This is a genomic window from Pseudomonas sp. NPDC089396 (assembly GCF_044749545.1).
Classification (GTDB): domain Bacteria; phylum Pseudomonadota; class Gammaproteobacteria; order Pseudomonadales; family Pseudomonadaceae; genus Aquipseudomonas.
The window spans coordinates 113,497-169,715 of sequence record NZ_JBIVIC010000012.1; the positions used below are offsets into that span (position 1 = coordinate 113,497).

52 protein-coding genes, 3 tRNA genes and 4 pseudogenes (2 of these 59 only partly in view) are annotated in these 56,219 nt (G+C 55.6%); 35 read left to right on the top strand and 24 right to left on the bottom strand.

Translation table 11 applies throughout. The features are described from left to right. From ACIPZB_RS20920 to ACIPZB_RS20930, 3 genes are all read right to left on the bottom strand, one after another. On the bottom strand, positions 1–124 hold the 5' portion of the coding sequence (locus ACIPZB_RS20920; protein WP_400642447.1) for a phosphotransferase family protein. 944 nt of this gene lie to the left of the window's left edge; only the first 124 of its 1,068 coding nucleotides appear in the window; its start codon is at positions 122–124; the stop codon falls past the left edge of the window. A gap of 191 nt (positions 125–315) precedes the next feature. Then, complete coding sequence (locus ACIPZB_RS20925; RefSeq protein ID WP_008089383.1) at positions 316–633, bottom strand: SCP2 sterol-binding domain-containing protein; 318 nt, start codon at positions 631–633, stop codon at positions 316–318. A 57-nt stretch (positions 634–690) separates the two neighbouring features. Then, entirely contained in the window at positions 691–1,401 is a 711-nt protein-coding gene (locus ACIPZB_RS20930; RefSeq protein WP_400642448.1) for a histidine phosphatase family protein, read from the bottom strand. Between the two features lie 196 nt (positions 1,402–1,597). Here ACIPZB_RS20930 and sohB point away from each other — a divergent pair, with 196 nt between their 5' ends. Next, positions 1,598–2,623 (top strand): protease SohB, encoded by a 1,026-nt coding sequence (sohB, locus tag ACIPZB_RS20935; RefSeq protein ID WP_400642449.1) that lies wholly within the window; start codon positions 1,598–1,600, stop codon positions 2,621–2,623. Between the two features lie 153 nt (positions 2,624–2,776). Then, positions 2,777–2,850: transfer RNA gene (locus tag ACIPZB_RS20940), tRNA-Cys, on the top strand. Positions 2,851–2,949: 99 nt separating this feature from the next. Here the strand turns inward: ACIPZB_RS20940 and ACIPZB_RS20945 are convergent. From ACIPZB_RS20945 to ACIPZB_RS20955, 3 genes and pseudogenes are all read right to left on the bottom strand, one after another. Further along, positions 2,950–3,185: pseudogene (locus tag ACIPZB_RS20945) on the bottom strand (integrase); the annotation flags it as partial. Continuing rightward, positions 3,186–3,681: pseudogene (locus ACIPZB_RS20950) on the bottom strand (transposase); the annotation flags it as partial. A 249-nt stretch (positions 3,682–3,930) separates the two neighbouring features. Beyond that, complete coding sequence (locus ACIPZB_RS20955) at positions 3,931–4,752, bottom strand: DNA-binding transcriptional regulator (protein WP_400642450.1); 822 nt, start codon at positions 4,750–4,752, stop codon at positions 3,931–3,933. Positions 4,753–5,068: 316 nt separating this feature from the next. Here ACIPZB_RS20955 and ACIPZB_RS20960 point away from each other — a divergent pair, with 316 nt between their 5' ends. The 8 genes from ACIPZB_RS20960 to ACIPZB_RS20995 all read left to right on the top strand — a co-directional run bounded on the left by ACIPZB_RS20960 (position 5,069) and on the right by ACIPZB_RS20995 (position 14,113). Next, positions 5,069–6,742: a bifunctional 3-(3-hydroxy-phenyl)propionate/3-hydroxycinnamic acid hydroxylase gene (locus ACIPZB_RS20960; protein WP_400642451.1), complete on the top strand. Its 1,674-nt coding sequence runs from the start codon at positions 5,069–5,071 to the stop codon at positions 6,740–6,742. 1 nt (position 6,743) lies between these two features. Then, positions 6,744–7,688, top strand: coding sequence for a 3-carboxyethylcatechol 2,3-dioxygenase (mhpB, locus tag ACIPZB_RS20965; RefSeq protein WP_400642452.1), 945 nt, complete (start codon positions 6,744–6,746; stop codon positions 7,686–7,688). 18 nt (positions 7,689–7,706) lie between these two features. Continuing rightward, the gene (locus ACIPZB_RS20970; protein WP_400642453.1) at positions 7,707–8,570 is read left to right on the top strand and encodes an alpha/beta fold hydrolase; all 864 of its coding nucleotides are present in this window, start codon (positions 7,707–7,709) and stop codon (positions 8,568–8,570) included. A 15-nt stretch (positions 8,571–8,585) separates the two neighbouring features. Further along, positions 8,586–9,380: a 2-keto-4-pentenoate hydratase gene (gene mhpD / locus ACIPZB_RS20975; protein ID WP_400642454.1), complete on the top strand. Its 795-nt coding sequence runs from the start codon at positions 8,586–8,588 to the stop codon at positions 9,378–9,380. Between the two features lie 11 nt (positions 9,381–9,391). Further along, complete coding sequence (locus ACIPZB_RS20980; RefSeq protein WP_400642455.1) at positions 9,392–10,324, top strand: acetaldehyde dehydrogenase (acetylating); 933 nt, start codon at positions 9,392–9,394, stop codon at positions 10,322–10,324. Then, a complete protein-coding gene (gene mhpE / locus ACIPZB_RS20985) occupies positions 10,321–11,328 on the top strand; it encodes a 4-hydroxy-2-oxovalerate aldolase (protein ID WP_400642456.1) in 1,008 nt (335 codons plus the stop codon). Before ACIPZB_RS20980 ends, mhpE begins: the two co-directional genes overlap by 4 nt. 249 nt (positions 11,329–11,577) lie before the next feature. Continuing rightward, positions 11,578–12,759 carry a 3-(3-hydroxy-phenyl)propionate transporter MhpT gene (mhpT, locus tag ACIPZB_RS20990; RefSeq protein ID WP_400642457.1) on the top strand — a complete coding sequence of 394 codons (1,182 nt, stop codon included), beginning with the start codon at positions 11,578–11,580 and terminating at the stop codon, positions 12,757–12,759. 82 nt (positions 12,760–12,841) lie between these two features. Continuing rightward, a complete protein-coding gene (locus ACIPZB_RS20995; protein ID WP_400642497.1) occupies positions 12,842–14,113 on the top strand; it encodes an OprD family porin in 1,272 nt (423 codons plus the stop codon). A gap of 33 nt (positions 14,114–14,146) precedes the next feature. On the opposite strand, the gene hcaD is transcribed toward ACIPZB_RS20995, so the two are convergent. The 5 genes from hcaD to hcaE form a co-directional block, all read right to left on the bottom strand. Beyond that, positions 14,147–15,364: a 3-phenylpropionate/cinnamic acid dioxygenase ferredoxin--NAD(+) reductase subunit gene (gene hcaD, locus ACIPZB_RS21000; protein ID WP_400642458.1), complete on the bottom strand. Its 1,218-nt coding sequence runs from the start codon at positions 15,362–15,364 to the stop codon at positions 14,147–14,149. Beyond that, the gene (hcaB, locus tag ACIPZB_RS21005) at positions 15,361–16,176 is read right to left on the bottom strand and encodes a 3-phenylpropionate-dihydrodiol/cinnamic acid-dihydrodiol dehydrogenase (RefSeq protein ID WP_400642459.1); all 816 of its coding nucleotides are present in this window, start codon (positions 16,174–16,176) and stop codon (positions 15,361–15,363) included. Before hcaB ends, hcaD begins: the two co-directional genes overlap by 4 nt. Beyond that, positions 16,173–16,493 carry a 3-phenylpropionate/cinnamic acid dioxygenase ferredoxin subunit gene (gene hcaC, locus ACIPZB_RS21010; RefSeq protein ID WP_400642460.1) on the bottom strand — a complete coding sequence of 107 codons (321 nt, stop codon included), beginning with the start codon at positions 16,491–16,493 and terminating at the stop codon, positions 16,173–16,175. Before hcaC ends, hcaB begins: the two co-directional genes overlap by 4 nt. An 87-nt stretch (positions 16,494–16,580) precedes the next feature. Further along, the gene (gene hcaF, locus ACIPZB_RS21015) at positions 16,581–17,141 is read right to left on the bottom strand and encodes a 3-phenylpropionate/cinnamic acid dioxygenase subunit beta (protein ID WP_400642461.1); all 561 of its coding nucleotides are present in this window, start codon (positions 17,139–17,141) and stop codon (positions 16,581–16,583) included. Next, positions 17,138–18,493 carry a 3-phenylpropionate/cinnamic acid dioxygenase subunit alpha gene (gene hcaE, locus ACIPZB_RS21020; RefSeq protein WP_400642462.1) on the bottom strand — a complete coding sequence of 452 codons (1,356 nt, stop codon included), beginning with the start codon at positions 18,491–18,493 and terminating at the stop codon, positions 17,138–17,140. Before hcaE ends, hcaF begins: the two co-directional genes overlap by 4 nt. 178 nt (positions 18,494–18,671) lie before the next feature. On the opposite strand from hcaE, the gene ACIPZB_RS21025 reads away from it, so the two are divergent. Then, on the top strand, positions 18,672–19,559 hold the full coding sequence (locus ACIPZB_RS21025; RefSeq protein ID WP_400642463.1) for a LysR substrate-binding domain-containing protein: 888 nt from the start codon (positions 18,672–18,674) through the stop codon (positions 19,557–19,559). 139 nt (positions 19,560–19,698) lie between these two features. On the opposite strand, the gene ACIPZB_RS21030 is transcribed toward ACIPZB_RS21025, so the two are convergent. After that, positions 19,699–19,935, bottom strand: a complete 237-nt coding sequence (locus ACIPZB_RS21030; protein WP_400642464.1) for a hypothetical protein — start codon at positions 19,933–19,935, stop codon at positions 19,699–19,701. 78 nt (positions 19,936–20,013) lie between these two features. Continuing rightward, on the bottom strand, positions 20,014–20,235 hold the full coding sequence (locus tag ACIPZB_RS21035; protein WP_400642465.1) for a hypothetical protein: 222 nt from the start codon (positions 20,233–20,235) through the stop codon (positions 20,014–20,016). Here ACIPZB_RS21035 and ACIPZB_RS21040 point away from each other — a divergent pair. The 3 genes and pseudogenes from ACIPZB_RS21040 to ACIPZB_RS21050 all read left to right on the top strand — a co-directional run bounded on the left by ACIPZB_RS21040 (position 20,143) and on the right by ACIPZB_RS21050 (position 21,093). Next, positions 20,143–20,423 (top strand): annotated as a pseudogene (locus ACIPZB_RS21040) (hypothetical protein). The gene ACIPZB_RS21035 and the pseudogene ACIPZB_RS21040 sit on opposite strands and share 93 nt — an antisense overlap. A 207-nt stretch (positions 20,424–20,630) precedes the next feature. Continuing rightward, positions 20,631–20,705: transfer RNA gene (locus tag ACIPZB_RS21045), tRNA-OTHER, on the top strand. A 184-nt stretch (positions 20,706–20,889) separates the two neighbouring features. Further along, positions 20,890–21,093 carry a PLD nuclease N-terminal domain-containing protein gene (locus ACIPZB_RS21050; RefSeq protein ID WP_400642466.1) on the top strand — a complete coding sequence of 68 codons (204 nt, stop codon included), beginning with the start codon at positions 20,890–20,892 and terminating at the stop codon, positions 21,091–21,093. Positions 21,094–21,201: 108 nt separating this feature from the next. Here ACIPZB_RS21050 and ACIPZB_RS21055 read toward each other — a convergent pair whose 3' ends face one another. The 3 genes from ACIPZB_RS21055 to ACIPZB_RS21065 form a co-directional block, all read right to left on the bottom strand. After that, a complete protein-coding gene (locus ACIPZB_RS21055; protein ID WP_400642467.1) occupies positions 21,202–21,876 on the bottom strand; it encodes a polysaccharide lyase family 7 protein in 675 nt (224 codons plus the stop codon). Between the two features lie 239 nt (positions 21,877–22,115). Beyond that, positions 22,116–22,364 carry a DUF1654 domain-containing protein gene (locus ACIPZB_RS21060; protein ID WP_400642468.1) on the bottom strand — a complete coding sequence of 83 codons (249 nt, stop codon included), beginning with the start codon at positions 22,362–22,364 and terminating at the stop codon, positions 22,116–22,118. Between the two features lie 170 nt (positions 22,365–22,534). Further along, positions 22,535–23,245: a LexA family protein gene (locus ACIPZB_RS21065; protein WP_400642469.1), complete on the bottom strand. Its 711-nt coding sequence runs from the start codon at positions 23,243–23,245 to the stop codon at positions 22,535–22,537. Positions 23,246–23,265: 20 nt separating this feature from the next. Between ACIPZB_RS21065 and ACIPZB_RS21070 the strand changes: the two genes are divergently transcribed. Beyond that, positions 23,266–23,412 carry a hypothetical protein gene (locus ACIPZB_RS21070; protein ID WP_400642470.1) on the top strand — a complete coding sequence of 49 codons (147 nt, stop codon included), beginning with the start codon at positions 23,266–23,268 and terminating at the stop codon, positions 23,410–23,412. 205 nt (positions 23,413–23,617) lie between these two features. Continuing rightward, positions 23,618–23,806 carry a hypothetical protein gene (locus ACIPZB_RS21075; protein WP_008089345.1) on the top strand — a complete coding sequence of 63 codons (189 nt, stop codon included), beginning with the start codon at positions 23,618–23,620 and terminating at the stop codon, positions 23,804–23,806. 1 nt (position 23,807) lies between these two features. On the opposite strand, the gene ACIPZB_RS21080 is transcribed toward ACIPZB_RS21075, so the two are convergent. Together ACIPZB_RS21080 and ACIPZB_RS21085 are read right to left on the bottom strand one after the other, a co-directional pair. Continuing rightward, positions 23,808–24,221, bottom strand: coding sequence for a DoxX family protein (locus ACIPZB_RS21080; protein ID WP_400642471.1), 414 nt, complete (start codon positions 24,219–24,221; stop codon positions 23,808–23,810). Positions 24,222–24,718: 497 nt separating this feature from the next. Continuing rightward, positions 24,719–24,803, bottom strand: a tRNA-Leu gene (locus ACIPZB_RS21085). 75 nt (positions 24,804–24,878) lie between these two features. Between ACIPZB_RS21085 and ACIPZB_RS21090 the strand changes: the two genes are divergently transcribed. The 4 genes from ACIPZB_RS21090 to ACIPZB_RS21105 all read left to right on the top strand — a co-directional run bounded on the left by ACIPZB_RS21090 (position 24,879) and on the right by ACIPZB_RS21105 (position 29,114). After that, the gene (locus ACIPZB_RS21090; RefSeq protein ID WP_400642472.1) at positions 24,879–26,261 is read left to right on the top strand and encodes a recombinase; all 1,383 of its coding nucleotides are present in this window, start codon (positions 24,879–24,881) and stop codon (positions 26,259–26,261) included. A gap of 334 nt (positions 26,262–26,595) precedes the next feature. Further along, positions 26,596–26,889, top strand: coding sequence for a plasmid mobilization protein (locus ACIPZB_RS21095; protein WP_400642473.1), 294 nt, complete (start codon positions 26,596–26,598; stop codon positions 26,887–26,889). Positions 26,890–27,005: 116 nt separating this feature from the next. Continuing rightward, positions 27,006–28,043: a relaxase/mobilization nuclease domain-containing protein gene (locus ACIPZB_RS21100; RefSeq protein WP_400642474.1), complete on the top strand. Its 1,038-nt coding sequence runs from the start codon at positions 27,006–27,008 to the stop codon at positions 28,041–28,043. A gap of 159 nt (positions 28,044–28,202) precedes the next feature. Continuing rightward, positions 28,203–29,114, top strand: coding sequence for a hypothetical protein (locus tag ACIPZB_RS21105; protein ID WP_400642475.1), 912 nt, complete (start codon positions 28,203–28,205; stop codon positions 29,112–29,114). Positions 29,115–29,267: 153 nt separating this feature from the next. On the opposite strand, the gene ACIPZB_RS21110 is transcribed toward ACIPZB_RS21105, so the two are convergent. After that, positions 29,268–29,795, bottom strand: coding sequence for a helix-turn-helix domain-containing protein (locus ACIPZB_RS21110; RefSeq protein WP_400642476.1), 528 nt, complete (start codon positions 29,793–29,795; stop codon positions 29,268–29,270). Between the two features lie 111 nt (positions 29,796–29,906). Here ACIPZB_RS21110 and ACIPZB_RS21115 point away from each other — a divergent pair, with 111 nt between their 5' ends. From ACIPZB_RS21115 to ACIPZB_RS21125, 3 genes are all read left to right on the top strand, one after another. Further along, positions 29,907–30,299: a DUF6957 family protein gene (locus ACIPZB_RS21115; protein WP_400642477.1), complete on the top strand. Its 393-nt coding sequence runs from the start codon at positions 29,907–29,909 to the stop codon at positions 30,297–30,299. Positions 30,300–30,332: 33 nt separating this feature from the next. Then, positions 30,333–30,767, top strand: coding sequence for a hypothetical protein (locus tag ACIPZB_RS21120; protein ID WP_400642478.1), 435 nt, complete (start codon positions 30,333–30,335; stop codon positions 30,765–30,767). A 536-nt stretch (positions 30,768–31,303) separates the two neighbouring features. After that, entirely contained in the window at positions 31,304–31,858 is a 555-nt protein-coding gene (locus ACIPZB_RS21125; RefSeq protein ID WP_400642479.1) for a hypothetical protein, read from the top strand. Between the two features lie 157 nt (positions 31,859–32,015). Here ACIPZB_RS21125 and ACIPZB_RS21130 read toward each other — a convergent pair whose 3' ends face one another. Beyond that, positions 32,016–32,285, bottom strand: coding sequence for a hypothetical protein (locus ACIPZB_RS21130; RefSeq protein WP_400642480.1), 270 nt, complete (start codon positions 32,283–32,285; stop codon positions 32,016–32,018). Positions 32,286–33,066: 781 nt separating this feature from the next. Between ACIPZB_RS21130 and ACIPZB_RS21135 the strand changes: the two genes are divergently transcribed. Then, positions 33,067–33,429 carry a histone-like nucleoid-structuring protein, MvaT/MvaU family gene (locus ACIPZB_RS21135; RefSeq protein WP_400642481.1) on the top strand — a complete coding sequence of 121 codons (363 nt, stop codon included), beginning with the start codon at positions 33,067–33,069 and terminating at the stop codon, positions 33,427–33,429. A 331-nt stretch (positions 33,430–33,760) separates the two neighbouring features. Beyond that, positions 33,761–36,019 (top strand): hypothetical protein, encoded by a 2,259-nt coding sequence (locus ACIPZB_RS21140; RefSeq protein ID WP_400642482.1) that lies wholly within the window; start codon positions 33,761–33,763, stop codon positions 36,017–36,019. A 238-nt stretch (positions 36,020–36,257) separates the two neighbouring features. Here ACIPZB_RS21140 and ACIPZB_RS21145 read toward each other — a convergent pair. Then, positions 36,258–37,208: pseudogene (locus ACIPZB_RS21145) on the bottom strand (pyridoxal phosphate-dependent aminotransferase); the annotation flags it as partial. A gap of 571 nt (positions 37,209–37,779) precedes the next feature. On the opposite strand from ACIPZB_RS21145, the gene ACIPZB_RS21150 reads away from it, so the two are divergent. From ACIPZB_RS21150 to ACIPZB_RS21185, 8 genes are all read left to right on the top strand, one after another. After that, entirely contained in the window at positions 37,780–38,784 is a 1,005-nt protein-coding gene (locus tag ACIPZB_RS21150; protein WP_400642498.1) for a hypothetical protein, read from the top strand. Between the two features lie 460 nt (positions 38,785–39,244). Beyond that, positions 39,245–40,072, top strand: coding sequence for a hypothetical protein (locus ACIPZB_RS21155; protein ID WP_400642483.1), 828 nt, complete (start codon positions 39,245–39,247; stop codon positions 40,070–40,072). After that, positions 40,065–43,337, top strand: a complete 3,273-nt coding sequence (locus ACIPZB_RS21160) for a DEAD/DEAH box helicase (protein WP_400642484.1) — start codon at positions 40,065–40,067, stop codon at positions 43,335–43,337. Before ACIPZB_RS21155 ends, ACIPZB_RS21160 begins: the two co-directional genes overlap by 8 nt. Positions 43,338–44,062: 725 nt before the next feature. Further along, positions 44,063–45,559, top strand: coding sequence for a DUF3375 domain-containing protein (locus ACIPZB_RS21165; protein WP_400642485.1), 1,497 nt, complete (start codon positions 44,063–44,065; stop codon positions 45,557–45,559). Position 45,560: 1 nt separating this feature from the next. Further along, complete coding sequence (locus tag ACIPZB_RS21170) at positions 45,561–46,310, top strand: DUF4194 domain-containing protein (RefSeq protein WP_400642486.1); 750 nt, start codon at positions 45,561–45,563, stop codon at positions 46,308–46,310. Next, a complete protein-coding gene (locus ACIPZB_RS21175) occupies positions 46,303–49,626 on the top strand; it encodes an ATP-binding protein (protein WP_400642487.1) in 3,324 nt (1,107 codons plus the stop codon). Before ACIPZB_RS21170 ends, ACIPZB_RS21175 begins: the two co-directional genes overlap by 8 nt. 5 nt (positions 49,627–49,631) lie before the next feature. After that, complete coding sequence (locus tag ACIPZB_RS21180) at positions 49,632–50,807, top strand: Wadjet anti-phage system protein JetD domain-containing protein (protein ID WP_400642488.1); 1,176 nt, start codon at positions 49,632–49,634, stop codon at positions 50,805–50,807. A gap of 365 nt (positions 50,808–51,172) precedes the next feature. Next, on the top strand, positions 51,173–51,475 hold the full coding sequence (locus ACIPZB_RS21185; protein WP_400642489.1) for a nucleotidyltransferase family protein: 303 nt from the start codon (positions 51,173–51,175) through the stop codon (positions 51,473–51,475). A 561-nt stretch (positions 51,476–52,036) separates the two neighbouring features. On the opposite strand, the gene ACIPZB_RS21190 is transcribed toward ACIPZB_RS21185, so the two are convergent. Continuing rightward, entirely contained in the window at positions 52,037–53,074 is a 1,038-nt protein-coding gene (locus ACIPZB_RS21190; RefSeq protein WP_400642490.1) for a helix-turn-helix transcriptional regulator, read from the bottom strand. A gap of 130 nt (positions 53,075–53,204) precedes the next feature. On the opposite strand from ACIPZB_RS21190, the gene ACIPZB_RS21195 reads away from it, so the two are divergent. Together ACIPZB_RS21195 and ACIPZB_RS21200 are read left to right on the top strand one after the other, a co-directional pair. Beyond that, complete coding sequence (locus ACIPZB_RS21195; protein WP_400642491.1) at positions 53,205–54,086, top strand: hypothetical protein; 882 nt, start codon at positions 53,205–53,207, stop codon at positions 54,084–54,086. 6 nt (positions 54,087–54,092) lie between these two features. Then, positions 54,093–54,416, top strand: coding sequence for a hypothetical protein (locus ACIPZB_RS21200; protein WP_400642492.1), 324 nt, complete (start codon positions 54,093–54,095; stop codon positions 54,414–54,416). A gap of 573 nt (positions 54,417–54,989) precedes the next feature. On the opposite strand, the gene ACIPZB_RS21205 is transcribed toward ACIPZB_RS21200, so the two are convergent. Together ACIPZB_RS21205 and ACIPZB_RS21210 are read right to left on the bottom strand one after the other, a co-directional pair. Beyond that, positions 54,990–55,874 (bottom strand): type II toxin-antitoxin system RelE/ParE family toxin, encoded by an 885-nt coding sequence (locus ACIPZB_RS21205; protein WP_400642493.1) that lies wholly within the window; start codon positions 55,872–55,874, stop codon positions 54,990–54,992. A 5-nt stretch (positions 55,875–55,879) separates the two neighbouring features. Beyond that, positions 55,880–56,219: the final stretch of a DUF3696 domain-containing protein gene (locus ACIPZB_RS21210; protein WP_400642494.1), read on the bottom strand. 728 nt of this gene lie beyond the right edge of the window; the window shows 340 of its 1,068 coding nt (coding positions 729–1,068); its start codon lies off the right edge, out of view; its stop codon occupies positions 55,880–55,882.

The following is a 56,219-nucleotide window of genomic DNA, read 5'->3' on the forward strand; positions in this document are numbered from 1 at the left end:
GGAACTGGCTGATGTTCGGCGTGCCGGCCAGGCCTGGGATATGGGCCTTGAGGTAAGGATCGATGACGGCCGCGTCGAGTTCTTCGCCGGGGCGTACCTGGGTGGACTGGTCGGTGAGCGTCATGCGTTTTCCTTATTTTATAGCGCAAGGATTATTGGTTAATCTAATGATCTTGGTGCGCTGGGACAAGCGTGCCAGTGTCATATAGGTGTGGGTGTTGCTGGCCGATCACTGCACCGAATGCTGCATGCAGGGCAAAAAAAAACCGAAGCCGCTCAGGCTTCGGTTTTCTTGTCACTCGGCGTGCCCTTCACTCAGGAAGGGAACAGCTCGCTGAGTTTCATCGACAGCATCATGTCACCTTCGACGCGCAGCTTGCCGCCCATGAAAGCCTGCATGCCGTCGGTTTCGCCGCTGACGATGCCCTTCAGGGTTTCGCTGTCCATGACCAGGGTGCAGTTGGCGTCCGGGTTTTCGCCTTCCTGCAGGTCGCAAGTGCCGTCCTTGACGATCAGGGCGTACTTCTTGTCTTCATCGGTGATGTCGAAGCCGAACACCAGGTCCAGGCCGGCGGCAGCGGATGGGTTGAACTTCTCTTGCATCTTTTTCACGGCATCAGCTACGGAGGTCATGGCGCATTCCTTATTGAGTGATTTTCACGTCCCCGCAGGGACAACAACAGACCGGGCTCAGCGGTAGGTGATGAGCTCCGGGGCCTTCAACAGCTGCACATGGGTCTGGTTGTTGAAGGAAGCCAGTGCCACGTCGCCGCCGCGAAACTTGAACTGGCTGAGCGACGTGTTGATGATTTGCCAGTTCAGCGTAAACGCTTGGCTGGGGGTAATACCGGTAATCAGATGGAGCAGGGCGGCAATGGTACCGCCAGAGGTGAACACGGCAATGTTGTCGCCACTGCCAGCGCTGTCCAGCAGCCGTCGCAGGCCGGTGTCGACCCGCGCGGTGAACGCCTGCCAGGTCTCCAGGCCGTCGTCGGCATGATCCCCTGCGTGCCAGCGCTGCACCATCAGGGCGAACAGGCGCTGGAATTCGCTGCGGTTCTGCGCGCCATTGCGCAGAATGTGCCGGGCCTGAGGTTCATCGGTCAGCAGGGCAGGCAACAGGGCACGAATCACACCGTCGGCATCGAACTCGTTGAACGCCGGGTCGGTCTCAATTGGTGGTACTGCGCAGCCGTTGGCCTGTATCGCCTCCAGCGCGAGCCGGGCGGTGTCTTGCTGACGCCGCAGGCTGCCCGCCAGGCAACGGTCCAGACGCAGGTCAAGCTGTGCCAGATGTTCGCCAAGCGCCTGGCTCTGACGAATGCCCACGGGCGAGAGGACGTCATAGTCATCGGCACCGAAGGAAGCTTGGCCATGTCGGATCAGGTAGAGGTTGCCCACGAAGGTGTCCGGCGGTTTGAAGTTGCTGCGAGGTTAGGATGCGCCACACGGGCTGTCAACGAAAAAGCATACAAGCGTTTGAAAAGGTTGTTTGAACTGTGTTGCCAGCCTTTGCCCCCGCTGGTAGCGCCATCAGAGCACCGGTATGCTTGCTACAGTTTCGCGCCGCACAGGCGCTGGTTTATAAGGAGTCAACGTGGAGTTTCTTGCCGAATACGCAAGCTTTCTCGCTAAAACCGCCACCCTGGTGATTGCCATCCTGGTGGTGTTGTCCGCCATTGCCGGTTTGCGCGGTAAAGGGCGGCGCAAGGCCGGTGGCCAACTGCAGGTCACCCGTCTCAACGAGTTCTATAAAGAGCTGCGCGAGCGGCTGGAGTCCGGCCTGCTCGACAAGGCCCAGCTCAAGGCGTTGCGCAAGCAGCAGGCGAAGGCTGAAAAGCAGCAGAAGAAGGGCAAGGCCAAGGCCGAGGAAAAGAGCCGAGTGTTTGTGCTCGACTTCGATGGCGACATCAAGGCCTCTGCCACCGAAAGCCTGCGCAATGAGATCACCGCACTGCTGACCCTCGCCACCCCGCGTGACGAAGTGGTGCTGCGCCTGGAAAGTGGCGGCGGTCTGGTTCACAGTTACGGGCTGGCCGCTTCGCAGCTGGCGCGCATCCGTCAGGCTGGCATCCCGCTGACTGTGTGCATCGACAAGGTTGCCGCCAGTGGCGGTTACATGATGGCCTGTATTGGCGAGAAGATCGTCAGTGCGCCGTTTGCCGTATTGGGTTCGATCGGTGTGGTGGCGCAGCTGCCCAACCTCAATCGCCTGCTGAAGAAGCACGACATCGATTTCGAGGTGCTGACGGCGGGTGAATACAAGCGCACCCTGACCGTGTTCGGCGAGAACACCGAGAAGGGCCGGGAGAAGTTCCAGGAAGACCTGGACATCACCCATCAGTTGTTCAAGGACTTCGTCGCCCGCTACCGCCCACAGCTGCACATCGACGAGGTGGCCACCGGGGAGGTCTGGTTGGGCGTTGCCGCACTGAACCGCAAGCTGGTGGATGAGTTGCAAACCAGTGATGAGTACCTCAGCGACCGCGCGCGCAACGCCAACCTGTTCCACCTGCACTATGCCGAACGCAAGAGTTTGCAGGAGCGTATCGGCATGGCGGCGAGTGGAACGGTGGAGAACACCTTGGTGGGTTTGTGGAGTAAACTCGGCCGCTTGCGCTAAACCCTTGAACCCCTTGAATATTTTTTTTGTGAAGGGGGTTGCAAGGTCTGCGGAATGCAGACATAATGCGCCCATCGAAACGCAGCGAACTTTGAAAAAGGTTCAGTGTTTCAAGGAGATAGCAAAGCGCAAGCCGCTAGATCCGAACTTTGAGGCCGAGTAGCAAAGTGGTTATGCTCCGGATTGCAAATCCGTCTACGCCGGTTCGATTCCGACCTCGGCCTCCACTATTCGAAAGCCCCGCAGATTAACGTCTGCGGGGTTTTTCTTTGTGCGCCAGAAATACCGAAGTCCCAAAACAAATTACAACCAGTCCCAAAACTTCCTCATTTGGAAGGCTTGGCAATGGCCCCTACGCGCCGGTATACGCGTTCGGTGATCCCCTCTTTCGAGTGCCCCAGCAGCACGCCCGCATCGCTCAGGTCGTTGATCTCCGATGCGGCCTTCAGTTGGCCAAGTCTGGCTTGTTCTCGACCTCAGCTTTCACTCTGGTGGCCTCTCGTGCATCTGCCCACCGGTTGCGCAACATCGGCCAGCTCATACGCTTGCCATGTTCGTTGATGCGCCCGCATGTCTCTCCCAGCTCACGCAGGTCATCATGAACTTTGCGGTAGCCGTACACACCTCCGCTTTCGAGCCAAGCAGACGGTGATCTTCTTTTGCTCGGGCAGATTGAGGCTCGGTCAGCCAGGCGTAGTAGCCGCTGGGATGCACCTTGAGGGTTTGGCAAAGGCGCCGCACCGAGTAATCCGTCGAGTGCTTCTTGATGAAGGCGTACTTCAGTTGCACTCCTTGGCAAAGTACGCGGCGGCCTTTTTTAAGATGTCTCGCTCTTCAGTCACGTGCTTGAGTTCTGCGCGAAGCTTGCGCAGTTCGGCTTGCTGCTCATCGTCTTGCTGACGCTGCTCTTGGGGTTTGCTGTAGAGCTTGATCCAGGCGTAGAGGCTGTGAACAGACATGCCCAGGCGCTGGGCAACATCGGCGACAGGCTTGCCTTTCTCGGTCACTTGCTTGACCGCTTCGATTTTGAATTCTTCGGGGTAACGCTGACGACTCATGGCACCTCCTATTTGGGCCTCATTATGAGGCTTGGAGGTGTCTACGAAACCAGGGGCGATTCACTGTCCCGTGGCATCGGACGCCAAAGGGCTGGTTATTGAGCCGCCTTTCTCAAGCCTTTGGCATATTCGTTCGGTGAATCGTGCACTAGCATGAGCCGATGGCAATATTTCCAAGGCTGCACGGCAGCACGGTATTACTCGCCGACAATTGAAGCACCGGCAGAAAGGTTTTGCCTCACGGGTACGTCACGATAACCCCGGCGACGGTGAATGGTCGGCGCCGCGGCTTTGCCTGACTTGCTGAGCAAAGGCCTGTAGGGCTGGCAGGTAGCGTTCGGCAGCCATTTCGATGGTCATGGCCTTGGCGATGTAGATCAGGCTGACACAGCCCAGTAGTCGTTGGCTGTCATGGTCGTACAAGGGCACCGCAATGGACGCGATGTTGGCTTCCCGGTTCCAGCCCATGTAGTTCTCGCCGTAACCACGATGCCGGGCCTTGCGCAGGATGTTGTCTAGGGCCAGGCGGTCGCGGGCTAGGTGGTATTCGGGGTCGTCGCGGGTGGCCAGCAGCGCCAGGATCTGCTCACGTTCCGCCTCGCCGCAAAACGCTAGGTAGGCCAGCCCGGTTGCTGTTTGCAGTACCGGCAGGCGACGCCCGACCATCGATCGGTGGAACGACAGGCGGCTAAACCGGTGCGTCGTCTCGCGCACCACCATCTCGTCCACGTCCAGCGTGCAGATATCGGTGGGCCACACCACGCGCTGCAACAGGTCACCGAGCAACGGTGCGGCGATGGCGGAGATCCACTGCTCGTCGCGAAACCCTTCGCTCAGCTCACGCACCTTGAGGGCCAGGCGGAAGCTGTCGTCGGATTCGCTGCGGCGCACGTAGCCTTCGTCCTGCAACGTCTCGAGCAGGCGCCGAACGGTCGTGCGATGCAGGCCGGTGATTTCTGCAAGGCGCGTCGGGCTGGCACCCCCGTCCAGCCGGTTCAGGGCATTGAGCAGGGCCAGGCCACGGCTTAGCCCACGCACGGTCTTGTATTCGGAATCTCGGTCTTTATTCAAGAAAAATCCTTATAAACCAATGATGTGCACTAAGTGCACAGCAGAGCGGTTTTTCATTGTAGGGCAATCGGCGTCATTCCTATACTCGCCGCAACAACTACAAATGCCCTGACAGGGGAATACACCATGCGCCATGCCTGCCTGCCGTCGTCACCCATTGCCTGCGCCTTCCTCCTTCGAAGCGTAGCGAAATTCCGCTAGACCCCGTACCAGTCAAACGCCCCTTCTTCCTTCTTGCGCCTGCCTGCGCGAGGACGGTCGCGGCTTGCCTGGAATATGCCGGGGACGCCGTGGGGCAGTGTCGAGGATTACAACAATGAACAAGCCGCATCCAGATCATATCCAGGCCGACTACACCGCAGACGTGGTGATCATCGGTGCCGGCCCGGTAGGGCTGGCCATCGCCAACTATCTCGGCCAGGCCGGGGTGCAGGTGCTGCAGATCGAGAAGCTCGACCAGCTGATCGACTACCCACGCGCCATCGGCATCGACGACGAGTCGCTGCGTACTGTGCAGGCCATCGGCCTGGTCGAGCAGGTACTGCCGCACACCACACCTTGGCACGCGATGCGTTTCCTGACGCCCAAAGGGCGATGCTTCGCCGATATCCAGCCAACCACCGACGAATTTGGCTGGTCGCGACGCAATGCGTTCATCCAGCCGCAGGTCGATGCTGTGCTGCACCGGGGGCTGGCGCGCTTTGCCAATGTGCGCACGCTGTTTTCCCGCGATGTGGTGGAGTTCCAGCAGGACGAGCAGGGCGTGAGCCTGTGCATGAACGGCCCGGAAGGCCGCCAGGAAACCGTGCGTGCCCGCTACCTGGTGGCCTGCGACGGTGGCAACAGCCTGATCCGCCGTAGCCTGGACATTGCCTTCGAAGGCAAGACCGCCCCCAACCAGTGGATCGTCATCGACATCGCCAACGACCCGCTGGGCACCCCCAACGTCTATTTGTGCTGCGACCCGGTGCGGCCGTATGTGTCGGCGGCGCTACCGCACGGCGTGCGCCGCTTCGAGTTCATGGTAATGCCGGGGGAGACCGAAGAAGAGCTGGGCAAGCCCGAGAACATGCGCAAGTTGCTGGCCAAGGTGCTGCCAGACCCGGACCGCGTCGAGTTGATCCGCAAGCGTGTGTACACCCACAACGCCCGCCTGGCGAGTCAGTTCCGAGTCAAACGGGTGCTGCTGGCCGGTGATGCCGCGCACATCATGCCGGTATGGCAGGGCCAGGGTTACAACAGCGGCATGCGCGACGCCAGCAACCTCGGCTGGAAGCTGGCCCTGGTGGTCAAGGGCCTGGCTGGCGAAGCGCTGCTCGATACCTACGAGCAGGAGCGCCGCGACCACGCCAAGGCGATGATCGACCTGTCGGTGCTGGCCGGCCATGTGCTGGCGCCACCCAAGCGTTGGCAAGGTGCGCTGCGTGATGGCATTTCCTGGATGCTGAACTACCTGCCGGCGGTCAAGCGCTACTTCCTGGAAATGCGCTTCAAGCCCATGCCGCAGTACGCCAGAGGCGCGCTGGTGAGCGAGCCGGACAGCGAGCGCAAGGCGACGCCGGTCGGGCGCATGTTCATCCAGCCCAAGGTGATCACCGAGTCGGGCGAAATCCGTTTGCTGGATGACGTGATCGGCAGCAAGTTCGCCTTCATCGCCTGGGGCAACGATCCGCTGTGGGGCTTGAGCGCCGCCCAGGTGGAAGCCTGGCATGCGCTGGGTGCCTGCTTCATCCAGGTGCTGCCGGAAGTCCAGCTCAAGGCTGGGCGTGAAGTGCCGGACGGGGTCATTCGCGTGGGTGACTGCACCGGCCGGCTCAAGGAGTGGTTCGGCCGCTACCCGCTATCGATTGCGTTGCTGCGCCCGGACCGTTTCGTCGGTGCCGTGGCCATTCCACAGACGATAGGCCAGGCCAGCGATGCCTTGCTGGGCGCGCTCGCGGCCCAGCCCCTGGGCAACCAAAAAGCGCCATCGGCGTGCAAGGTGGCCTGATATGAGCGCTTATCTGCACTGCCTGTCGCACACCCCGCTGGTGGGCTACGTCGACCCGCCGCCAGCCGTGCTGGCCGAGGTGGACGAGGTGATTGGTGCCGCCCGTGGGCGCATCGCCGCGTTCGACCCGGAGCTGGTGTTCCTGTTTGCCCCAGACCACTACAACGGCTTTTTCTATGACGTGATGCCGGCCTTCTGCATCGGCATGGGCGCCACCGCCATTGGCGACTTCCAAAGCGCAGCTGGCCCGCTGGATGTGCCACGCGACATCGCCGAGGCCTGTGCTGGCGCGGTGCTGGAAGCCGGAGTGGACGCCGCTGTGTCCTACCGCATGCAGGTTGACCATGGTTTTGCCCAGCCGCTGGAGTTCCTGCTCGGCGGCCTGGCCGAGAAGCCGGTGATTCCGGTGTTCATCAACAGTGTGGCGGTGCCGCTGCCCGGCTTTGCCCGTGCCCGCCTGCTCGGCGAGGCCATTGGCCGCTTCGCCCGTGGCACCGGCAAGCGCGTGCTATTCCTCGGCTCTGGTGGGCTGTCGCACCAGCCGCCGGTGCCCGAGCTGGCCCATGTCGATGCGCGCATGGCCGACCGACTGATGGGCAGTGGCCGCGATCTGCCGGCCAACGAACGCCAGGCTCGGCAGCAGCGTGTGATCAGCGCCGCCGAAGGCTTCGTACGCGACCAGCACACGCTTCACCCGCTCAACCCGGGCTGGGACAACCATTTCCTCGACCTGCTCGAGCAACGCCGCTTTGCCGATCTCGACGTCATGGCCAATGCCGAGCTGTCGGCGCTGGCCGGCAAGTCGACCCACGAGGTCAAGACTTGGATAGCGGCCTTCGCCGCGCTCTCTGCGTTCGGTGATTACCAGGCTACCGAGCGCTACTACCGGCCGATCCCGGAGTGGATCGCCGGCTTCGGCTCGCTCAGCGCCCATTCCCTTACCTGATGAACGGAGGATCCATCCATGACCAACATCTCTCTCAGTGAAGCCGCCAGCAGCCGTTTTGCCCGTATCCGCGAAGGCGACCTCGACCTGCAAGTGCACTACAACGACCTCGGCGAAGGCGCCGAGACCGTGGTCATGCTGCACGGTTCCGGCCCGGGTGCCAGTGGCTGGGCCAACTTCAGCCGTAACCTCGAGCCATTGCTGGCCGCCGGTTACCGCGTGGTGCTGATGGACTGCCCGGGCTGGAGCAAGAGCGACCCGATCATCAACAGTGGTTCGCGCTCGGACCTCAATGCCACCGCGCTCAAGGGCCTGCTCGATGTGCTGGGCCTGGAGCGTGTGCACATCCTCGGCAACTCCATGGGTGGCCACAGTGCCGTGGCCTTCACCCTGAGCTACCCCGAGCGCGTCGGCAAACTGGTGCTGATGGGCGGTGGTACCGGTGGCGCCAGCCCGTTCGTGCCGATGCCCACCGAGGGCATCAAGCTGCTCAACGGCCTATACCGCGAGCCGACCATCGACAACCTGAAGAAGATGATGAACGTCTTCGTTTATGACCCGAGCGACCTCACCGAAGAACTGTTCCAAACCCGCCTGGACAATATGCTCAGCCGCCGCGACCACCTGGAAAACTTCGTCGCCAGCCTGGCCGCCAACCCCAAGCAATTCCCCGACTTCAGCGCGCGCCTGGGCGAAATCAAGGCCAAGACCCTGGTGATCTGGGGCCGCAACGACCGCTTCGTGCCGATGGATGTCGGCCTGCGCCTGATCGCCGGTATCGCCAATTCCGAGCTGCATGTGTTCAACAACTGTGGCCACTGGGCGCAGTGGGAACACGCCGACACCTTCAACCGCCTGGTACTGGACTTCCTCCAGCACTGATTTGAGGTACACCTCATGACCATCGATTCGCAAACCCTCGAGCGCCTGGCTGCCGACCTGCGCCGTGCCCAACAGCAGGGTGAGGCCATCGCCCCGTTGCGCGACGCCATCGGCGCGGAAAACGCCGAGGCGGCCTACGCCATCCAGCGACTGAACATCGCCCACGCCCTGGCCGAAGGCCGGCGCCTGGTAGGCCGCAAGATCGGCCTGACCAACCCCAAGGTGCAGGCCCAGTTGGGCGTCGACCAGCCGGACTTCGGCTGCCTGTTCGCCGACATGTGCTATGGCGACAACGAAAGCGTGCCGTACGCCAGCGTCATGCAGCCGAAGATCGAGGCCGAGATCGCCCTGGTGCTGGCCCATGAACTGCCCAGTGCCCAGACCACCTTCGCGGATGTGATCGCGGCCACCGGCCATGTACTGCCGGCGCTGGAGATCGTCGGCAGCCGCGTGCAGGACTGGAACATCCGTTTCGCCGATACCGTGGCCGACAACGCCTCCAGTGGCTGCTTCGTGCTCGGCGGCCCGGCCCGCCAACTGCACGACCTCGACCTGCGCGGCGCAGCCATGCGCATGACCCGCAACGGTGAACGGGTGTCCACCGGCAGCGGCGCCGAATGCCTCGGCCACCCGCTCAATGCCGCGGTGTGGTTGGCTCGCACCATGGCCCGCCTGGGCGAACCACTGCGTGCCGGCGACATCATCCTCACCGGTGCCCTCGGGCCGATGGTGGCGGTGGCGCTGGGCGACCATTTCGAAGCCGAAATCGACGGCCTGGGCCGTGTCGGAGTGACCTTCAGCGGCGAGTGACGGAGACCCCCATGAGCCAGAAACGCAAAGTCGCCATCATTGGTTCCGGCAACATCGGCACCGACCTGATGATCAAGATCCTGCGCAACGCCAAGCACCTGGAAATGGCCGCGATGGTCGGTATCGACCCGGCGTCCGATGGCCTGGCCCGCGCTGCCCGCATGGGCGTGGCCATCACCCACGAAGGGGTGGAAGGCCTGACCCGCCTGCCGGTGTTCCAGGACATCGATTTCGTCTTCGACGCTACCAGCGCCGGTGCCCATGTGAAGAACGACGCCTTCCTGCGCCAGCACAAGGCCGACCTGCGCGTGATCGACCTGACCCCGGCAGCCATCGGCCCGTACTGCGTGCCGGTGGTCAACCTGGAGCAGCACTTGCAGGCGACCAACGTCAATATGGTCACCTGCGGTGGACAGGCCACCATCCCCATGGTCGCGGCAGTATCGCGTGTAGCCAAGGTGCACTACGCCGAGATTGTTGCCTCGATCGCTTCGAAGTCCGCAGGCCCCGGTACCCGCGCCAACATCGACGAATTTACCGAGACCACCAGCAAGGCCATCGAAGTGATCGGCGGCGCGACCAGGGGCAAGGCGATCATCATCATGAATCCCGCCGAGCCACCCCTGATGATGCGCGACACGGTGTACGTGCTGAGCGAGGCCGCCGACCAGCAGCAGGTGGCGGCCAGCATCGAGGAAATGGCCGCCGCCGTGCAGGCCTACGTGCCGGGCTACCGCCTCAAGCAGCAGGTGCAGTTCGAAGAAGTGCGCGACCTCAAGTTGCCAGGGCAGGGGACTTTCACCGGCCTCAAGACCTCGGTGTTCCTCGAAGTAGAAGGCGCTGCCCACTACCTGCCGGCCTACGCCGGCAATCTCGACATCATGACCTCCGCCGCGCTGGCCACCGCCGAGCGCATGGCGCAAGCAATGGGGGCTTCGGCATGAGCAAGAAACTCTATATTTCCGACGTGACCCTGCGCGACGGCATGCACGCCATCCGCCACCAGTATTCGCTGGACGACGTGCACGCCATCGCCAGCGCCCTGGACAAGGCCAAGGTCGACTCCATCGAAGTCGCCCACGGCGACGGCCTGCAGGGTTCCAGCTTCAACTACGGTTTCGGTGCCCACACCGACCTCGAATGGATCGAAGCAGCCGCCGACGCGGTCAGCTACGCCAAGATCGCCACGCTGCTGCTGCCAGGGATCGGCACCATCCACGACCTCAAGAACGCCTACGATGCTGGCGCCCGTGTTGTCCGCGTGGCCACCCACTGCACCGAGGCGGATGTGTCGCGCCAGCACATCGAATATGCCCGCGAGCTGGGCATGGACACTGTGGGCTTCCTGATGATGAGCCACATGCAGACGCCCGAAGGGCTGGCGCAACAGGCCAAGTTGATGGAAGGCTACGGCGCCACCTGCATCTACGTGGTCGACTCCGGCGGTGCGATGAACATGGACGACATCCGTGCGCGTTTTCGCGCGGTGAAAGCCGTGCTCGACCCGGCCACCCACACCGGTATTCATGCCCACCACAACCTCAGCCTGGGCGTGGCCAACTCCATCGCCGCGGTGGAGGAGGGTTGCGACCGCATCGACGCCAGCCTCGCCGGCATGGGCGCCGGTGCCGGCAACGCCCCGCTGGAAGTGTTCATCGCCGCCGCCGACAAGCTCGGCTGGAACCATGGCACCGACCTGTATGCGTTGATGGATGCCGCCGACGACCTGGTGCGCCCGCTGCAGGACCGCCCGGTGCGGGTGGACCGTGAAACGCTGGCGCTGGGTTATGCCGGGGTCTACTCCAGCTTCCTGCGGCATGCCGAGGTCGCCGCTGCCAGGTATGGCATCAAGGCGGTGGATATCCTCGTCGAGCTGGGCAAGCGCCGCATGGTCGGTGGTCAGGAAGACATGATCGTGGACGTGGCGCTGGACCTGCTCAAGCGCTGATCCCCCAACCCTTCGGGTTGCGCTGTCGCGCAGAGAACTGAGTTCGCAAGCAGTCCGCGTTTCCTGTGGGGGCGGCTTTAGCCGCGAAGAATCCAACACGGTGCATGGCACCGGCTGCGCCGGTGTTCGCGGGTAAACCCGCTCCCACAGGTACTGCGCAGTACCTGTGGGAGCCGGCTTGCCGGCGATAGGGGTGTGTGGACCCCTTTGTAAAAACCAACCCAGCACAAAAACAAAATGGGTGACTTCATGACTTCTACCAATAACGTGCCTCGCGTGGCCGTCACCATCGGCCTGTGTTTCCTCGTCGCCCTGCTCGAAGGCCTTGACCTGCAAGCCGCCGGCATTGCCGCCCCAGGCATGGCCACTGCCTTTGGCCTGGACAAGCTGCAAATGGGCTGGGTCTTCAGCGCCGGCATCCTCGGCCTGCTGCCCGGTGCCCTGGTCGGTGGTTGGTTGGCCGACCGTTTCGGTCGCAAGCGCATCCTGATCGGCTCGGTGGCGCTGTTCGGCCTGTTCTCCCTGGCCACCGCCCACGCCTGGAGCCTGCCCAGCCTGCTGCTGGCCCGCCTGTTCACCGGCGTGGGGCTTGGCGCCGCGCTGCCCAACCTGATCGCTCTCACCAGCGAAGCCGCTGGCGAGCGCTTGCGCGGTAGTGCGGTCAGCCTGATGTACTGCGGTGTGCCGCTGGGCGCGGCACTGGCCGCCGGCATCGGCATCGCCGGCTACAGCGGCGAGTGGCAGCGGGTGTTCCATGTTGGCGGCGTCGGGCCGCTGCTGGTCCTGCCGCTGCTGGCGCTGTACCTGCCCGAGTCCGGCCAGTTCCGCGCTACCGCCCAGGCCGAGGATGCGCCCAGCCTGGGGCGCGAGCTGTTCGGGCAAAGCGCGACCTGGCTGCTGTGGCTGAGCTACTTCTTCACCCTGATGGTGGTGTACATCCTGATCAACTGGCTGCCGAGCCTGTTGGTTGGCCAGGGTTTCAGCAGCCATGACGCCAGCTGGGTGATGTTCGCCCTGCAGATCGGTGCGGCCATCGGCACCTTGATCCTCGGCCAGGTGCTCGAGCGCCTGCCTGCTGGGGCCACGACAGCCCTGGTGTACCTGGGGATCCTCGCTGCGCTGGCGGGCCTGGGGCTGGCCAACGCCTTGCCGGGGATGCTCGTCGCCGGCTTCTTCGCCGGTTTCTTCGCCACTGGCGGGCAAGGTGTTCTGTATGCCCTGGCGCCGTACTTCTACCCTGCGCGCGTGCGTGCCACCGGCGTAGGCGCGGCCGTGGCGGTCGGGCGCCTGGGGGCCATGAGCGGGCCCTTGGTGGCCGGCCAGATGCTCGCCCTCGGTGCGGGTTCTGCCGGGGTGCTGCTGGCCTCGGCACCGGGGGTGGTGATTGCCGCCGTGGCGCTGTTCCGCCTGATCGGTCGCCGCCCAGCCTGACCCCAAGCGCTGTTCAACCTTGCTTTGCTCCCTGCTGCGCTAGCGGCAGGGCTCATTACAACTACAAGAAAGTGAAGTGACCATGCACAAGGCCCCGAAAACCTGCCTGGCCCTGACTGCCAGCCTGCTCTGCGCCAACCTGTCCCATGCCGCTGGCTTCGTCGACGACAGCCATGCCGAGATGGTGCTGCGCAACTACTACTTCGACCGCAACTACCTGGGCCCGACCCCGCAGGCGGCCGCCCGCGAATGGGCCCAGGGCTTCATCCTCAATGTCACCTCCGGTTTCACCGAAGGGCCGATCGGCTTCGGCCTGGATGCCAAGGGCATGCTCGGCGTCAAGCTCGATTCCTCGCCTGACCGTGCCGGCACCGGGCTGCTGCCCTTCGACCCGGCCACCCGCGAGCCGGCCGACAACTATTCCGAGCTGGGCCTGACCGGCAAAATGCGCATCTCGCGCACCGAATTGCAAGGCGGCACCATCAGCACCTTCCTGCCGATCGCATTCGCCAGCCCGACCCGGCTGCTGCCACAGACGTTTCGCGGCGCCTACGTGCGTTCCAGCGATATTGATCGGTTAAGCCTGCATGCGGGCTGGCTCGACCGCATCAACCTGCGCGACTCCACCGACTACCAGAAGATGAGCATCGCAGGGCCCAATGGCCGCTTCAATGGCGCCGCCACCTCCGACCGCTTCACCTTCCTCGGTGGTGACTACGCCTGGTCCGATGCCTTGACCCTGCGCTACTACCACGCCGAGCTGGACCAGTTGTACCGCAAGGACTACTTCGGCTTCGTCGACGACCGCAAGCTGGGGCCGGGCCGCCTGAAGAGCGATTTCCGCCTGTTCGTCACTGGCGAGGACGGTGCCGCCAAGGCCGGCCCGGTCGACAATCGCAACACCGCGCTGATGCTCACCTACGCCTGGGCCAGCCACAGCCTGGGCGTGGGCTACATGCAGTTGGATGGCGACACCGCGATGCCCTACCTGTACGGCACCGAACCGCTGGTGATCACCGAGGGTACGCTCAGCTCCGAGTTCATCAACCCCAAGGAGCGCAGCTGGCAGGTCAAGTTCGACCAGGACTTTGCCCCGTTCGGCGTGCCGGGGCTCAAAGGCATGCTGCGCTATGTGCGCGGCGACAACATCGAACTGGCGCGTTTCGGCGGCGGTGGGCTGAGCGAGAGCGAGAAGGACGTGGAGCTGTCGTACACCGTGCAGCAGGGCACGTTCAAGGGCGTGGCGCTGCGCCTGCGCCACGCCTGGTATCGCAACGACTTCCTGCCCGGTGCGTCGCACCGGGATGATAACGAGCTGAGGGTCAACGTGGACTACACCGTTCGACTCTGGTGACCCTTGGGGTTAGCCCTGGCAGGGCGTCCTGTTTCAGGACGCCTTGGCCAACTGGCGCAGGGCGATGCCAGGGTCGCAGAGTGTGGCTTGATCCACCCGCGCGCGCCTGGCGATCAGTTCTTTCGCCGGGCGCATATCCTTGCCGGCATTGACCGTGACCGCACCGACGATGGCGCCGTCGTCCAGGCCGAACGCCACGAACGGCGCCCTGCCGGGTTCGCCGCGCAACAACCACTGCGGTGCGGCCATGTCGCCGGCGAATTGTACGTTGTAGCCACACTGGTCGGTCCAGAACCAAGGCACCGGGTACGCTAAAAGGCTTTGGCCGAGCATACCGCAGACTGCCGCCGTGGCTTGCAGGTTGGCGTTTTCCCAGCTTTCGATGCGTCGACGTTGGCCGTCGGCGTCGATCTGCAGCACCGCGTCGCCAGCCGCGTAGATATGTGGCTGCGAGGTGCGGCAGTGCTCATCGACCACGATCGCACCCTGCTCGGTGCGCAGGCCGGCCGCCTTGGCCAGCGTGTCGTCCACGCTCACGCCGATACCATAGACCAGCAGGTCACCTTGCAGTTGCGTGCCGTTTTCCAGGGTAAGCGATACCTGGTCGCCGCTGCGCTCGGCAGCACGGACGCCGGTACCGAAGTGGAAGCGGACGTCACGGGCCTCATGGGTGTCCTGCAAAAAGCGGCCGATCAGTTCTGGCGCGTTGCGTAGCATGGCGCGCCGTGCCGGGTCGACGACGTCCACCTGCAGCCCCAGATCGGTCAAGCTGGAAGCAAGCTCCAGCCCGATCACCCCGGCACCGACCAGGATGGCCCGCTTGCCGACCTGTGCCTGGGCCTTGATGCGTTGCGCGTCCTCGACGGTGCGCAGTGCATGTGCTCGGTCACCCAGGGCATCCAGCATGGGCAGGCGCCGAGGTTGCGCGCCGATGGCCAACAGCAGCTTGTCGTAGACCAGGACCTCGCCATTGGCCAGCGTGACGGTGCTTGCCTGGCTGTCGATGGCGGTGGCACGCACGCCAAGCTTCAGCGCGATACGCTGTTCGGCGAACTGCTCTGGGGTATACAGGGCCAGCTTGGCCTGGTCCGGTTGCAGCAACGCCTCCTTGGACAGCGGCGGGCGCTCGTAAGGCGCATGCGCTTCATCGCCGACCAGCACGATAGGCCCGGCATGGCCCTGGCGGCGCAAGGCCATCGCCGCGTTGGCGCCAGCCTGGCCGGCGCCGATGATCACGACACCGGCGGTCATAGCGCGAGCCCTCCGGCGACGTTGCGAATGCCGCGGATGCCCAGCCCGGCGTCGGCGTTGATCATCACACCGCTCAAGGTCTGGTTGTTCTGACGCGAGGCCAGCAGCACGAAAGGCCCGGTGAACTCGCTGGCATCCGGGAAGAATTGCAGCGGCAAGATCGCCTTGATCGCGTCCGGCGAGCGCGAATCCATGATGCGGGTGTCCTGCTGGCCCAGTGCGGTTGGGCCGCGTAGGTCGGTGTTCATGCCGCAGGGGCCGACGCCGTTGACTCGTACCTTTGGCGCCAGCTCGAAGGCCAGTTCACGGATCAGCCCGACCGCCGCATGCTTGCTGGCGGTGTACAGGGGGCCGCCACCCTCGGGGTAGAACGCCGAATTGCTCAAGGTGAAGATCATGTTGCCGCATGACTTGACCAGCTCGGCGGCGGCGGCCTTGGCACCCAGCAGGTAGCCCTTGACGTTGATCGCGAACAGCTCGTCGAAGCCCTGCGCGAGTTTGTCCGCGTCGGTGTCGAGCAGGCGTACGCCGTGGTCCCACACGCCCGCGTTGCCGACGAAGCAGTCGAGCCTGGCAAAACGTGCCACGGCGGCGTCCACCGCGCGGTGGTTGTCCGCGCTGCTGCACACATCGCCCTCGGTCACCACCACTTCACCGGCGAAGCGCTCCCGCAACATCGCGCATTTTTCCGCGCAGCGCTCCAGCACGGCGAGCTTCGCTCCTTCGGCCAGGAAGCGCTCGACCAGCGCCAGGCCCAGGCCCGAGCCGCCGCCGGTGATCAGTACTACTTCATCCTGCAGCCATCCGCTCATGCCGCTTCCTCCAACAGCACATGGATCATGTCGTCGATGACGCTGACCGGGTAGGTGCACAGCGGCTCGGTGGCGGGCTGGCATAGCGCCGCACCGCTCTTGAGGCAGAAGCGCGCGGCATGCAGGGGGCATTCTACGGTGGCGTCGTCTTCGACGTAGCCTTCGGACATGGAGGCGTTACCGTGGCTGCAACGGTCGTCCAGGGCGTAGAACTCGCCACCGACGTTGAATACGGCGATCAGGCGATCGGGGGCTTGTACTTTCACGGCTTCGCCATCGGCGAGCGCGTGGGTTTCACAGACGCTGATAGTGGTCATTGGGGAGTACCGATATTCTTGGGGGACTGGGTTGCGGGCCAACGCCAGTCAGTTGGCATTTTGCGGGCCGCAGAGCGGCCCCGCGCTTCAGAACAGCACGCTGAGGTTGTGCGAGGTGATCACGACCTGGTCGAGGGCGATGTCGCGGTGATAGATCTCGAAGCCGAAGCTGTTATCGACCCGGCGCAGGCGGTCGATGCGCATGCCGTAGTAGCTCACGTTGTCTTTTTCTTTCTGCGAACGGTGCAGCAGGTAGTTGCTGCGTACCTCGAAACCATGGCCGTCTTCGGTCGGGCGGATGCGCAGGTTGCTGACGAAGTGCCGAGTCCGGCTGGGTGGTTCTTCCGCCCAGGCCATGCCGGTCTCCAGGCGCGCGATGCGCCGCTCTAGCTGGTGCCAGTTATCGTTGAAGATCCAGGTGGTGGGTGGGCCGACCTTGCGCCGCCGGTCACGGGTTTGTGCGTTGGCGCCGGTGCGCATGCTGTAGTTGATGTCCTGGGCAACGACGCTCAGCCAGTCGCGAAAGCGCCAGTCGTCCAGCAGCTCGGCTTCCTGGAAAATGAAGTCGGCAATTTCGTGGTGCGTCTGGGCATCGACCACCGGTTGCAGGCTGGGCGCGAGCGGGTCGTGGATCATGGCGCTGTTCATTTCACCAACTCCTGCTCATAGGCTTCAGTGCGGCGGGTCACTTCGTCCCAGGACGGTGACAACAGCAGGTCCGCCCAATACTGGTACAAGCCACGCGCCGCGGTTTCGCTGAAGATGTAGTTGGTGATGCCGGGCATGTCCTCGCGCACCTTCTCGTTGCCGAGGCCCATTTCCATGCACAAAGTAGCGTTTCGAGCACGCTTGCCGCGCAGCACCTTCTGGATTTCGGTCCAGTTTTCCGAGTCGTCTTGTTCGAGGAAACCGGCCGGGCCGAATGCCCGGGTTTCGCTGCGCTCGAAGGCGGCCTTGACCTCATCCGGAGCGGCAGCATCGGCGATGCAGAAGTTCCAGACTTCGACCTGGTTCGGCCCGCGTGGGTGCCACACGCGAATGGTTGCGGTGCCATTGAGCCAGCTCAGCGTCGGGAACATGTTGTTGTGGCCCGCCAGGCGCAGCGCACGGATCTCGCCCAGGCGCGCCTTGGCCTCTTCGAAGGTGTCACGGAAGTAACGCGAGACTTCGCCGTCGACCCAGACGTTGGCATCAGGTTTTTCGGTGAAGAAGAAACCGCTGCCATGGCCCCGCTGGCCATACTGGACCGCGTCCTTGGCGGTTTCCCATACTGGGCGCGCGGTTTGGCCGGAGCCGAGGGCCTTATCGCTGTCGCCAGGCGCCTGCCCCAGCACCTGCACGGCCGAGGCGTGTGAATAGAGCGCGTGGTATTGGTCGGAGGCGAACTGCTCGGCGGGGAGTTTCCAGTTGCAGTCGATCGTCCACTTCTGCACGCCACCGATGATTTCCGTACCGCCTTCGCGGCGGTCGAGGACGCCATCCAGGTACCAGGCAATATCGCCCATGTAGTCTTCGAGCTCCGGGGCATCGGCATCCCAGTTGCCGAACACCAGGCCCTTGTACTCGCGTACACGGGTCACTGGCTGCAGGCCCCATTTCTTCTTGCACAGGCCCTGCGGATAGGCACGCGGCTGCTGCGGCACATCGATCAACTCGCCATCGGTGCCGTAGCTCCAGCCGTGGTAGGGGCAGGTGAACGCCTTGGTGTTGCCCGAGTCGGCGTAGGAAACGCGCATCGAGCGATGGCGGCATTGGTTGAGGAAGGCATTGATCGAACGGTCTCTCTGACGCACGACCACGATAGGGTCTTCGCCCATGTAGGTATTGAAGAAGTCGCCAGGCTTGGGGATCTGGCTGACATGGCAAAGGAACAGCCAGGTACGGCCGAAGATGCGTTCGAGCTCCAGCTCGTAGATCTGCGGGTCGGTGTAGATGGCAGGGCTGATACGGCCATTGCGGGCGTCAACCAACGCCTCGATCTGTTCTGGGGTGATAGCCACTCTTATTCTCCTCACCGCTCACAAGGAGGGTGCGTTTATTGTCGAATGTGCTGTTGGCGCCAACAGATGCGCTAAATCTAGGGGACCTGGCCCGAATCAAAAAATACTTTCTTTGGATCTATCGATCGGTTAAACCTATCAATGGTTTTGGCGTTGCGCTCGTCCTTGGGAGGTTCAAGTGGAACTGCGGCATCTGCGCTATTTCGTCGCCGTGGCGGAAGAGCTGAACTTCACTCGCGCAGCAGGTCGCTTGTATACCTCGCAGCCATCACTGAGCGAGCAGATACGCAACCTGGAGCTGGAAATCGGTTTTGCGCTGCTTACCCGGACACGGCGCAAGGTCGAACTGACGGCTGCCGGTGTGGTGTTCCTTGACGAAGCCCGACAGATCCTCACCCAGGTGGAGGCGGCCGTGGCGCGCGCCGCAAAGGCGGCATCTCAGGCGCAGGAGTGCATCACCATCGGCTTTGTGGCCGCCGCCGAAGTGCGGATTTTCCCCAGCGTGCTGCCGGTATTTCGCGTGTCCTTTCCCGAAGTGGATATCGTCCTGCGCAGCCTGACCTCCGAAGAGCAAGAGGTGGCTTTGTTACGTGGCGAAATCGATCTGGGCTTCATGCGCGGCCCTGTGCATGCAGCCAACCTGCGCAGTGAAGTGGTGCTGGTTGAGGCGTTCAGGGTGTTCCTGCCGCAAGGGCACAGCCTAGCCACAGTTGATTGTGTGTTGCCCACCCACCTGGACAACCTACCTGCCATCAACATCGATCCCGGTTATGGGCGCTCGATTCACGATGCGCTGGCGCATTACCTGGTGCGCCACGGCGTGACGGTCGGGCATGTCTATCCGTCGTCCAATCCGCTGATGAGCATCAACCTGGTGGCAGCTGGCTTGGGCTATACCTTGTTGCCAGCCTATGCTGAAAACTTCAAGCCCAAAAATGTCATTTCTAGGCACCTTCCCGATGACGCACCTACAAGTGAATTACTGGTGGTGAGCGTTAGCGAAGCCAGCGCCATCTCACCTGCGGCTCGACATCTGCTTGAGTTAGTGCGCGGCTTGCATGACTGACCGGCCTTGGGCCGGGCGAGACCGATACCGAGTTGATTGAAGTGATGTAGTACATGTTCTGTACGCGGTTGCCCGGCGCGGGCATGTGTTCCAAACAAAATAGCGCGCCACAAATGGAGGCGCGCCGTTTTGTGAAGCTTCAGCAAGTTCTCATTGGGATGAATAGCTCGTCAGGATTTCGGCAACTCTCGTTCATGGTTGCGCAGGCAGCCTCTGCCAGTGTCCTGGTCGGATAGCTTGGCTTGAGTCGCAGTTTCTCCTGGTTGTCGTAGACGTCGAAGCCCCCAGATATGGTGTTGGCATAGAAGCGAGATCCTGACTGGAACGACTCTTTCTCGATTGGTACGGCTGGAACGATAACGAATCTTCTTTGCATGTTTCGTGCCTCCCCAGGCAGAGAGCTAAGTATTAGCCTCGCCAATGTTTGCATTGGGGTGGTTCATGATGAACGGCATTAAGAGAAACGATTGCGCAGTATTTCGCCATCTCTGTTGGCCGAATAGTCATCCACCGAGAGTGCGCCGTTTCGTGGTGCGCAGACCAACATGAGCAACAAAGTCGACAGGGAGGCGATCGAACGAGCCTGCCGGGCCAGCGCGCTCTCCATCGCGAGAACGGCCTGGTCATCTCCTCCGATCGCTTCAGGAAGAGTCAGCCTCTGCGGGCTGGTATCCACGGCGACCACCACAGTGAGCCTCTCGGCCGAGTCGCGACACGGACAGGGGTGTTCTCGGCCCAGACATCATTCCGCGCCTTCACGACGCAAAGGTCTACGGAATGGCCCAGCCTCGGATGTACGTCAGCAGGGTGGAAGGGTTGTCCAAAACGTTGCTGAGGCTTCTCGGTTTTACTGGGCGAAACTAGGCCAAACTCGCCAATGCAAATTACACAGTGTCGAGGAATAGGTTGTTGCTGGGGCGGTCTGAGGTCGATTTATTACGCTACTGCAGCATTACTGGAAGGTGGAAAAATTAGCCGAAAATCGGTTCCAAAACTCGAATGGCGACCTTGTAGAGTGCGGGCTGCAGGCGAGCAACTCTTGTTTCGTTTTGGAACTGATTTTCTCGTCCAGGCCGGGTGAAAGGGTCATTCTTGGATCGGATTGCAAATCCGTATGCGCCGGTTCGATTCCGGCCTCGGCCTCCACTACTTGAAAGCCCCGCAGATTAACGTCTGCAGAGTTTTTCTTTGCGCGTTGAAAAAGCCGATCATTTCCTCATCTCACGCTGATTGCTGAGTAATGGACAAGATAAGCTGATCTGGGCGAGCCAGGGTTTCCCAATAACTTTGCTATTCTGACCGGCAATCTCATTAATGCTGGAGTGTGTCCATGGGCTCTTTCTTATACAACTTGATCGCCTTCGCCATTTTTGTCCTGGACATCTGGGCGATCATCAATGTGGTGAGAAGCAATAGCGAAACCCTGAAGAAAGTACTCTGGGTAGCGCTTGTTGCATTTCTTCCAGTGATTGGCCTGATCATATGGGCGTTGGCCGGCCCTCGCGGCAACAGTCGTCTTGGCTCATCCCACTGATCAAAGCGGCTCGAGGAAGCTGAAGCTGGTCAGAGGAAATACCCTCGGTCTTCACCATTCGAAAACCCCGCAGACTAACGTCTGCGGGGTTTTTCTTTATGGCGGGCCCTAGCCGTGGCTCAGCGAGAGTTTGCTGATGATGCAGATCGAGCCATCGTCAGCCGCAGTGGCGCTGGTGTAGTCGATCTGGTTGTACACACCACCGTGGAAATTCAGCACTGATGATCGCCACGAGCTATCCATCTCCAGCCGGCCCGACGACGCGGCATGGCCATTGCACTCGGCGGTGACAGTCAAGGCGCCCGAGGCAAGTACTCGGATGGTTACCTTGAATTTCGCTCCGAGTGGCACACCTTTGAGCAGCGTCGTGTTCACCGGGTCCGGCTGGTTGAATGTCTTGCGAAACCCCAGGGTGATGTTCCCTTTGCTCCAGAGGACTTTCACGGGCGGGCTGTCGTCGTCCTTCACGTGCAATTGCGAGATGACGACCTTCTGAGCGGAGTTGACCTTGGTTAGCGTCATCTCCTGCAAGTTGATGTGTTCATCGGCGCTCGCCAGCGACCAGTACACCGGCTCTTTCCATTCACACCGCGTGCGATGAGTGCTCTTGCTCGAAGCCCCCTTGGTGGGTGCTGTAAATTGAATGGACCCATCGGCCTGCACGGTCACGATGCCTGGAAGCTGCGCGATGGCCTCGGCCCCGCTGAGCTCCAGGGCGACGGGATTGGTGGATGAAGTGGGTACGGGGGTCGTAATCGTGAGGTCGTCGATGTTTACGGTCATGGGGTGAGTCTCCTGATAGAGATTATCGAGGTGGCGGACTGTGCCTTGATGAGATGCGTGCTCCGCATCGTTCTCCCGGCCTCGCTACTGGCGACAGGGCGGTGGCGTTGCATCAGCGGTGATTCGTCGCTCTAGGTAATAACCTGTGTTATTGGCCTAATCATAACTTGAGTTTTTAGCCTGTCAATAACTCAAGTTATAAATCAGGCCAAAAAATGCCCGCGAGATGCGGGCATCAATCAAGCCTCCGTGAAGTCGCGCCAGCCTATGCGGATGCGCCCGGAGGACAGGCGCTCAATCCGTACGCCCTGCGTATCTTCCAGATCGGCAAGCAGCCGCTGCCAGTCATCGAGCGTCTCGTCGGGGTTCGGTACCACCTCGATGAATTGCCGCTTCTGGACATGCGGCGATGCGATTGCCAGCTGTATGCGGTATCCGAGGCGCTCGAAGGAGCGAGAAGGTGAATGTGAGAAAGTGAGGGGCAGCATGTGCGAAAACTCCATTTACTGTACGCATATACAGTTATCCGTTATGTAGGAAACTATCAAGCGGCGCGCCTGTGTAAACATCGCTTACAGGTAAACTTTTCGAGCATTCATTTTTCATCGGACGAAAAAAGCCCGGCGTATGAGGCCGGGCTTCCTGGAGGGGGAGGGGGTTACAGCTTGATCATGGCTCTGACCACGACCCCGACGATACGACAACCTTCCATGCACATTTCCATCGGATACGCAGGGTTCAAAGGCTTCAGGAATCGCCTGCCGCCGTCCTCCACCAGCTTTTTGAAGGTCGCTTCGTTGCTGTCTGCCAGTTTTGCAATGACCAGTTTGCCTGGGTAGGCCTCGGCTTCGGTGTCCACCAGGATAAGCATTCCTTCCGTGATGCTGGTCCCGACTGGCGAGGTCATGGAGTCCCCTTTCACTTCGAGCCAGAAGGCAGCGCCCTTGGAGTTGTAATCGGACATCTCGTACCGATCGGAAAACCCAGGCGGGAAGGGTTCGACTGCCTCAGCCCACGCCCCTGCGGCAACCCAACTGATAACCGGGTAGCGGAACGACTCGGGGGGTACATCAGTCCCCGCAACGTTGCTTTCCGCGCGCGGCTGACCGTTCCCTGAGGCCAGCCACTCAGCCGTTACCCCCAGGGCTCTGGCGATTTCCAGCAGCTTCTTCGACGTGGCATTTCTCCCGCTCTCGAGGTGCTGGATGGTCACCTGGCTGACGCCTGCCTTGTCTGCCAGCTGCTGCTGGCTCATGCCCAGGGCGGTGCGCCTTTCAAGGATGCGGTCTTTGAGCATTTCGGGGGCTTTGTTCATGGCTGCAAGGTTAAAACACACGTTATAAGCGTTCAAGTGACATGTTTTTGCCATGACCCTAACGTTAGGTATCGATGAACACCGTTCAGCGTGAGTCTCCTCACCCTGCTGTTAGCCAGGTGAAAAAACTTCAGGCAAAAAAAATCCGCCAGCAGGTGGCGGATAAAAAGAACGTTGGAGAGCAGGGCCAGTGTGCCCGTGTGCTTGTCGTGAGTTCGTGAAGGGCTTATTACAAGCTTGAAACAGTCACCCTCAGGGCACGGGATTCCTTCGGATGAAAAAAAGCCCGCCAGTAAGGCGGGCAAGCGACGTTGAAGGGGAGAGCGTGTAGCGTGAGCCCTATCGGTTAACGCGACATTAAACGTAGGCCATTGACCCTGGCCAACGATGCGCCTATACAGGCGTGCCAATTTCCCTGGAGCCGCCATGCACGACGAAGACGACCTGCACGAGCCTGAGCACGATCACCTGCTCGATCACGAATTCCTCTATGACGACCTGGAGCCGGAGGCGGATGCCCAGGGCGCCGAGGATGAGGTGGAGGAAGACGAAGCGCTGGATGACCTCGATGACGAAGATGATCATCCAGCCTGGCATGACGACCCGGACGACTGATTCAGCGCCCGTCCAGCGAGTACCGTCCAGGGCCACTCACCGCCAACAGCAACAAGCCGCCGACGATGCTCAGGTTTTTCAGGAACTGGGTCAGGTTGGCGGCACGTTCCGGGTCGACCATGTTCCAGAAGGGATGGCCAAGCAGCGCCGTACCCAGCACGAACAACGCGAACAGGAAGGCCAGTGGTCGTGTGTAGAAGCCCAGGATCAGCACGATGCCGACGAAGAACTCCATGATCACGGCAACCGCTGCAGCCACCATGGGGGCAGGGGCGCCCAGTGAGGTCATGTAGCCGACCGTGCCTTCGAAGCCGGTGAGCTTGGCCCAGCCGGAAACGATGAACAGGATCATCAGCAGCACACGGGCGATGAGGATGATGATGTCGCGTTGGCCATCGAACAGGGAGTAGCGCATGGTGGCGTTCCAGTGGACGTAGACACGTTCCACTCTAGCAGGCGCGCGACGATTTTCCGGCGGACATGAAAAAGGCGCCACCAGGGCGCCTTCATCGAAAAATGGTGCGAGTGGCGGGACTCGAACCCGCAAGGCTCACGCCGACAGATTTTAAGTCATTCTACCCATCATTCGGCTTACGAGAGCTGTTGAGAGCTTACGAGAGCTGAGCTCGGCTTACTTGAGCTTAAAAGCTTTGAGAATCAAGGCTTTGAGGTGAGTATTGCACCGCTGTCGAGGGCTTGTGAGAGCTGAGCAGAGCTGTTGGGAGCTGAGTAGGGCTGCCGGCGCAGCTACCAAGCCAGCTACCAAGAGCTACCAAGCTATCGGGTCGGATGCATTGATCGTTTTTTAGGCAGCCTCAAGGCATGTGAAGGCCCACATAGCTTAGGCACGAGAGACAGATCAGTGGGAATGTGGCGCTGACGGCCTGGTATTGCGAGGGAAGGGGTGTTTCGTGGTGCCCCGAGCCGGACTCGAACCGGCACACCTTTCGGCGGCGCATTTTAAGTGCGATGTGTCTACCAATTTCACCATCGGGGCGCGATGTGAAGCAGGCGATTAGACACGAAAATCATGCGGAAATCAACGGTTTAGACGCTGGGAAGGAGTGTGAGCGTGGCACTGAAGATCAATTTCACCAAGGATGCAATTCGAGACTTGGTTTGCCCTGAAGGTAAGTCAGAGATCTATGTGTATGACACAAATGTCAAAGGCCTGGCTTTACGGGTAACCAAGGCAGGTGGAAAAACCTTCTACGTAGTTCGTAAAGTCAACGGCAAAGACCAGCGGCGCAAGATTGATGTATTTGATTACAAGAGTACGAAACTACCGGTTATTCGAGAAGTGGCGGAAAAGACATACGCTAACCTCGATGTGATTTTGATCGAGGAGCATAAAAAAAACCTAAGAGAAAGCATCACTGTCAGTGAGGCGTTTGAGTCAATGATTGCTAAAAAGGCTAAGCTTGCTAAAAGCACTATCGGTGATTACACGAAAACCTATGATAACTACATTAGAGCTATGTGTGGTGATCTACCGTTGATTGCTGTGACGAATGACGTTGTGCTTGAGCTGCATGCTAAAACGACTGCGCCGGTCATGAGAGCCAATGGGAAAATGAGCCCGCCGCGCAATCGTTCGGCAAATAAAGCAGTCTCTCTCCTCGGCTTAATATTCTCTTATGCAATTGTTTTTTACAAGGATGAAGTCGGGGCGCGTATCTATGCTTACAATCCTGTAGAGATCATGAGTGCGCTTCGCAATTGGCATGATAATAATCGTGACAAAATTCGAGTAAATCCAAATGAACTTGGCGCTGTTATTTCTAATGCGATTGAGATTGGTGATGCCAGGCCAGTGCGTGAGGTTCCAACATCGTTTAAAACAGCATCTGCAGCTGTTCTATTTATGCTGTTTTCTGGCGTTCGCCCTGGTGAGATCGAGAAGATTAGAAAGAGCTATGTGTGTCATAAGACGAGATCAATTGTTTTCCCTTCTCGCGACAAGGTCGATGAGTCCGATGCTCTGAAGAATTCCGAAGAGTTCCATCTGGTACTTAACGATACTGCGTACTGCCAGTTGTTGTACGCAATGAAGCAAAATAGCGGTGACTACGTGTTTTCTGGAGTCGATCAGCCAAAGATCAGTGAGTCTAATGTAAGGGACTTTTTGACCAAGGTATCCAAGAGCTTGCTAGGCGGTAAGCACCTACCTCGAAAAATCCTGCGTGCCAGCTTTATCTCAATCGCAGAGCGTGCAGGGGTTGGCGCGTTTTATATCAAGGTTCTCTGTAATCATGATGGTAAGGGGCAGACCGTCGACGTTACCGACGGCTATAAAAGTGCGTATCTCTCAGAGATTCGACGAGCTACAACCAAGGTCGAAGACGAGATTTACTCCAATGCCGGGGTCGATAAAGAATACGTTTGTCGTGGCTTTCTGCACACTTTGAGACCGCTCGACACCAAAATACTTGACGCGAAGTCAGTATCGCTCTAGTCCCAATTTTCACTGTCTCTAAGCCAAATCGCAATAGTTGTTTGCGACGTCGCAGTATTGTCTTGTGATTTCGCACTTGACTACTGTGATTTCGCTTTGTGTTCTTGCGGTTTTGCACTCTTGTGCTGCGGTTTCGCATTCGCACCTTGCGAAGGTTTGGTTATACATTGAACTTTCTTGAGTTAACTGTTGAAGCACTAAAGGCTCCAATTGCACAATAAGTCTAGAGCTTATTTTTAGCCAGTTGTGTCCATGTCAGACAGAAGGATGCTCACAGCCCTTCGGGTGTTGCGCGGGTAGATGCTCAGATTAGAATAATAAAATGGTGAGCCGAGTGATCGATAAAAAAAAGGATAGGAAGGATAAGAGAATAACTGTCAGGCTGACGCACGGAGAGCTCAGGGCGTTGGAGACGAAGATTGCAGAAGCTGGATATAGGACAGTGGGGGCATTCATCAGAGACTTCGTTGCCAATCTCAAGCCTCAAGTCAAAGTTAGTGGTGACGTAGTTCTAATAGCGCGAGAGTTAATGGCACTTTCGATCTTGGTAAATTCATCGGCTGGCAAGTCCGATCTTATTAAAAAAATCAAGGAAATCGACAGGATCAATACTGGGGGTACACTGTGATTGGAAAGATATTCAGGAAGTCTAGTGGATCGTTTCGAGCAAGACTTCGGTACATCTACGGGTGTACTAAGCACGATCATGAGATCCACGGCTTGCAAACAATCGATCTCAAGTGCATGTCTGAAGATCCCGTTCCAAAGCTGTTATTCGGCAGTGAGTCGGATCTCAATGAGATCATAAGAGAGTTCGACAGCGTCGAGAGGCTTCGCAGGATGTCCCAGGACAGTGATCAGAATATTCGGCCCGTCTTTCACGCCATGCTTGCTTTACGCCCTAGAGAAGCCCTCACGCCGCATCAATGGCGTATGGCTGTCCAGAAGTACATGTCTGATCTTGGGTTTGAGAAGACCAACAAATATGTCGCTGTAATGCACTTGGACAGAAATCATCAGCACGTTCATATAGTAGCTAACCGAATTCGTCTTGATGAGAAATTTCTGATGGTCGATGACGGGTGGGAGCGAGAAAAGAGCATCAACTCAGTTTCAGAAATTGAAGACATGTTCGGCCTTTACAAAGCCCCTCGTCCAAAGGATACCTGGGGTGTAGCCATCAGCCACGCAGAGCTCCGGGCTTCTATTAAGGATGGAGAGATTCCACACAAGCACCGACTCATTGCAAAAATCGCTGGAGCAATCGAATCCACGAACGCGGTCGATGGCGACATGTTCACCTTCACACGCCTTCTAAGGCGCCAGAAAGTGTACATAAACTTGACACTAAATCATGAAGGTCAGCCAAAAGGAATCAGTTTCGAATTTAATGGTAAATATATTAGCGGCAGGCAACTAAAGCGCTCCAGATTTACGTGGCATAAATTGATCACGCAAGAGGGAATACATTATGACTCAAAAACCATTCGTCAACTTGAGGTCGAGATTTCACGAAGAGATAGCGAGGAGCAAGAGAGAGCTCGACTCTACTACTACGAGTTCGTCCCGCTGTCTGGACGCAGATCAAAACCAATTTACGTCAAGTTCACAGCAAAGGAGTATCAAGTCCAAAAGCTGATAAAAGAGATTCTAGAGCTCATCGAAGCGCTATTTGATGCTTTGTTTAAGCCACGGGAGTGCTTCCTCAGGTGTAAGTATATTGAATATAAGCCTGGTCATGGCCTTCAAATGGCTGATCGCGATGAGGGAATTGTATTGTAGTTTTCGTGTAGAAGTTTTTGTTGTTGAAAGTCTTGGTTGTATTTGTATTTTACGAATTTCTTCATTCGGTTTGGCTGGGTGCTTAGTATGGGATTTGGAGTGAGTAGTAGGTTGTTGGTGTTGCTTGTTGTAATCGCGATTTTGCTTTCGAGTGTGACTATGATTTCAGTCGCGCTTGCAATGTACAATTTGATTGATGATAAGAGTGTGGCACTTCTTTTTTCCGCTGCTGCAGTGCTTTTGGATTTTTACAAATACCTGGCCTGGCCTGTTGCTATTCGCGTACTTCGAGGCGTTGGCGCAGCTCTCATGATTGTTTCTACTTTGATACTGTCAGCGGTCAGTGGTTGGGCAACTTATGATCGAATGATGAGCTCTATCAACCTCAGCAAAGCCAGGCATGAGGCAATGAGCAGCGAGCGTGTTTCTGACTTAGCAAAGCTGGCTCAAAAAGACTCTGCTTTGATCACTCAGCTTGATAAGACGCTTTCTGATACAACAGCTCAAGCCAACGACCTCCGTACTCGCGGAATGCCTTCCAAAGCTCTGGAATTGGAGGAGTCAGTTGGTTCCCGTACTTCAGTACAGCGTGCTCAAGCCCTGGCACGTATCAACGCTGGCTCTATGGAGACTGCGAAGATCAAGTCAACAGTGGCAAAAGCGTCGAGCCTACCACCTTTGCTCGCTGAGTTATTGTGCATTGGATTTGCGATGGCTCTGGAGATCGTACCAGCATTGATTTTGAGTGCTGTCCGCGATGCTAGATCTTCCAGCATGGATGTAATCAATTCGTTACAGGTCGAGACGCCATCGCTTGGAAACGACCTCGTGCCCCAGCAAAAACAGGAGCCAGAAACGCCAAAAACCGCGAAAACTTTGTTAGGTTCCAATGACGAAATTTTGGAGGTTTTATCTACTACAGTGCGAGCTCTGGCCCCTGGAACGCCGGTGAAACTCAAGGAGTTCGCCAAAAACGCTAGAATCGGAAACCTTCGAGCTTGCGAAATTTTTAAGGCTGCTGAGGCCTTGGGGATAATTAAAAAAACAACAGTTGGATATGTTGTAGTGTGACAAAAAACTCAATGACGTCTGCGCCGGGAGACAGAGCGTTTATCCCAAGCACTTGATTTTCAGAACTAGGATATTGCTACTTCAAGAATGCAGTGGTTCTGCAGTTCTTGTGGTTTCTCCCCACACGCTTGTTGGTGTACCCGGATAGGTTGTTCACGATTTTTTCCAATAATCACGCACGCTAGTTAGTGCCAAGCCAAGCTGCTCTGCCACCTGCTGCTGTTTCATGCCAGCGGCTTTCAATGCTAGGACAGCTGCTTCGTTGTCAGCATTAAGGGGCTTGCCACGCTTTCGCTTGATGAGGTTGCCGGCCTCGTCGAATTGTTCGGTTAGCGTCTTCAGTCCTCCCTCCGCTTCAAACGCCGCCACGTGGGTTAGTGCTCTTCCTACTACTGTCAGAGCTGGCTCATTCTGCTTTTTGGCAATAGACATGGCGAGCATGGCGAGAGGGTCGACGTCGAGGCTCTCAGCAATCTGCTCGAGCTGCTCGATGGTGATGCTCGTCTTGGCATTTTCCAGGGCGCTGATTTTCGTGCGATCTGTAGCTTCTGAAAGGTCGGCGTACCGAGCGCCTCGGACGAGACGAAAAGCACGTAGCACGCCCGCAAAAGCGATCCTGAGCTGCATAGTAAATCCAAAATTCAGGATATAGCCATGTCGAGCTTTGCGGATAAACTGCAATTCAATGTATTATCCGTATCTCATGGATGGCCCTAGACGGCACATCGACGTGAGAGAGGGGTGGTCGGATGCCACCAAGCTTCTCTGCAGTAGCACCAGCGAGGTGAGAGATTGGAAACCACCGACATTGAGCTCTTCAGCGAACCGTCAGAGCGAAGGAAGGGCGCAAGTGGTGACGAGGCTCAGCTAATTGAGCTTGTCACTGGCCGCTACCCGGGTAAGGCGTACTGTCTGGTTCGGGAGTGGACATTGTTTCGTGCGGAGCTCACCGAAGCTGAGCTAGCGAAGGTCGCGGCTGCTGGCAACATCCCCTTGTTTCTCCTTGCTCACAATGTGGTGGCGGATAGCGCAGGCCGCTTCCAGCCAGCCAACTGGGTGCGTTCGAGCATCGGCGTTGCGCTCGAGGACGGGTATCTCTTCGAGACTCGGAACACCGTGTACGTGCTAGTCGGGGAGGGTGCGGAGCAGAAGGCTTCGCTCAAGACGATCTTTTCCTTTTATTGACACGAACGACAATGAGTTCGGTGGCTGAGGCTGATGTTTAGAACGAACGCGACAGATATTGCAGGTGTGCCGGGTATGTTCGGTGAAGGGCTCGCGCACTGGCATGGGGTCTCCAGGGCGCTGGCGACCCACTGGTATCACGTGAGCGTGAAGAGACGGATGGAAGGTCGCCTGGTCTCAAGTGAAGAAATGCTGAACGACGAGCCCAGATTGCATGAGCTTGTCAGTGCTCAGGGCGACGATCTCGTGATTGAGGATGTCCAAGTGATCACGCCTGCGCGACTAAATGGCACTGAACGTTGGCGTATGGAGCGACTTACATCGGTGTCCTTGGGCTTTGACAAGAATGGCTGCCCCGTATGCCTACTAGAAGTTGAGAGTGGAGAAATTTACAACGATTCCCATGAGCGTGAGCTTGATCATGGCTCGCTCCGGCAGTTGAGAGAGCTGTACCGAGCGCCGGTGTAATCCCATTTTGTGATCAGTTTGGCTGGACTCAGCCATGCAAGGAGCTTTAGGTGTCAGCGTCAAATACCTTTTCCATCGATTTGCACAGCCGGCGGTACACGGATTTTGACCTCCTGCGCATAGCGCGCGCTGTGGGCCAGGGGTATTCGCAGCCGGTGACTGCCTTCTTGGTGAATACACAGATCATCGCGGCTAGCGCTGTGGGAGTAGTTTTCGGGCACGTGAATGCGAGTCCAGAAGGACGGTTTGCGGACGGTCATTATCTGCGTAGCTCAGACATCCAGTCGCTGCATAAAGAGGGACGTTTTTGGATCGCAACGACTCAACGCTCTCGTTACGTGATTGCTTCTTTCCGCAGGGATGGTGGGCGTGCGGGGTTGCGTGAGTTTTTGAAGGTAGGGGCTAAAAGCTTTTTCAACAGTCCAAGCCGGCTCCATTAAATCTTAATTTTTGAACAGGGCAGCTCTGGTTGGAGCTGCTTGAGGTCTCTCTTTGCCTATTGCCAGGCAGAGGAATTTTTTGACAGGAGTTACATCGTGTTAATCCCCGATTACATTAAGGTCTCAGGAAAACTTGAAGACATTCGGGTCTTTGAACATAGGGAAGGAAGTGTTCAAGTGATCATGAAAATTGACGGTGTGCTAGTGCCAAACACTGTCATTCCTATCCAGCTGTACGAAGAGATTGAGGCGGGCAAGCACTACGACTTTTATTGTGTCTACAAAAAGTCGAGGAACAAACTTAAGAATGCAGGCGCGGTCTATGGTTTCAAAGAGGAAGGTGGACGGATTCGCACATTGACGAAGCTCCGCTTGGCGACACCGATTTACATGTTGTTTTACGGAGCTATCTGGTTCGCGGTGGCATACGTGGCGGTATTTATTCTTGCGCTTCTACCGGTGCTCGCAGACCACCCTCGAACGGGAGCCATGCCTGTCTTGCACAGCTATTCAATGCTTGGTGGTGCAGTGCCCGCATTGTACTTTGTCTGGAGCATTATCAATTTCTGGCGCAAGTCTGGGAATCTTGAGGCATGGCCTAGCGTCGCACCAAGCGTCGTGATCGAGCGTTTCAGTAAGCTCCACAAGTAAGCGATCTTGCCTGAAAGCTACAGCCTGGGCGTGCCGCTGCGCGGCCAGGCTGTCGTGAACCGAGCCCGCATCGCGGTCTCGGCCCTGCGGGCTTTCATCCTGCACGCCTTCGACCGGTTCGGCCTGCGTGCTCCGCTTGCATGTGGGTTCGTGTTTCTCAAATAGTGGGCGTCTCTGAGCCACCGGTGCTCGCCAGTTCGAGTAACTTTGATCCGAGAGCATTCGCTTGGGCGGTGGTGAACGTGAAATCAACGCCTCCAACAGTAAGCATTATCATTTTGGCGGGATCGAGTCCTATCATGACAAGGTAGCTACCTGACTCAGAAAAATCATGATCTTCGTCAAGGTGTGTGATCGAGAAGAATGCCATTTCATAAGCGAGTTTCTGCGATTGTGCTTTGAAGAATTTGTTGAAGGGTAGTTTCATGGGGTTGTCCATCGATCAGAATGTTAATGAATTAAACGGTTGTTGCTGGAAAACTTGAGTTAGTGGTGCATTTTTCAGTGATAGTACTCGGATCTTTCTTAGCTGGTCGGTGGTTCTGAATCACTGGAACTTGTTAGCTCCAGTAGTTTTGAACCAAGGACGTCGGCCTGATTGGGGGTGAATCTGAATTTCATGCCGGCAATGGTAAGGAATATATTATCGTCGGGCTCACGCTCGATAATTACAAGATAGGTGCCAGAGGAGGGCGAGCAGGATTGCTCTTGCAGATGTGGGTGTGAGAAAAATGCAACGTCGAATTGGTGCTCTTTGGTATTGGTGTATAGGGGGAGGAATGTATTTAACTCGGTTTTCATGAGGTTTTTACTCAATTTGTTGTGGTATAACTAAATAAACGGCTCCTTTTTTAAAAACTTTAGCGTGACGGAATTATTTTTGAGTTTGCGCTGCGTATTAATTCAATTGATTTGAGCTGTTCATGATTTTAAGTCCTCGGTCGTAGAGATCCCTGGCTCGTGACTGTTGTTCACAAAGCTATTTCGCGTGGCATTTCCGCTCCCCGGCTTTCTTCTTGTTCATGATTAAGTTCTTGCGATCTCTCGCTGCATTCTCAGTCGAGTATAGGGTAGGGCGCTTGCAGCTCCTCCATTTCTACAAAACTGTTACGTCCCTGCCGTCGTCGCTGCACGGTAATGTTTAACTAGCAAAAAGGGATGCTCCCAATGTACTCTTAAAACCAGTTAACCCGCATAGGATCTACCTAATGTCACGTCTTGCCGAATACCGCCGCCTAGAACAGCAGCTCGCAGCTCAGCTCGCCGAGCTCGAAGCCCTGAAAGAGGACGATGGCCTCAAAGAGGAGATGGCGTTTGAAAGCAAGCTGCGCGCACTCCTGGGTGAGTATGGCTATAGCTTGCGGGACGTCATTAACATTCTTGATCCGAAGGCGAACAGCCGTCAGGTCGTAGCTCCAGAGACTGCAAGCACTCGCAAGCCGCGCGAGGTTAAGACGTACAAGAACCCACATACCGGTGAAGTGATCCAGACTAAGGGTGGCAACCACACCGTGCTCAAATCGTGGAAAAGCGAGCATGGCGCAGAGGCTGTAGAGACCTGGCGTCAATAAACTCCGCAGAGGCCTCCTTCGGGAGGCCTTTTCATTTATGGTCAATCTTTCGTTGAGGTCGGCGTTAATCGTGATCCTGGCAGCCAGCCTGTATCTCCCACAGGTGTCGAGCTAGCTTTGGGGATGGTTCACGGTTGCCCTGCGTGTGGCTGCTTGGTTAATTCTAGCCGTTAGCCTCTTGGGATCGTCGCCAGGGTTCATCAGTCCCACCAGAGCCAGAAGGCACCACTTTTTGACACCGCCCTGGCTTTGACCCAGCTCGCGAACAGGGTGATTTCGCTATGATGGCATTTATCTAGCCTCTGGTTTGGCTGCAAGGATCAAACGCCTCATGACGACCCCCAAATACGACCTTCACCTCTTGGGCTGGCACAGCTTTCAGCAGTTGTGCATGGCTGTGGCCTCCACTGTGTTGGGGCAGACGGTGGAGACGTTCCTTGAGGGAAACGACGGGGGGCGCGACGGAGGATTCAGAGGTACGTGGTCGCCTCAGCCGAATGAGGTCTATGAAGGCGAATTCGTCATCCAGTGCAAGTTCACTTCGCGCCGGGAGCACAACCTTTCCCTGTCCGATGTGGCAGGAGAGCTCACCAAGGTGCGCCGCCTCGTCGCTCAGGGAGTATGTGACGTCTATGTCCTCATGACGAACGCAGGTTGCACAGGGGAAAGTCATCGCAAGATCAAGCAGGCATTCCAAGGTGCGGGGGCCAAGCACGTCCTCTTGCTGGACTCTACGTGGATCTGCGGCAAGATCCAGCTGAGTAGCAAGCTGCGCATGAATGTGCCCCGGTTGTACGGTCTGGGTGATCTAAGCCAGATCCTAGATGAGAGGCGGTACAAGCAAACGAAGGCGCTACTGACCGAGCTGCCCGATCTCTCAAAGCTGGTAGTAACCGGTACCTATCGCAAAGCCCTTCAGGCTCTACAGCAGCATGGCTTTGTACTCTTGGTTGGGGAGCCAGCTGCTGGCAAAACGACGATCGCCTCGCTCATGGCCATGTGTGCGATGGACGAATGGGAAAGTCTCGTATTGAAGCTGGAGAGGCCAGAGCAAATACGAGATCACTGGAATACCGAGGAAGCGTCACAGTTCATATGGGTTGATGACGCCTTCGGGGCGATGCAGTACGAAGCGGACATGGTGATGGAGTGGAACCGGATACTCCCGGCACTCTCGACGATGATTCGTAGCGGCCACCGAATCGTGTTGACCAGTCGCGATTACATCTACAACAGCGCCAGGCGTGACCTCAAGAAAACGGCATTTCCTTTGATGGAGGAAAGCCAGGTCGTCATCGACGTGAAAGAGCTGACCTCTCAAGAAAAGTCAGAAATTCTGTACAACCATGTGAAGCTTGGTAACCAACCGCAGCGAGTTCGTTCGGCACTGAAGGAGTACCTACCTGCGGTGGCGGCTCACCGTCAGTTCGCTCCCGAGACGGCTCGGCGCTTAGGCAGCGTTGAGTTCACCAGAGCTCTCAAGATTGGCCAGAAAGATATCGATGAGTTTGTGGCGAAGCAGGAGCAGTGGCTCGTAGAAACCATGCAGGGTATGGATGATGAAAGCCAGGCCGCGCTAGCTTTGCTTTACATGAAGCATGGAGCAATCGAAAGCCCCGTAAATCTGTCTGGGAGCGAGATCCAGGCAATTGAAAGGTTGGGTGGAAACCAAGCCGGCTGCATCCGGGCGCTACAGAACCTTCGAGGAAGCTTTGTGCAGTTGGCAGATACTGCTGAGGGACGTTTTTGGCGATATAAACATCCTACGATAGGCGATGCGTTTGCGTTGATACTCGCTCAGAGTCCTGATCATTTGCAGATTTTTGTAGATGGTACTCCGATTGAGCGGTTGATGGAGCTAGTGACGTGCGGCGACGTGGATATCAAGAACGCCACGATCCTACCCGCAAGCATGTTCAAAGTGATCGCGAGCCGATGCCATCAGTACGTCAGTTGCAGTGGTGATATGGCGCGTTCAAGGCGTGGCAGATTGTACTCGTTCCTGCAGCGCAGGGCTGATGACGCATTCCTGGCCGTCTACTTGCAAACAGATGAAGAGTTGAGCTCGAGCCTTGTTAGGGACTTTGCGAGAAGCCTATTTACGATGTCGGCTGATCTTGCTTTACGTCTGCTTCGGCAAGGCCTTCTTCCAGAGTCAGCTAGGGATGCTATCTCGACCAAGATCCATGACTTTGTGTTTGACGATGATGAGCTAGGGTACATTCGCGATCAGGAAATGCATGAGTTCTTCACTAGCCAGGAGCGTGAAGAATTCTACAGCGATGTACAGAAGCATGTGTTGCCTGACCTGGACAGGATTCGCCAGTCCTTGCAGGAATCTTATTGCTACGAAAACGATCCCGATTATCACTTTTCTGATTTTATTGACGAGTTGGAGTGGATCAGAACGATCTTCCCAGACTGGCCCGGGGTCGAGGATGTGGTAGACACTCAAAGACGTCGAGTCGACGACTGGGTTAGTGAGGTCTCGCAGGAACGGGGCGAAGAACCTGCCGTTGGACGGAGCGATTTGATCCGCCCCTCTGCGCAGGCGGGGGGGCGAAATATCTTTGACGATGTCGATTTGTAGGAGAAGGAAGCGAGGTTACGCGCTCCGCTTGTCTAATACCCAGCGCGGGATCGAGTAGCAGGCTTGGGCAGGATTACTTTTTCAGGATTAGTCTGACGTCGCCCAAGTTCATCGGCTGCTCCCGAGCGACGGTTCTGTAGGAATCCACCGCCCGGGCTACGACGCAGCTCATTGGGCAATGAGTCGTGGGCTTTAGGGGTGGTGCTTTCCTACGTGCCCATTTAGTCAAGAAAGGCGCTTATCGACGAAGGAAGTCTTGCAGACGATCGATTCCCGCTTGGAGACGTTTCTGATCGAACGCATGACACCACCGGAGCCAGCCGGCTCCTTCAGGGCCGAAGGCACAACCAGGTGCAATTCCCAATCCAACCTGGTTGATCAGCTTACTTGCCAGATCAGTGGTATCGGGATAGCCATCGACCCTGAAAAACACGTACATGGCACCGCCGGCATTAGGGACTTCCACCCCGGGAGCATCTTTGAGGCCATCAAGCAGGACTTTGCGGGTGTCGATCAGCCGATTGCGTACAGCCAGTACCTCAGATTCGCCTTGCGTGATTGCGGCATAGGCGCCTCGCTGGACTGGCTCAAAGATGCAGGAGCCGTTGTACTCGATGATCTTCGCGAGATCATCTTCAAGATCTTCGGGTACTACGATCCAGCCGATCCTCCAGCCGGTCATCGTCCAGGCTTTGGAGAAGCTGTTGATAGAGATGATCCGGTCTGAGGGGTCAGCACTTTTCAGGAATGAGGGAGCGGACGAGATGGTTGGGTCGAACACGAGGCGTTCATAAACATCGTCGCTCAATACCCAAATGCCGAGCTTCCTGCAGTGCGCCAGGATCACATCGATGCTGTTCTGGTCGATCACCCAACCGGTCGGGTTATTGGGTGAGTTCAGCATCAGCATGCGGGTGCCGGGCGTCAATGCGTTCAGCAGCTTATCCAGGTCAAGTGTCCAGCTTCCGTCTTTTACGTCCAGCGATACTCGCTCTACGTTGGCACCGAGAATCTTGGGGATTTCGACCAGGTTTGGCCACAGGGGAGTGACTGCGACGACTCGATCCCCCGGATCAACAATCAGTTGCGCGGCAAGCATGATTGCCGCAACCCCTGAGCCAGTTACGCCGACACGTTTAGAGGAGATCGGCTTGTTGTGTAGGTTCGACAGGTAAGTTCCAATCGCATCTCGGAGGTAGGGGCGTCAATGGCATCGCATTGGCCGAGTGGGAGGATGAGGGGTCTCCTCAAGCTTGGTCGTACCGTTGGATTGAAGCTTACCAACGTGATGCAGAAGGGTTGATCGCGGAGCTGCTTCAACTGCTTGTCCGTCCTGACGAACCCAGTAGTCCGATGCTTCGAGACGTTCCTGCTTGACCAGGCAAGCGGGGCAACAGGCAAAAGAAAGCCCGCTGCTAGACGGGCAAGGTAGCTTCTATCACACGTAGGGATAGCTAAAGGTTGCCTAAGCCAGTGTAAAAATTAGGTGAAAGCAAGTTTCGCAAGGTGATGGCTTGGAAGCCTTGTGCTATCTGCTGCATATATCACTCATCTTATCGATCCTTGACACAGTGCAAGTATGTTCTATCTAGCCCCTTAGCAGCGACTGGTGTCAGCCCGGTCATGGTATCAGCTGAAGGTTTGCCTATAAGGAGTACAAATCTTCTCATGGCCTAGCGCTGTACTGCTAGAACTAGGCTGTTCAAGCGGTGTATGCAGTTATGCTAATGTGCCATCACCAAAGGATGTGGAGCATAGTGATGGGCTGGAAGGGGACTGTGCGGTCATTACAGGCATCAGCCAGGCGAGCGGAGCGCAATGCTCATCGTCGTCAGCGCGAGCTCGAGAAGCGCGAGAGAGAATTCGCAAAAATGGAGGCCTTGGAGCAGGCAGCCTACGAAGTAGAGGTCTATGAGAACCATATCGATATCCTGCTTTCAATGCATAAGGAATGCGCGGAGCCGGTGAAGTGGAAGGAGATCCTATCCAAGGTCGAGCCTCAACAGCCCTTGAAAATTGGTGCCCTTGAACAGGCCGCTATCCATGCTTCGGCAACCTATCGTCCAAACTTCTGGGCTAAGCTATTCAAGCTGGAAAACCGTCAACGGGAAGCGCTGATCGCGAAGATCGCTGCAGCTGCTACAGAAGATGAACGGTTGTTCCAAGCACAGTTTGATGAGTGGAAGGTTACTCACTCCGATTGGGCGGATGAGCTCGACATCGCTAAGCGAATTCTTGATGGTGATCGCCAGGCAAAACTCGATGCCATCGAGGTGTTTGAGTCCTTTGAGGAGATTTCAAATCTTGGCTCATCTATTCAAGTGATCGTCCATGAGGGGGGAGTGCTGGAAGCGAAGCTAGCTATCCACGGTTCCCACGTGATACCCACAGAAATCAAGTCGCTGCTCAAGAGTGGCAAGCTTTCGACAAAGGCGATGCCGATTGGGCGCTTCAATGAGCTCCACCAGGACTATGTCTGCAGCTGTGCTCTGAGGGTTGGGCGAGAGCTATTCGCAATCCTTCCTGATGATCTGGTGATCGTCACCGCAATAGACAACGTATTGAACAGCTCAACAGGTCATATGGAAGATCAGCCAATCCTGAGTGTTGCGTTCTCTAGGGCTACAGTCGAGAGCCTCAACCTAGAGGCGATCGATCCATCAGACGCCATGAAAAACTTTGTTCACAGCATGAGATTTAAGAAAGGTTCCGGCTTCGCCGCTGTTTCTGCCCTGGATCCCCAGCGATTCGCTGTCACGGTATAGGTAGAATCATGGGTAATCCAGTTATAGGTTTGGCGGCCTACATGGCATTGCCCATCCCTGCAGGCGTGCAGGTTGTGCTCTGGGGAAGGGGGTACATGCTCTGCCCAGGCGTTGGTATTGACTTCGGCGGCACTGTCTATTGGAAGGCTTCGAACGCACAGAAAAACATCTATCTAATAGATACCGAGACCTACCCGCATCCTAACGATTACGTCGTCGAGACTACTCTTATCATTTGCGGGCGCTCGTGCATTTAAAAGTGGCCTCGCCTGCGCCAAAGTTACGGGTGCTGTTGCCTGTGGTTATGGGTGTTAGGTTTATTATGTTAGTTGTTTTGACTCGCGGGTGGTTGGGTGTTTAGTGCGCTTATATGTTATAGGGAGAGTGGGGTGGTCGGTCTAATTGATAGTCTGAGAGCTTTAGGTTTGCTGCTTAATAAGATGTGGGATGGATTCTGGATATGCCGATAAGCCAAAAGACAGTTGCTTCTAGTGAATGCACGTTCTCGGAGTGGGAGATTGATCCTCTACAAAAAGGCATGCTCGTAGAAATTGTCGCCTATTTGTACTTGAGGCAGGAGGAGAATGCTCAGCGAGTAATTAGTCGGATTGCAACGAGAAAGGTTGAGCCTTTTGGAAATGTTGTTGCTAATGTGATAAATAAACTCGAGGTTTTCAGTTCGGCTGATAGCTCAAAGACCCCAGAGCAGATAAAGAACTCAAGGATCCACCGCGATGGTCTTCTGTTTCAGCATATATCTTGGGTTGTTACAAGACTTTCAGTTCCAAATGGTGTCATGACGTCGCCGCATGTGCGTCAAGCAGATAAGGGGTTCGACGGTTTTGTACTTGAGCTTGATCAGAAAAAGGAAAAAGTCGAAAGTATCATTATATCTGAGGATAAGGCCTCGGCTAATCCTAGGGGGCTGATTACGTCGAAGGTCTGGCCCGAGTTGAAGCAGATAATCGATGGTGATCGTGACGACGAAATTTTGGCTGAGCTTGTCACATTGCTCAAGGGAGTTGGCGGTGTAAGTACAGAGAGTGCAATAGGTAGAGTCGTCTGGGAGGAAGCGAGGCGGTTTAGAGTCTGTGTGGCTACTGGGGAAAATATAAGGGATAGTGTTACTGGTAGCTTTGAGAAGCTCATGAATGGTTTTTCAGACACGGTTAGCGGAGCGATGAGCTCACGCACGGGTGGTGTTCTGGCATTCAATGATGTTCGCGATGGCTTGGATGAATTTGCGCGTGCTGTCGTCAAGAAAGTAAAGGAGATTAATGGTGTTTGACTCCAGCTCTCGTGCGCTGTTGAAGAGCGCTCCTGGTCTGCCCGAATTTGATCCAGATACAATTGATACCCTACTGACAGCTGCTCATGTGGAAATTGCAACAGCACGCCTGGCTATACAACGGGGTGCTGACTCGGACACGCAAACTCTGACCAGGGTTCGACGACTGGCGTCAACATTTGAAGCATATGTTGCACTTGACATACAACCTGAGAGAAAGCGAGCTGCTGCATTTGTTGCTGGTGTTGCTCACCAAGTAATATCGATGGCTAGAAGGGCGGAAAATAATAAACGCATACTTTTAAGTGCTGAAGCTGTTGACTCCGCAATCTCAGCGACACTGCTGTTTCTTGTTGCAGATCGCTCTGCAGATGCTGCCGAAGCTGCTAGTCGCCTCACGGTCGGCGATGCTAATTCGCCAATGCGAAACGCATTGATATTATCTATCAAAGAGTTAGCTATGGGACGCCTAGATTCTCTCTTGATGAGAGAGTATCCCATAGACGCGATGTATTCAGAGGTGAATATTGGGCGCGATAGCCGTGAGTTTGCTGCGGATCTGCTTTTCCATGAGTGTGCTGTAGCTGTCAAAGGTCTTGCAGCTGAGGCGCACGGCTCTGATTATGAAATAGACGTAAAGGATGCTTTAGATAAGGTTTTAGATCTGTCGAGGGCGACCACCGAGAATTTACCAGGGCTGTCAGATGTGGTTAATTATCAATATGCGGGCCCGCATCATTTGGCTAGCCTGTTACTAGCAATGGTTGAAGGCGTTAGGTCGTCCATGCTTGCGCGTCTGGCAACTCCTTTAGGGGTCGATTTTGGAGAATGGGATAAATGGACTATCAGCCAATCTAAAATCCGGCCATTTTTATGGGTCAATCATCAGCAGGCAATCAAGAGCGGTTACTTGAATTGCGGGGAATCAATGGTGATGACATCGCCTACTGGTTCAGGTAAGACTACGCTTTCTATGCTGAAGATTGCAGCGGTTCGTTGCTCTGGGAGATCAGTAGTTTATCTGGCACCGACGCATGCGTTAGTAGACCAGATCGAGAGCGACTTTTCACACCATTTAGCAGACATTGAGGCTGTGAGCGTCGAAGACAAGGCCCTTGAAGAACTTGGTGATGCGCTTCCCCCATTCGCAGTTATGACGCCTGAACGATGCCTGGCACTCTTAGGCTTCGCTCCAGAACTATTTGAGAATGTCGGGCTTCTTGTGTTTGATGAGTTCCACCTCATCGGTATGGATGTAGACCCAAAGAGTATTAAGGTGGGTTCGAGGTCAGTTGACGCTATGCTGTCACTTCTCGGCTTTACTCGTTTATGTCCAACTGCTGATCTTCTGCTCATGTCCGCAATGGTCTCAAATGCCAATGAGATCGCTAGTTGGCTCGGCCATGTATTAGGCCGAAGCGTGCATGTCTTTGACGATCCGTGGAAGCCCACGCGTCAGCTAAGGACATGTGTCGTTTATGACGAGAATGCACTTAAGGCAGCGATAGAGGTCACCGCTCAAGGAGAAACAAAAAAAGAGCGAAGCCGGCTGGCATCCGAACCGCTCGGTGTCTTCTCATTAGTCGCAGGATGGCACCCTGAGCGTACAGAAACCTTTGCTATTAAAAGTCTTACTAATGCTAAACCCTTTTTAAATATCAATGATAAAGGTTATCTAACGGCTAATCGCAATGAATTGGCTGCCACGCTTGCCGCAGATTTTGCGAGCATAGGCAAGAGAGTGGTGGTCTTTTGTAGTGATGTAAGGGTGTGTAGCTCCGTTGCGGAGAGTATCAATAAGTTATTGCCTCCACCCTCTGTTGTTCTAGATGAAAATCAAAGATTAATCCGTGAAACCATCATTGAGGACGTTGGTGATGCTTCTGCTATTTTTGATGTGGAATCCAAACGCGCAGGCGTTCACCACAGCGACCTTCTTCCACTAGAAAGACGATTGGTGGAGGGCGCTTTTCGCAATAAAAGAGGTAGGCAAGAGTTGGGGCTTGACGTTCTAGCAGCTACTTCCACCATCGCCCAAGGACTAAATTTACCTTGCGATGTTGTAATTTTGGCAGGAACAGACCGTAGTGCCGCTGATGACCCTACTGGGAATCCTCGAACTGATCTGCGCCCGCATGAGATTTTGAACGCTCTTGGTCGAGCGGGCCGAGCGGCATATGCCGCTACAGGGCTTTCTGTCGTCATTCCCGCTAAGCCAATTGTTATTGAGTTAGATGAAGCTATTGCTTCTAGCAATCAAGACTTGTATACCACGTTTGCTCAGCAGGATGCTTGCGAAATAATTTACGATCCTATCGACTACTTACTTGATCGAATTGAGGTGGCTTCTGCTGATGATCTGAGAATGCAGGCGTTGATTCGAAGGCTGAATGCAGTCACCCATCAGGGTGATAGTGGTCTAGATGGCATTGTCAGACGCTCATTCGGATTTTTTCAGCGGAGTTCTCTAAATGCCAATGCTGCGGAAACTTGGCTGGACGGCCGGCGGGTTGTTTTGAAAGCTGCAGAAGAAAAGTTAGCTGATCCGGAGGCTGATGACTGGCAGAAGGAACTGGCTATTCGTAATGGGGTCAGTCCGCGTATTATTGCTAGGTTTGCTCAGGCGCTGATAGCACTGCCGAGCGAGCTTCGCTCTACCTCTGCCTGGGTCGGATGGGCGCTCGATATAATTTCGGAAAACCCTACCGACCTCAATGCTTTCTTGCGTGAGAGTGCTCTTGAGTCTGTATTCGCCAGGGCTTATCGGCCCGGTAATGATGCGAGAGTAAAAATCCTCTCTGCACTGAAAAAGCTAGTAGAGATGTGGTGCTCAGGATTAAGTGTAGTTAAAATCGAAGATTGGCTTCTCGCATTCATTCGAGAGAATGAGGGGGAGGTATCTAGGCAGGCGACTAAGTCAAAAACTTCGCATCATGCAAGGCGGTTCGTAGTTAGATTGACTCCCGATATTGGTTTTCTTTGTGGAGTGATAGGGCAGGTGGCTGCTCACGTTTACGCGGAGTCCGAAATATCTCCTCTGGAATTTATTGAGTTGCTGCCACAGATGATACGAGCTGGTGATCATGATCGGCACCAATTTGTATTGCGTCAAAATATGGTTGGGAGTTCTAGGGTGGCTACATATGATGCATATATTCGCCATCTTCAAAGTTTTGATCTCAATCCGAATGTGAGCTTGGACGTGGTGCGATCTGAAGTGAGTGGAGTTTTGATGCTTGAGTTGTTAAAGGGTTTCGATAGTTGATATTGGTTATTGAGCGGGTGGGGCTGGCTGTATGTACCTCTTCCAAGGATACTTCTGCTCGGCGTCAACTAGATTGGGCTTGATGAGCGTGTCAATTAGACCTAAGTCACTGATTGGATCCATTGTGATCAATGTCTCCGTTGATCATAGTAAGAGTGCCAATCCGGCGCTTTCAGAGGGTTTGCTATGCCGAACGTTTATGTAGAGCCTCAGCCAACTGGTCGTCCAGAAGGCAGCCCAATCACTGGGTATCACTTGAAGCTGGCGGGTGGTGGGAAGCTGGTCGAGACCACGTTCCCGACACAAGCAGATGCGATCGCCAAAGCTAAGGCGCTTGGTCATAAGCCGAACGTTGCTCGTGTGCGGAACACCAGTGTCGGAAACCCAGACCACTGGCGTAGCGCTGACTAATCGAAGGCTTACGTATCTCAAAAAGCCCTGTATTAGGGCTTTTTTTGTGCTCGCCGTCAGCTATTTGTCATTTTCGGACAGTAGTTCAGATGGGCGGTCATATGGCATTTAATCCTATGACTTTAAAAGAAAAATCAGTCGTTGATTGGAGATGATCGGCACCGTGGTACGGTAGCTCACGTCATGTCTCGCACGAGTGAATTTGCCACCTATCGCCAGAGGTCTACGCTTGATCGGGCGAATAGCGCAGCGGTGGCCTATCTCGCGAGCGGCACAACCCACTCGCCGCGAATTACCTATGGGGTACCCATCCCATGGAAGAAAATCTAGAACAGAGGGCTGAGCACTACCTAGGGTTCCGTACTCAAAATCCCGCTTGGTTAGTTCTCGCCTCCCGGCGTGCCCCGGTTTTCCTTGCCAGCCTGCGGCTGCTTTTCGAGCCCGGTCAGGATGGCATCGAGATGAGTGATGCACTTCGCTCGATTGCCGACACGTTGGCCAACTGCTCCGATCCAGAGATCTATCAGGTACCTCGAGGGGATGAGTTGCAGGAGGCTAATCGAGAGCTCAGGGAGTGGATCAATCGTCGGTTAATTGTCGAGCGTAGTGGCAGAATTTACGCGACCGACTTCCTCGAGTGTGCCTTCCGGTTTACCGAGTCTCTAGAAGACCGTGTTATGACGTCGACTGCCTCACGGCTGTCAGTAGTGCAACGGGAGATTGAAAACCTTGAAACGCATCTGAACTCAGATCCGAAAAGCAGGATGTTGGCACTGAAGCGTCGGATCAAGGAGCTCCAGGCTGAGCTGGAGAAGGCGAAAGCTGGACTTATTCCTGTATTCGATGACGAGCAGGCGATTGAAGCCATTCGAGAGGTGTATGGACTTGCCATTGGATTGCTGGCCGACTTCCGAAGGATGGAGGACTCCTGGCGTGATGCCGACCGAGAACTGCGGCATTCGATAATTAGCGAGAAATTCCACAGGGGTGAGATCGTCGATAACCTTCTCGATGGTCAAGAAGCACTGCTGAACACGCCCGAGGGTAGGGTATTCGATAGCTTCCTGCAGCAGTTGTGGACTGACGAGCTCAAGAAAATGAGGCTCCGTCTTCAGAACATCATGCGCCACCCAGCTGCTCCCAAGGCACTCAACAAGTCACAGCAGTTTGAGCTGCTGCGTTTAGTGCCGCGATTGATTCAAGAAACCGCGCTGGTTTTGCAAGCCAGGGCTCGGAGCGAGCGGGACGTCAAAAGCTTCATGAAAACCGGGCTTGTGGTTGAGCATCATCGGGTTGGACATCTGCTGAACGAGATTTTCAGTGTTGTCGTCAAGCTCGATTGGAATCGCAAAGCTATACGGCTCCTTGAAGTGCCGCTGCCTCCTATAGGTATGGCCTTGTACAAGGTGCCTGTAGTCGAAAGGCTGCGTTTCAGGGGGATTACAGGTGAAGCTGCCCCAGTTCTCGATCTCAGTCGGCGCCGCGTGTCGCTTGAGCAGATGGAGGAAGAGTTCTGGCTCTCCTTTGATGGGCTTGATAGAGATGCTTTTATTAAGGCGACGTTGAGGATCTTGGCTGAGCAGGGGCGTCCACTATCGCTTCCAGAGCTCGCCTCATTCCTCCCTCCTACACATGACCTTGAGTGCTTCACCATCTGGATCACCATGGCTCGTGAGGCTGGCATTGACGTTTATGACGCTCAGACTGCCCCGTTCGACCTCACAGACGCAGACGATCGGCGGTGGCGATTCCACCTGCCATTCACCCAACTTGAGAGCGAGAAGCTTCGCGATATCAAATGGGGGCTCTGACATGCCAAGTATTTTTGATGAATTGACAGGCAACCCTCCTGATGAGGATGGGCCGAACGAGAGTCCAGGGCAGGAGCCAGAGCCTGAAGACCTAAGCCTCGATATCTCGGACATTGACGATGACGATCAGAGAACTCCCCGCAGAATTCGGGAGGTTGTACAGGAGCTGTTTAAGCACGGTTTCATCGAGGAGGCGTACTATGAGCGGTTATATCAAACTGCATTAGGCAACGCCGAACTGGTGAGTCAGATAGTCGAACCCTTCGATCTAAAGATCCAATTTGATGAAATTAGGGGTTTGGTTTTTATTCGAGTTCTCCATGAGACGGCTGAAGTGGCGGAGGGGTGGACGCATCCACTCATTCTTCACAAATCCTTCAATCTCGAAGAAACACTGTTGGTTGCTGTGCTGCGTCAATATCTGATTGAGTGCGAAATGGAGAATGGGGTAGGCACTGCAATACCCCAGATGACAGTGGATGATGTCATTGTTCAGCTTCGGGCTTATCTTGGAGAGCGGGGAGCCGACTTCAAAGATAAGAAAAGAGCAATGGGGCTCCTGAAAAAGTTGAGAAGCCGCCACCTAATATCGATGAATGAGCATAGCGACCGGTTCACGATACGTCCGTTGATCGCGCATGTGGCCAATCCTGAAAGTTTAACCGCTTTACTCCAGTGGCTGTTAGCTCATGACTTCAGTGCAGATCAGTTCTCACCTGTGGGTGAAGAAGGAGATGACTCTGATGATTAACTCACCAAACGGCAGCCCTGAAGGCTATGTGCTGACCGAGTTGATGCTCTACAACTGGGGTAGTTTCAATGGGCTACACCCTGTTCCTATCGACCCTGCAGGGACGGCTCTCATTGGCGTTACAGGTAGCGGTAAAACCACGATAGTGGATGCATTCATGACGTTGGTTTGCCAATATCCTCGTTACAACCTTGCATCTACTGGCGGTAATGATAGCGACAGGGATTTGGTTTCATACGTGCGGGGTGTGCAAGGCTTGGGTGATGGAGAAAACCCAAAACAGCGGGGCACTCGCCTGGGTCAAACGATTACGGCTATCTGCGCCACCTTTTGCCGGGGTAATCAGCTCGTTAGGTTAGGGGTGGTCTTCCATTTTGAAGGCACTAGCTCAGCCATGGCGGAGCTTGGTAAGTATTGGATATTTAGTACGAATCCTGAGCAGTCTTTGGAGTCTTGGCTTGCTGTTTTCCATGAAGAAGGGAAGCGAGGGCTCGAGCTTCTTGAGAAGAATGTTCAAGGGTTTAATGTTCATCCTGTTAGGCGTGATTACATTGCCCAAGTCCGTGCTCTATTTCAGGTCGGTGATAATGCATTTGCTTTGTTAAATCGCGCTGCTGGCGTTAAGCAGTTGACGGACATTGATTCAATATTCCGAGATTTAGTGTTGGATGACCGCTCTGCATTCAAGAGGGCAGGTGAAGTCGTCAAAAGTTTCGATGACCTGAACGTCATTCACCAGGAATTAGAGATCGCCCGTGCGCAAGCGCACAAACTCAAACCCATTGCCAAGGCCTGGGAGGACTTTCAGAATAAATCTCAAACACTCGATGAGCAAAAGCTAGTAACTGAGTTAGCCCCCACCTGGTTTGCGGAGCAGTCTCATCACCTGTGGTCTGCCCAGAAGAATAAGCTGGAGGACGAGGTTAAAAAAGCCGTATATGAAATGGAGCAGTTGGCTCAGCAACGGAATGAGTTGAAGCAGCAATGTGAGATGTATCGTGAAGCCTACCTGCAAAAGGGCGGGGCCAGCATCGATCAATTGCAAAAGCGGGTGAGCGAGTGGGAGTCCATAAGAATTTTAAGGACAACCCAATCTTCACAGTATCAGGCGCGTATGCGTAGACTAGGTTTTGATTGTCAGCTTACCGAATCTGTATTTTTAGACAACAAAATTTTGGCGAGCCAGCAGTATAATTCTCTGGCGCAGCAGATTTCCGAGCAGCGTTCCGATGCGTTCCAGTTGGGCATAAATGAGTCTGACGCTAGGGTAAATCTCCATGGACTGCAAGCTGAGTTAGATGAGGTCAAGGCTCGGCCCGGATCAAACGTGCCAACCAAATACCATGATTTTCGCTGTGAGCTCGCACAACACTTAAATATAGATGAAGACCAGTTGCCATTCGTGGCTGAAATGCTGCAGGTAAAGCAGGACGAGCAGCAGTGGAGGGGAGCAATTGAGCGTGCTATAGGAGGGAATCGACTTCGTGTCGTCATTCCGTCTGATATGGCCCAGCAGGCCCTGCAGTGGATTAATGGTCGTGATAATCACCTGCATGTGCGAGTTCTCGAGGTCGGTAAGGACGTTGAAATCAGAGACACCTTCACTGATGGTTACGTTAAGAAGCTGAAGTTTAAGCAGCATCCTTACAAAAGAACCGTCGAAGCGTTACTTTCTCAGTGCGATCGTCATTGTGTTGACAGTGTTGATGACCTGCTGGTGACCTCTCATGCTATGACAAAAGAAGGAATGATGTCTGGCCAGCCCCGGTTCTTTGAGAAGCGTGATCAGCGACATCTGCATTCTGATTGGTTTACTGGATTCGATAACCGTGATCGGCTGAGCTACTTGAATCAAGAAATTGCTGGTGCCACTCAACAACTCGAAATTGCTTCGGATGCTCTGGTGGCAGCGCGTGATCGGTTGGGGGAGCTGGAGGAGGCTGGTAGGATATACCAGTATATTAATGAGGTTGAGTTTGACCTTATAGACCTAGTTGGTGCAGAGAATCAGCTGACGGACTTGCAGGGACAGTTGGATTATCTGACCCGGCCAGATTCTGATGTGGCCTCGGCGAAGCTGCTCTTAGAGGGCGCTTCTAAAGCTGCAGAAGAAGCTGAAGGCGAGTATCTCCAAGTTCGTGACACCAATACCAGGTTGACGGATCGTTTGGACTTTGCAATCAAGAAGCTACGCAAAACATTGGATTTGACGGAGCAGGGGCTGAGTCCTGAGGCGCGTGCGGTGCTTGTTAAGTATCTCCCGCCGATTAGTGCGGGTGATTTGGAGGATCTAGACAACATTGAATTACGATTCTTTCACACTCATTCAAATGCTGTTCAGCTGATGTTGGATGAAATTGCGCATGCTGAGGGTGAACTTATCAAGATAATGTCTGATGCCAAAAGTGTCGACACCGGCGCTTTAGCAGAAGCTGGTCGAGATATCGATGATGTCCCTACGTATCTTGAACGTTTGAGGATATTGACCACAGAAGCTCTGCCAGAAAAGGTCGAGCGGTTCCTACATTATCTGAATCGTTCTTCTGATGACGGTGTCACACAACTTTTAAGTTATGTTGAGCAAGAGGTTGTGCTTATCGAAGAGCGCATCCAAGAGCTCAATAACACTCTTCGGCGTGTGGAGTTCTTGCCAGGGAAGTATCTTCGGTTGGTAACGACCAAAATTATTCATAAGGATTTGATATCTCTGCAGTCCGCTCAGCGAAAGCTCAACACCGCTCGCTTCACCGATGACGTCGGCGAAACCCATTACAGAGCACTGAGAGTGGTGGTAGAGGGCCTAAGGAAGGCTTGTGACAAGCGGAAAACAATGGGCGCCCGGGCCATGCTTGACTCAAGGTTCAGGCTCGAGTTCTCAGTCGCAGTGGTCGACTCGCTCACCAAGGAAGCATCTGCAGGACGGAAAGGATCATATGGCGACAGTGGCGGTGAAAAGGAAATCATAGCTTCCTACATCCTGACAGCTGCACTGGGGTACGCCCTGTGCCCAGTGGGTGAAACCAAGCCTCTGTTTGGTACCGTTGTACTGGACGAGGCATTCTCGAGAACCTCTGTGAGCGTCGCTGCTCGGATCATCGCGGCGCTGAATGAGTTTGGCCTGCACCCAATCTTCGTGACACCAAACAAGGAGCTCCGGCTGCTGCGCCTCCACACACGAACCGCAATCATAGTGCATAAAAAAGATGGCTCATCCTCCCTGGTTTCAATGAGCTGGGAGGAGCTGGAGCGCTACTACCTCAATCGTAAAGGGGAAGAGGACGGTGGAGGCGACAATGGCCCTTCAGGGGCACAGTGAAGGCGATGAAATCACCTGATGAGCTGCGGCAGAAGCTTGTGGAGTCTTGGAACAAGGCAGGAATCCGTTCCAAGCAACTTCTGAACGCAGCGGCTTGGCCGTGGGAGCTCAAGATCGGGAAGCCATCTCCTAGGTGTTTCAACACGCGTATCTCTACCGTTCAAAGCCATGTGGAGGCATGGCGCCAGGTTAGAGTTGGCAAGGTTGAATGGATAGATGCCTCCTACAGAAATGGAGCTGAGTCGATCAGGGTGCCTTCTAAATGGTGCCTACGTACACCGTCAGAATGGGTCTCTGCGACTCAGGATAAGGGCATTGCAGAAGAGTATGAGGCGATGGGGTATCTGGTAGAGCGGGTACCCGATCATTTCCATAAATTGGTCGTCATTCAGCGAGGTCTATGGAAGGGCAGAGACCGTTCAGAGATCATCCAAGCCGCAATCGTAGCGTCACAACTGACTCCGGGATGTGCCAGAGGTCTCCCTTTGCGGCTGCTCTCGGGCTATGGCGTGGACACTAAGTTTTTTGAGCGAAACGAGGTGCTCCTGCGAAAGATGTTGGATGTTCTGTTCGAGGATGAAGCTTCAGAGCAATCCCTGTGCGGTTTTCTCGATGCCTACGATGAGTCAAACCACTGGGTGCTGATAATGCCACTTGAAGCTGGGTTGCTCCAGTACCAACGGCTGAAGCTGACGACCTCTGAGCTTGGCCGAGTGGAGCTGCCTGGCGAGCGACTACTAATCGTCGAAAACGAAAAATGCTTTCATCAGCTGATCGATCTACCGGGAACGATCGCGATTCTTGGGTGTGGTCTGGATTTGGCGTGGCTTGGATCTGAAGCCCTCCGTAACAAAGCTGCAGGCTATTGGGGAGACATGGACTCCTGGGGAATGCAGATGTTGGCTCGAGCAAGGGCAAAGCATGGTGGCATTACCTCCTTGCTGATGAATGAGGCCATCTTTGATAAGTACAGGGGGGAGTCCGCTGTGCCTGAGCCTGTACGGGCCCAAGAGATTCCCCCGGCTGGCCTGACCGATTCTGAGTCAGCTCTGTTCAGACGTCTCGTAGAAAGCGCCAAAGGTAGGCTAGAACAGGAATTCATCCCGCACCCTGAGGTGCATCAAGCCCTAATGAGGTGGGTGGAAGATACGCGCACCTTCCAATCATTGCGAGATGCCTAAATGCGACATGATTTGCATATTTGCGACATAGCCAAAGTGCCATCATTGAATGATTTTTTGAAAAACGGAGATTTATTAGTTTGAGATCAAAAGCAAAGCATCAGTGGCCTAGCCACCTCATCCATTCAGATTGATCGCGCCGGCTGTGCAAAAATTTATTGCTGTCCTCACGTTCTATTCGGCTATTTTGCTCAGATTTTGAGCAAATTTCGCCGAGATGGTGTGCTGCTACTGCCCCAGCCAGCAAGCTCGTCAATTTGGGGCCGATAGGCCCCGGCTTTGTTTTTGCTCTCAAACAGGCACGTAAATAAGCCTGTTTTTTTTGTGGTTATTTGAACGGTTGGCCATCATTCCAGGAGTATGTTTTGAAGCCTTCAAACGCCATTGCAGGCCGAACTCTCGAGATCAAGACAGTGATCGAGGCCTACGGTTTTGTCTCTCCGAAGCTTTTCGGCTCAACAGCTCGCGGGCAGGATAGGGACGGAAGTGATCTGGATCTACTGGCGACCATTCCACCCTCGAAACAAGGGGCAATCTCTCTGTTCGACATTGCTGATCTTGAGGATGAGCTCGCGGCAATGTTGGGCGTATCAATCGATTTCAACATTGAAACCGACATCCCTGAGCATCTCCGAAGCGCCATCATTGCCGAGGCCGTAGAGCTTTAGCTTGATGCCTTTCTTACACCCGCTACCCGCTTCAGGTCGGGGCGGTGATCCACCAGTGAGTCAATTAGTCGAAAAATCCGCCTCCCTCGGATCCGAGCTTCTGACGCGAGCTCTTGGAGTGGAGCCCGAGGACAGGTGCGGCTAGATGAGTAAATTGCTGTGGTCGTGAAGCGAATCGACTTGGGGTTGGAAGCATTGATATGGACGAAGGCTCTGGAGCACCTTGGGCAGAATGGCCTCTTGGAAGCAGTAGTCGACATTTGGAGGGACGCGGCGCCACCGACCAAGCAAACAGTGGAGTACCTTGATGGCGCCAGGGTGGGCCAGGTCGTGGTGGACGTAGTTAGGGATGCACAAGAAGAGGTAGGTGCATACGTCCCTTTCAGAGAGGGCACTCCGAATCAGGTCATCCTCTATTCACTCCACGCACAGCACCTTACCCATGGGCTAATGCACCGCTTGCCGATCAAGGAGCTCCCTCGGCCCCTCCAGGTGCTGGTGCTGGAAAACGACATGGGTGTTTAGGCTGCTTCTGTGCATGTTCCCGTATCGAGGGTGAGCCTATGCTAGGTCACCGTACATGCTCATGGCCTTCCGCAGCGTTTGGCAGATGTGCTCGCGCAGATAGCCAGGCTCCAGAACTTCGATCTCGTCAGCGTTACTCATCAAGAAGAGGCGCAGCCCTTGTGTGTCTTGGATGGAGCACTTCAAGATCGCCCCCGATTCTGTGGGTTCGATTTCCTGAGTTTCGCTGAGGCGATTTTCAGTGAGTCGGTTCAATAGGTTCGCCTCCAAGCGTAGCCTCAAGTTGATCGCCTGCTCGCTGTGCACGGTCATGAGGTCTTTCTGCACCTTGAATGACTTGAAGTCGTAGTGCTCCGGTTCAGGGATGTCGAGGAAGTCCGTGCGAACACTAACCACGCGGTGGAGCATCAGAACACAGGTCTTCCCTGGGCCATTACTGCTGTACTTACCGCGCGGTTCATCAGGCGCGGGTTCCTTTCCTTCGGGCCACTCCTCTGAAAAAACATGGGCTGAGAGATAGATGTTTGAGTCTTGAAATGACAGTGCGAGCGGCTTCAGCACATATGTGCATTCCGCTTCATCTGCATCGCGAGGCTCGTACACCATGCTGAGGCTTTCGCCGCTCAGCAGTGCCTTTTGGATGGTGTCCAGATGAGCTGGATCGTAGAGGCCAGGGAGGAGAGTCATGAAACGTGTGCCGGATGTGATACGCCCTTGCGCTATCAGGTCTTGCTCTGAGTTCCGAGTGATCACGCCCAAAGCATAGTCGCGCAGCTTGACCAATTGCTCGGTCACGAGCTTGAAGCCAAAGCGTTCCGAATGCTGCAGCATCGCGAGAAGGGTCATCGACTCGGTCGGTGACAGCACCAAATCAAGGCTCACATTCTTGTGCAGCGTCCACTTGTACGATTTTTGGCCTTTAGGTTTCTCACCGACGACCTGCTGATCTTTGGCCAGACCTCGAAGATCACGCCGCGTTGTTTTGATGTGAGGGAGCTGCTCAGCCCACTCAGTTTGCATGCCATGCAGTTCCTCCGTCGTCAGCGGGGCTTGAGCACGGTGCAAAATCTTCATCAGTGTTCTACGGCGCAGATATTTTCGCTTTATTTCGCTCACAGTCGGCACTCAGGGACAAAAAGTGTCCCCATTGTCCAGCAATATCGCTTTGCCAGCAACGAACCCCGGATATTTCCCTGGAGCGTCCATGAAAGCCAAAGTGACCCGTCGCACCTATCCCCCATACAAGCAACGTGCTGAAGTAAAAGCCTTCATCGAGTGGCTTGCTCAGCGCCTCGGATCGAATCAACCGTTGAAGCACGAGTACGTCAACCGCAAGACGGGTAAGCGCTGGCAGTTCGCTGACCTCTACGACGCCTTCAAGCAATATGAGTGGCATCACTCCGGTGTTCCGCACCTAAAGGTGAGCGCCGGCAGCTGCGCTGCTAGCAATAACCAAGCACTGGATGCTATGAGCACCGATCTCCTCGCTGCGACCTGCGACAACATGATGCTCCGAGGGACGAAAGCCATGATGTCCTGGGGTGGTGTGTCTGCTCACAACAATCAGTGGCTCGAGGACAATCAGGACGGCTTGGCCAAGACAATTGAGCAGGTCGCTGAAGTGCTGCGCGTAGGTGATCTCGACAGCCCTCAATTCCGGGCCGACATCCGATTCAATGCAGGCATGACCAAGGTGTATTCGGTGATCTGTAAGGGCTTCATCATTTACGACAGCCGCGTAGCAGCAGCCCTAGGTATGCTTGTGATCACCTATTGCGAGGAAAATGGACTCCATGCTGTTCCTGATGGCCTGCGTTTTCCCTGGGCTCCTGCGAAGGAGGGTGAGAGCGCCTCTTTCCCTAAGCGTCGCAATCCAAGCAAAAACAAAGCATTCAAATTTCCTGGCCTGCGACGGGGGAGCCATCATGCCCTTTGGAACATGCGTGCGAGCTGGGTCTTGAGCCAGGCGTTGGCTCACCCACATGCAAACAGCAGCGAGTTCCACGTGGGAGGTGGCAGCGCGCTCCGTAAGCTCGAAATGGCACTGTTCATGATCGGATACGATCTCGGCAGTTCGGCAGCTTGAATGGCCATGAGCACCTTGCCTGATATCAAAGCGCTCATCGTCGATCTCATCGGACACGGAGTCGTCGACACAACGTTGAGAGCGCTGCTCAACGAACGAATGCCGCGCCTAACCGCAGACCAGATCGATGCGGCCCTCCTGGAGTTGCAGCACTCTGGTGTGATCACTGGAGTTGGCGGAATGTGGCTTCCAGGAGATGCCGAACTTGTGGAGTGCTACAACCCGGAGATCGTGGAGCAGTTGCTCAACCCGGGTGAATTCGTAGAGGTCGATGTCGACCAACTGATCGCCGAGCTCGAGGCCATGCTCATTAAAGCTCGGTCGAGGTAGAGCTAGCGTCGTTACCGCTCGGTCAGCGAAAGCCATTTCCGTCTGCAATGGGCTCGGCATAGCTCCAAGCCGGGACGCTCGGTGATTTCTCCGTCGAAGGGAATCACCGGGTTCTCTGGCCTGACCTACGTGCTCGCTTAGACCGTGCATACCGCCATCCTTCTGAGGAGCTGTCAGCTCAGCCTGCACCCTAAAAAGCAATGCATTAATGGGCTCCATTGCATCTTCACTCACCGTTCCCCGGAAGGCATGATTTGGCCAGCTGCTCGTAGCCATTTTGGGCAAGAGGGATTGCAGGCACTTGATACTGATTTGCTCCACAACGATGGGGCACTACCTAGCCGTAGCCTGCTCCTTAACGCGGCAAGGGGTTAGCTGGCATGAAACTGACGGCGTAGTAAACTTAAGCGGAGCGAGTTATGTACATGGCTTTTCCGTTCCGGCGGGATAACGGTAAACGTCTTCCCTGCGGTGTTTGGGGGCGCTGGAACCACAAAAATAAAGGATAAAGATAAAAGGTCTATATGTTAAACCAGGGATTCTTAATGAAAGCCTGGTTCAACCGTGGTGAAGTTATATACTTTCCAAAAGTTCGTTTGCTCTTGCAATGTTGTACTTGTAACCCTCACCGTCGTTTTTCTTTATAAAGCCTACGAGTACAGCCTGTTTGGAGTCGCTGAGGGCTTTAAATAACACGCGAATTGCTCCCCCAGCGTGTGCAGAAAACCTGATCTCTCTTAGGCCCTCAGCGTCGATGAGGGTGTCGAAGAGAGGCTTTCCACCTTTAAATTCTCTTTCGACTGCAAGTCGCATTTTGTCGGCTACTCGCTGTCTGTTTTCCTCTTTAAGCCCATTAAACCATTCATGGAAATCACTGGTTACATGATGGTTTCCGCAGATCGCCATAATGTCAATATTTCGAAGCAGTTCGAAGAGTTCTGCCCCGTGCTGCTCCGAGGAAATATTGTTAACGGATAGCGTTTCAGCCGTGAAGGATCCATCTGTAGTGCGGGCTAACGGAATTTTAGAAAGGTTCCAGGGCTCGCCAGTATTAATACTGAGCATCGTAGCATTAGTGAAAAATGCTAAGCTGAGAACATCTGGAAATTTAGATGTTGCGTAGCCTGGGATGTAGAAACTGTAATCGGCTAGCTGGTTGAAAATATCTTCTCCCAAATGATCGAGTGCTGGTGTCTTATCGTCAATCTCGGTAAGAAAGAGGAGCATGTCGTGCTCTTTTTCTTCGCCTAGTTGGGTAAGAAAATCGCCATATGTAAAAGACTCTGCAATTAAAAATTCTGAAAAATGCTTAACTGTGCCGTCTATGTAGAGAGTGAAGCGATCACCGCCACCATTAAGTTGCAGCAGGCCTTGCAGGGCTTCTTCAAAGAGAACGTACCCTTCCGCTGGGGTCTTTGCTGGAAAGCTATTCGTATTTAAGCAGACCAAGTGTTCCATTGTGCCTAGTTCCTTCTGGCAAGAACTGCTCTGTTTTTTAATGTTTGATCAAAGAAGCCATCTGGCCAATAGTCCAATTTGCCAGAGTCGTTAAGTGTCGGCGATACAATTTCGCTGAGACCTTCTTTGCTCTTGGAGAGAAAGTGAAGTGCGACATTTTCGGCTTTGATCAGTGATTCCTTAACCGCGATCCTGATTCCATCAATTAGATGGTCGCTATGTGTCTCAGTGACGATCTGAACACCACAGGATGCCGCTAGCGCGAGCAAACGGCCCATCGCTGTTTGGCCCTGTGGATGCAGGTGGGCCTCAGGGTTTTCGACAATCAAGAGAGTCCCATTGGCT

Excerpts from the sequence above, each read along its gene's own strand:
- ACIPZB_RS20925 (WP_008089383.1), bottom strand. The coding sequence starts at position 633 with ATGACCTCCGTAGCTGATGCCGTGAAAAAGATGCAAGAGAAGTTCAAC.
- ACIPZB_RS20960 (WP_400642451.1), top strand. The coding sequence starts at position 5,069 with ATGAACAAGCCGCATCCAGATCATATCCAGGCCGACTACACCGCAGAC.
- mhpB (WP_400642452.1), top strand. The coding sequence starts at position 6,744 with ATGAGCGCTTATCTGCACTGCCTGTCGCACACCCCGCTGGTGGGCTAC.
- ACIPZB_RS20970 (WP_400642453.1), top strand. The coding sequence starts at position 7,707 with ATGACCAACATCTCTCTCAGTGAAGCCGCCAGCAGCCGTTTTGCCCGT.
- mhpD (WP_400642454.1), top strand. The coding sequence starts at position 8,586 with ATGACCATCGATTCGCAAACCCTCGAGCGCCTGGCTGCCGACCTGCGC.
- ACIPZB_RS20980 (WP_400642455.1), top strand. The coding sequence starts at position 9,392 with ATGAGCCAGAAACGCAAAGTCGCCATCATTGGTTCCGGCAACATCGGC.
- mhpE (WP_400642456.1), top strand. The coding sequence starts at position 10,321 with ATGAGCAAGAAACTCTATATTTCCGACGTGACCCTGCGCGACGGCATG.
- mhpT (WP_400642457.1), top strand. The coding sequence starts at position 11,578 with ATGACTTCTACCAATAACGTGCCTCGCGTGGCCGTCACCATCGGCCTG.
- ACIPZB_RS20995 (WP_400642497.1), top strand. The coding sequence starts at position 12,842 with ATGCACAAGGCCCCGAAAACCTGCCTGGCCCTGACTGCCAGCCTGCTC.
- hcaD (WP_400642458.1), bottom strand. The coding sequence starts at position 15,364 with ATGACCGCCGGTGTCGTGATCATCGGCGCCGGCCAGGCTGGCGCCAAC.
- hcaB (WP_400642459.1), bottom strand. The coding sequence starts at position 16,176 with ATGAGCGGATGGCTGCAGGATGAAGTAGTACTGATCACCGGCGGCGGC.
- hcaC (WP_400642460.1), bottom strand. The coding sequence starts at position 16,493 with ATGACCACTATCAGCGTCTGTGAAACCCACGCGCTCGCCGATGGCGAA.
- hcaF (WP_400642461.1), bottom strand. The coding sequence starts at position 17,141 with ATGAACAGCGCCATGATCCACGACCCGCTCGCGCCCAGCCTGCAACCG.
- ACIPZB_RS21030 (WP_400642464.1), bottom strand. The coding sequence starts at position 19,935 with ATGCAAAGAAGATTCGTTATCGTTCCAGCCGTACCAATCGAGAAAGAG.
- ACIPZB_RS21050 (WP_400642466.1), top strand. The coding sequence starts at position 20,890 with ATGGGCTCTTTCTTATACAACTTGATCGCCTTCGCCATTTTTGTCCTG.
- ACIPZB_RS21055 (WP_400642467.1), bottom strand. The coding sequence starts at position 21,876 with ATGACCGTAAACATCGACGACCTCACGATTACGACCCCCGTACCCACT.
- ACIPZB_RS21060 (WP_400642468.1), bottom strand. The coding sequence starts at position 22,364 with ATGCTGCCCCTCACTTTCTCACATTCACCTTCTCGCTCCTTCGAGCGC.
- ACIPZB_RS21065 (WP_400642469.1), bottom strand. The coding sequence starts at position 23,245 with ATGGCAAAAACATGTCACTTGAACGCTTATAACGTGTGTTTTAACCTT.
- ACIPZB_RS21070 (WP_400642470.1), top strand. The coding sequence starts at position 23,266 with ATGAACACCGTTCAGCGTGAGTCTCCTCACCCTGCTGTTAGCCAGGTG.
- ACIPZB_RS21075 (WP_008089345.1), top strand. The coding sequence starts at position 23,618 with ATGCACGACGAAGACGACCTGCACGAGCCTGAGCACGATCACCTGCTC.
- ACIPZB_RS21080 (WP_400642471.1), bottom strand. The coding sequence starts at position 24,221 with ATGCGCTACTCCCTGTTCGATGGCCAACGCGACATCATCATCCTCATC.
- ACIPZB_RS21100 (WP_400642474.1), top strand. The coding sequence starts at position 27,006 with ATGTCTGAAGATCCCGTTCCAAAGCTGTTATTCGGCAGTGAGTCGGAT.
- ACIPZB_RS21105 (WP_400642475.1), top strand. The coding sequence starts at position 28,203 with ATGATTTCAGTCGCGCTTGCAATGTACAATTTGATTGATGATAAGAGT.
- ACIPZB_RS21120 (WP_400642478.1), top strand. The coding sequence starts at position 30,333 with ATGTTTAGAACGAACGCGACAGATATTGCAGGTGTGCCGGGTATGTTC.
- ACIPZB_RS21130 (WP_400642480.1), bottom strand. The coding sequence starts at position 32,285 with ATGAAACTACCCTTCAACAAATTCTTCAAAGCACAATCGCAGAAACTC.
- ACIPZB_RS21135 (WP_400642481.1), top strand. The coding sequence starts at position 33,067 with ATGTCACGTCTTGCCGAATACCGCCGCCTAGAACAGCAGCTCGCAGCT.
- ACIPZB_RS21140 (WP_400642482.1), top strand. The coding sequence starts at position 33,761 with ATGACGACCCCCAAATACGACCTTCACCTCTTGGGCTGGCACAGCTTT.
- ACIPZB_RS21150 (WP_400642498.1), top strand. The coding sequence starts at position 37,780 with ATGGGCTGGAAGGGGACTGTGCGGTCATTACAGGCATCAGCCAGGCGA.
- ACIPZB_RS21155 (WP_400642483.1), top strand. The coding sequence starts at position 39,245 with ATGCCGATAAGCCAAAAGACAGTTGCTTCTAGTGAATGCACGTTCTCG.
- ACIPZB_RS21165 (WP_400642485.1), top strand. The coding sequence starts at position 44,063 with ATGGAAGAAAATCTAGAACAGAGGGCTGAGCACTACCTAGGGTTCCGT.
- ACIPZB_RS21170 (WP_400642486.1), top strand. The coding sequence starts at position 45,561 with ATGCCAAGTATTTTTGATGAATTGACAGGCAACCCTCCTGATGAGGAT.
- ACIPZB_RS21175 (WP_400642487.1), top strand. The coding sequence starts at position 46,303 with ATGATTAACTCACCAAACGGCAGCCCTGAAGGCTATGTGCTGACCGAG.
- ACIPZB_RS21180 (WP_400642488.1), top strand. The coding sequence starts at position 49,632 with ATGAAATCACCTGATGAGCTGCGGCAGAAGCTTGTGGAGTCTTGGAAC.
- ACIPZB_RS21190 (WP_400642490.1), bottom strand. The coding sequence starts at position 53,074 with ATGAAGATTTTGCACCGTGCTCAAGCCCCGCTGACGACGGAGGAACTG.
- ACIPZB_RS21195 (WP_400642491.1), top strand. The coding sequence starts at position 53,205 with ATGAAAGCCAAAGTGACCCGTCGCACCTATCCCCCATACAAGCAACGT.
- ACIPZB_RS21200 (WP_400642492.1), top strand. The coding sequence starts at position 54,093 with ATGAGCACCTTGCCTGATATCAAAGCGCTCATCGTCGATCTCATCGGA.
- ACIPZB_RS21205 (WP_400642493.1), bottom strand. The coding sequence starts at position 55,874 with ATGGAACACTTGGTCTGCTTAAATACGAATAGCTTTCCAGCAAAGACC.